The organism is Parabacteroides sp. AF17-3 (genome assembly GCF_003635445.1).
Classification (GTDB): domain Bacteria; phylum Bacteroidota; class Bacteroidia; order Bacteroidales; family Tannerellaceae; genus Parabacteroides; species Parabacteroides goldsteinii.
In genome coordinates, this window is sequence record NZ_QTMM01000022.1 from 809 (window position 1) to 58,479 (window position 57,671).

56 protein-coding genes and 2 pseudogenes (1 of these 58 cut by a window edge) are annotated in these 57,671 nt (G+C 42.7%); 33 read left to right on the forward strand and 25 right to left on the reverse strand.

Going from position 1 to position 57,671, the window contains the following annotated elements:
- Positions 1-199 precede the first annotated feature (199 nt).
- The 22 genes and pseudogenes from DWW91_RS23850 to panB form a co-directional block, all read right to left on the reverse strand.
- On the reverse strand, positions 200-1,306 hold the full coding sequence (locus DWW91_RS23850; RefSeq protein ID WP_122329126.1) for a Wzz/FepE/Etk N-terminal domain-containing protein: 1,107 nt from the start codon (positions 1,304-1,306) through the stop codon (positions 200-202).
- 35 nt (positions 1,307-1,341) lie between these two features.
- Positions 1,342-3,738, reverse strand: coding sequence for an SLBB domain-containing protein (locus DWW91_RS23855; protein WP_122329127.1), 2,397 nt, complete (start codon positions 3,736-3,738; stop codon positions 1,342-1,344).
- Positions 3,739-3,885: 147 nt separating this feature from the next.
- On the reverse strand, positions 3,886-4,287 hold the full coding sequence (locus DWW91_RS23860; RefSeq protein ID WP_010803317.1) for a lipocalin-like domain-containing protein: 402 nt from the start codon (positions 4,285-4,287) through the stop codon (positions 3,886-3,888).
- Entirely contained in the window at positions 4,284-5,744 is a 1,461-nt protein-coding gene (locus DWW91_RS23865) for a capsule assembly Wzi family protein (protein ID WP_122329128.1), read from the reverse strand. Before DWW91_RS23865 ends, DWW91_RS23860 begins: the two co-directional genes overlap by 4 nt.
- 70 nt (positions 5,745-5,814) lie before the next feature.
- Complete coding sequence (locus tag DWW91_RS23870) at positions 5,815-6,306, reverse strand: glycosyltransferase (protein WP_233584567.1); 492 nt, start codon at positions 6,304-6,306, stop codon at positions 5,815-5,817.
- Entirely contained in the window at positions 6,306-7,652 is a 1,347-nt protein-coding gene (locus DWW91_RS23875; RefSeq protein ID WP_010802846.1) for a phenylacetate--CoA ligase family protein, read from the reverse strand. Before DWW91_RS23875 ends, DWW91_RS23870 begins: the two co-directional genes overlap by 1 nt.
- An 11-nt stretch (positions 7,653-7,663) precedes the next feature.
- Entirely contained in the window at positions 7,664-8,551 is an 888-nt protein-coding gene (locus tag DWW91_RS23880) for an FkbM family methyltransferase (RefSeq protein ID WP_010802845.1), read from the reverse strand.
- A 1-nt stretch (position 8,552) separates the two neighbouring features.
- On the reverse strand, positions 8,553-9,587 hold the full coding sequence (locus DWW91_RS23885; protein ID WP_122329129.1) for a glycosyltransferase family 4 protein: 1,035 nt from the start codon (positions 9,585-9,587) through the stop codon (positions 8,553-8,555).
- Positions 9,588-9,627: 40 nt separating this feature from the next.
- On the reverse strand, positions 9,628-10,770 hold the full coding sequence (locus tag DWW91_RS23890) for an O-antigen ligase family protein (RefSeq protein WP_010802843.1): 1,143 nt from the start codon (positions 10,768-10,770) through the stop codon (positions 9,628-9,630).
- Complete coding sequence (locus DWW91_RS23895; RefSeq protein WP_122329130.1) at positions 10,767-11,840, reverse strand: glycosyltransferase family A protein; 1,074 nt, start codon at positions 11,838-11,840, stop codon at positions 10,767-10,769. The genes DWW91_RS23890 and DWW91_RS23895 overlap by 4 nt, the downstream gene beginning before the upstream one ends.
- 3 nt (positions 11,841-11,843) lie before the next feature.
- Positions 11,844-12,977, reverse strand: coding sequence for a glycosyltransferase family 4 protein (locus tag DWW91_RS23900; protein ID WP_122329131.1), 1,134 nt, complete (start codon positions 12,975-12,977; stop codon positions 11,844-11,846).
- Positions 12,955-14,253, reverse strand: coding sequence for a lipopolysaccharide biosynthesis protein (locus tag DWW91_RS23905; RefSeq protein WP_044214370.1), 1,299 nt, complete (start codon positions 14,251-14,253; stop codon positions 12,955-12,957). Before DWW91_RS23905 ends, DWW91_RS23900 begins: the two co-directional genes overlap by 23 nt.
- 280 nt (positions 14,254-14,533) lie before the next feature.
- A complete protein-coding gene (locus DWW91_RS23910; protein WP_122329132.1) occupies positions 14,534-15,523 on the reverse strand; it encodes a UDP-glucuronic acid decarboxylase family protein in 990 nt (329 codons plus the stop codon).
- Positions 15,520-16,836 carry a UDP-glucose/GDP-mannose dehydrogenase family protein gene (locus tag DWW91_RS23915; protein ID WP_122329133.1) on the reverse strand — a complete coding sequence of 439 codons (1,317 nt, stop codon included), beginning with the start codon at positions 16,834-16,836 and terminating at the stop codon, positions 15,520-15,522. Before DWW91_RS23915 ends, DWW91_RS23910 begins: the two co-directional genes overlap by 4 nt.
- 370 nt (positions 16,837-17,206) lie before the next feature.
- Positions 17,207-17,440 (reverse strand): hypothetical protein, encoded by a 234-nt coding sequence (locus DWW91_RS23920; RefSeq protein ID WP_122329134.1) that lies wholly within the window; start codon positions 17,438-17,440, stop codon positions 17,207-17,209.
- Between the two features lie 90 nt (positions 17,441-17,530).
- Positions 17,531-18,685 (reverse strand): annotated as a pseudogene (locus tag DWW91_RS23925) (AAA family ATPase); the annotation flags it as partial.
- 75 nt (positions 18,686-18,760) lie between these two features.
- Positions 18,761-19,858, reverse strand: coding sequence for an MraY family glycosyltransferase (locus DWW91_RS23930; RefSeq protein ID WP_046147307.1), 1,098 nt, complete (start codon positions 19,856-19,858; stop codon positions 18,761-18,763).
- 571 nt (positions 19,859-20,429) lie between these two features.
- Positions 20,430-21,002, reverse strand: a complete 573-nt coding sequence (locus tag DWW91_RS23935; protein ID WP_007656071.1) for a cob(I)yrinic acid a,c-diamide adenosyltransferase — start codon at positions 21,000-21,002, stop codon at positions 20,430-20,432.
- Position 21,003: 1 nt separating this feature from the next.
- Positions 21,004-22,632, reverse strand: coding sequence for a flotillin family protein (locus DWW91_RS23940; protein ID WP_007656068.1), 1,629 nt, complete (start codon positions 22,630-22,632; stop codon positions 21,004-21,006).
- A 26-nt stretch (positions 22,633-22,658) separates the two neighbouring features.
- Positions 22,659-23,153, reverse strand: coding sequence for a hypothetical protein (locus tag DWW91_RS23945; protein ID WP_007656066.1), 495 nt, complete (start codon positions 23,151-23,153; stop codon positions 22,659-22,661).
- A gap of 162 nt (positions 23,154-23,315) precedes the next feature.
- Positions 23,316-24,641: a cobyrinate a,c-diamide synthase gene (locus tag DWW91_RS23950; protein WP_122329135.1), complete on the reverse strand. Its 1,326-nt coding sequence runs from the start codon at positions 24,639-24,641 to the stop codon at positions 23,316-23,318.
- 205 nt (positions 24,642-24,846) lie between these two features.
- A complete protein-coding gene (gene panB, locus DWW91_RS23955) occupies positions 24,847-25,674 on the reverse strand; it encodes a 3-methyl-2-oxobutanoate hydroxymethyltransferase (RefSeq protein ID WP_007656055.1) in 828 nt (275 codons plus the stop codon).
- A 149-nt stretch (positions 25,675-25,823) separates the two neighbouring features.
- Between panB and DWW91_RS23960 the strand changes: the two genes are divergently transcribed.
- The 3 genes from DWW91_RS23960 (at position 25,824) to DWW91_RS23970 (ending at position 28,095) form a co-directional block, all read left to right on the forward strand.
- Positions 25,824-26,339, forward strand: a complete 516-nt coding sequence (locus tag DWW91_RS23960) for an outer membrane beta-barrel protein (RefSeq protein ID WP_122329185.1) — start codon at positions 25,824-25,826, stop codon at positions 26,337-26,339.
- A gap of 145 nt (positions 26,340-26,484) precedes the next feature.
- Positions 26,485-27,552: a GNAT family N-acetyltransferase gene (locus DWW91_RS23965; protein WP_122329136.1), complete on the forward strand. Its 1,068-nt coding sequence runs from the start codon at positions 26,485-26,487 to the stop codon at positions 27,550-27,552.
- Positions 27,553-27,627: 75 nt separating this feature from the next.
- Positions 27,628-28,095: a hypothetical protein gene (locus DWW91_RS23970; protein WP_007656048.1), complete on the forward strand. Its 468-nt coding sequence runs from the start codon at positions 27,628-27,630 to the stop codon at positions 28,093-28,095.
- 72 nt (positions 28,096-28,167) lie between these two features.
- On the opposite strand, the gene DWW91_RS23975 is transcribed toward DWW91_RS23970, so the two are convergent.
- Genes DWW91_RS23975 through DWW91_RS23985 form a run of 3 tightly spaced genes read right to left on the reverse strand, consistent with a single transcriptional unit; the run spans position 28,168 to position 31,012 of the window.
- Positions 28,168-29,124, reverse strand: a complete 957-nt coding sequence (locus DWW91_RS23975; protein ID WP_007656046.1) for an ABC transporter permease — start codon at positions 29,122-29,124, stop codon at positions 28,168-28,170.
- Positions 29,117-29,857: an ABC transporter ATP-binding protein gene (locus tag DWW91_RS23980; RefSeq protein ID WP_007656044.1), complete on the reverse strand. Its 741-nt coding sequence runs from the start codon at positions 29,855-29,857 to the stop codon at positions 29,117-29,119. Before DWW91_RS23980 ends, DWW91_RS23975 begins: the two co-directional genes overlap by 8 nt.
- Positions 29,858-29,860: 3 nt before the next feature.
- Positions 29,861-31,012 (reverse strand): NEW3 domain-containing protein, encoded by a 1,152-nt coding sequence (locus DWW91_RS23985; protein WP_044246210.1) that lies wholly within the window; start codon positions 31,010-31,012, stop codon positions 29,861-29,863.
- A 323-nt stretch (positions 31,013-31,335) separates the two neighbouring features.
- Here DWW91_RS23985 and pgk point away from each other — a divergent pair, with 323 nt between their 5' ends.
- From pgk to DWW91_RS24135, 30 genes and pseudogenes are all read left to right on the forward strand, one after another.
- The gene (pgk, locus tag DWW91_RS23990; RefSeq protein ID WP_007656041.1) at positions 31,336-32,607 is read left to right on the forward strand and encodes a phosphoglycerate kinase; all 1,272 of its coding nucleotides are present in this window, start codon (positions 31,336-31,338) and stop codon (positions 32,605-32,607) included.
- Between the two features lie 305 nt (positions 32,608-32,912).
- Positions 32,913-34,394 carry a proline--tRNA ligase gene (proS, locus tag DWW91_RS23995; protein ID WP_122329137.1) on the forward strand — a complete coding sequence of 494 codons (1,482 nt, stop codon included), beginning with the start codon at positions 32,913-32,915 and terminating at the stop codon, positions 34,392-34,394.
- Positions 34,395-34,578: 184 nt separating this feature from the next.
- Positions 34,579-35,703 carry a helix-turn-helix domain-containing protein gene (locus DWW91_RS24000; protein WP_122329138.1) on the forward strand — a complete coding sequence of 375 codons (1,125 nt, stop codon included), beginning with the start codon at positions 34,579-34,581 and terminating at the stop codon, positions 35,701-35,703.
- A 183-nt stretch (positions 35,704-35,886) separates the two neighbouring features.
- The gene (locus tag DWW91_RS24005; RefSeq protein WP_044246207.1) at positions 35,887-36,372 is read left to right on the forward strand and encodes an outer membrane protein; all 486 of its coding nucleotides are present in this window, start codon (positions 35,887-35,889) and stop codon (positions 36,370-36,372) included.
- 559 nt (positions 36,373-36,931) lie between these two features.
- On the forward strand, positions 36,932-37,381 hold the full coding sequence (locus DWW91_RS24010) for an AraC family transcriptional regulator (RefSeq protein WP_046147315.1): 450 nt from the start codon (positions 36,932-36,934) through the stop codon (positions 37,379-37,381).
- A 35-nt stretch (positions 37,382-37,416) separates the two neighbouring features.
- Complete coding sequence (locus DWW91_RS24015; RefSeq protein ID WP_122329139.1) at positions 37,417-38,754, forward strand: OmpA family protein; 1,338 nt, start codon at positions 37,417-37,419, stop codon at positions 38,752-38,754.
- Positions 38,755-38,986: 232 nt separating this feature from the next.
- Positions 38,987-39,202 (forward strand): annotated as a pseudogene (locus DWW91_RS24020) (hypothetical protein); the annotation flags it as partial.
- Between the two features lie 256 nt (positions 39,203-39,458).
- Positions 39,459-39,713: an MscL family protein gene (locus DWW91_RS24025; protein WP_147426564.1), complete on the forward strand. Its 255-nt coding sequence runs from the start codon at positions 39,459-39,461 to the stop codon at positions 39,711-39,713.
- Positions 39,703-40,035, forward strand: a complete 333-nt coding sequence (locus DWW91_RS24030; RefSeq protein ID WP_122329141.1) for a type II toxin-antitoxin system RelE/ParE family toxin — start codon at positions 39,703-39,705, stop codon at positions 40,033-40,035. Before DWW91_RS24025 ends, DWW91_RS24030 begins: the two co-directional genes overlap by 11 nt.
- 139 nt (positions 40,036-40,174) lie before the next feature.
- Entirely contained in the window at positions 40,175-41,767 is a 1,593-nt protein-coding gene (locus tag DWW91_RS24035) for a hypothetical protein (RefSeq protein ID WP_147426565.1), read from the forward strand.
- A complete protein-coding gene (locus DWW91_RS24040) occupies positions 41,749-42,471 on the forward strand; it encodes a hypothetical protein (RefSeq protein WP_224265410.1) in 723 nt (240 codons plus the stop codon). The genes DWW91_RS24035 and DWW91_RS24040 overlap by 19 nt, the downstream gene beginning before the upstream one ends.
- 249 nt (positions 42,472-42,720) lie before the next feature.
- Positions 42,721-43,209 (forward strand): hypothetical protein, encoded by a 489-nt coding sequence (locus tag DWW91_RS24045; RefSeq protein WP_122329143.1) that lies wholly within the window; start codon positions 42,721-42,723, stop codon positions 43,207-43,209.
- A gap of 176 nt (positions 43,210-43,385) precedes the next feature.
- Positions 43,386-43,637: a hypothetical protein gene (locus DWW91_RS24050; RefSeq protein WP_122329144.1), complete on the forward strand. Its 252-nt coding sequence runs from the start codon at positions 43,386-43,388 to the stop codon at positions 43,635-43,637.
- Between the two features lie 6 nt (positions 43,638-43,643).
- The gene (locus DWW91_RS24055; RefSeq protein WP_122329145.1) at positions 43,644-44,144 is read left to right on the forward strand and encodes a hypothetical protein; all 501 of its coding nucleotides are present in this window, start codon (positions 43,644-43,646) and stop codon (positions 44,142-44,144) included.
- Positions 44,145-44,294: 150 nt separating this feature from the next.
- Positions 44,295-45,281, forward strand: coding sequence for a hypothetical protein (locus DWW91_RS24060; RefSeq protein ID WP_122329146.1), 987 nt, complete (start codon positions 44,295-44,297; stop codon positions 45,279-45,281).
- A gap of 34 nt (positions 45,282-45,315) precedes the next feature.
- Entirely contained in the window at positions 45,316-45,987 is a 672-nt protein-coding gene (locus DWW91_RS24065) for a hypothetical protein (protein ID WP_122329147.1), read from the forward strand.
- A 21-nt stretch (positions 45,988-46,008) separates the two neighbouring features.
- Positions 46,009-46,383, forward strand: a complete 375-nt coding sequence (locus DWW91_RS24070) for a hypothetical protein (RefSeq protein ID WP_122329148.1) — start codon at positions 46,009-46,011, stop codon at positions 46,381-46,383.
- 19 nt (positions 46,384-46,402) lie between these two features.
- The gene (locus DWW91_RS27735; RefSeq protein WP_158599477.1) at positions 46,403-46,903 is read left to right on the forward strand and encodes a zinc ribbon domain-containing protein; all 501 of its coding nucleotides are present in this window, start codon (positions 46,403-46,405) and stop codon (positions 46,901-46,903) included.
- Positions 46,904-46,939: 36 nt separating this feature from the next.
- Complete coding sequence (locus tag DWW91_RS24080) at positions 46,940-47,440, forward strand: zinc-ribbon domain-containing protein (protein WP_122329187.1); 501 nt, start codon at positions 46,940-46,942, stop codon at positions 47,438-47,440.
- Positions 47,441-47,485: 45 nt separating this feature from the next.
- A complete protein-coding gene (locus DWW91_RS24085) occupies positions 47,486-48,070 on the forward strand; it encodes a zinc ribbon domain-containing protein (RefSeq protein WP_122329149.1) in 585 nt (194 codons plus the stop codon).
- Between the two features lie 25 nt (positions 48,071-48,095).
- Positions 48,096-49,049 carry a T9SS type A sorting domain-containing protein gene (locus DWW91_RS24090; protein WP_122329150.1) on the forward strand — a complete coding sequence of 318 codons (954 nt, stop codon included), beginning with the start codon at positions 48,096-48,098 and terminating at the stop codon, positions 49,047-49,049.
- Between the two features lie 18 nt (positions 49,050-49,067).
- Positions 49,068-50,159, forward strand: coding sequence for a zinc-ribbon domain-containing protein (locus tag DWW91_RS24095; protein ID WP_122329151.1), 1,092 nt, complete (start codon positions 49,068-49,070; stop codon positions 50,157-50,159).
- A gap of 245 nt (positions 50,160-50,404) precedes the next feature.
- Positions 50,405-53,119 carry an alpha-L-rhamnosidase gene (locus DWW91_RS24100; protein WP_122329188.1) on the forward strand — a complete coding sequence of 905 codons (2,715 nt, stop codon included), beginning with the start codon at positions 50,405-50,407 and terminating at the stop codon, positions 53,117-53,119.
- A 107-nt stretch (positions 53,120-53,226) separates the two neighbouring features.
- On the forward strand, positions 53,227-53,814 hold the full coding sequence (locus tag DWW91_RS24105) for a hypothetical protein (protein WP_122329152.1): 588 nt from the start codon (positions 53,227-53,229) through the stop codon (positions 53,812-53,814).
- A gap of 168 nt (positions 53,815-53,982) precedes the next feature.
- Entirely contained in the window at positions 53,983-54,339 is a 357-nt protein-coding gene (locus DWW91_RS24110) for an AraC family transcriptional regulator (protein WP_122329153.1), read from the forward strand.
- A gap of 225 nt (positions 54,340-54,564) precedes the next feature.
- Entirely contained in the window at positions 54,565-56,421 is a 1,857-nt protein-coding gene (locus DWW91_RS24115) for an Ig-like domain-containing protein (RefSeq protein WP_122329154.1), read from the forward strand.
- 167 nt (positions 56,422-56,588) lie between these two features.
- Positions 56,589-56,837 carry a hypothetical protein gene (locus DWW91_RS24120; RefSeq protein WP_122329155.1) on the forward strand — a complete coding sequence of 83 codons (249 nt, stop codon included), beginning with the start codon at positions 56,589-56,591 and terminating at the stop codon, positions 56,835-56,837.
- The gene (locus tag DWW91_RS24125; protein ID WP_122329156.1) at positions 56,827-57,174 is read left to right on the forward strand and encodes a type II toxin-antitoxin system RelE/ParE family toxin; all 348 of its coding nucleotides are present in this window, start codon (positions 56,827-56,829) and stop codon (positions 57,172-57,174) included. Before DWW91_RS24120 ends, DWW91_RS24125 begins: the two co-directional genes overlap by 11 nt.
- A gap of 96 nt (positions 57,175-57,270) precedes the next feature.
- Positions 57,271-57,525 (forward strand): hypothetical protein, encoded by a 255-nt coding sequence (locus DWW91_RS24130; RefSeq protein WP_122329157.1) that lies wholly within the window; start codon positions 57,271-57,273, stop codon positions 57,523-57,525.
- Between the two features lie 35 nt (positions 57,526-57,560).
- Positions 57,561-57,671, forward strand: partial view of a hypothetical protein gene (locus tag DWW91_RS24135; RefSeq protein WP_233584568.1) — the 5' portion only. Its footprint extends 441 nt past the window's final position; only the first 111 of its 552 coding nucleotides appear in the window; its start codon is at positions 57,561-57,563; its stop codon lies off the right edge, out of view.

Consider the following 57,671-nt stretch of genomic DNA (forward strand, 5'->3'; position numbering starts at 1 on the left):
TGACATTCAGAAAATATGTCAATACTAGGAATAATTGAGCTATCCCGTTCCCGTGCTTGACACGGGATCGCAAAGGCACAGACCGTATCCTATATGTATCTTTTGATACTGCTGGTTCTTCTGCGGCCCCGTGTCAAGCACGGGGACAAGATAGTTCATATCTGATAAAAACTGAACTCTATACAAATACCCCAACTAATTATTCAATATCTAAAACCTCAGTTTCCTCTTTGGGGTTGAAAAGGTCTTTGATAAACAGATAACCGATTCCGCCAAATATGGCAAGGAATACAAATCCGATCAGGATCAGTGGTTTCTTGGGAGAAGATGCTTTTAAAGGGACAGTGGCAGGTTGTATTATTGTATACACCGGTGTCTGTTCCTGTACACGGAGTTTATCCTGTTCCAACTTCTGGGCCAGCGTATTGTAAACATTGAAGGTTAATGTCATTTCATTTTTCAAACGCTCCTGTTCCGTACGATAGCTGGCTGAAATGATATTCTTGTTGGCATCTTCAAAGGCCGCATAGGCACGTTGTGCCTTATAGTAGGACTCACGGGCTTCGCGGAATACTTTCTCTGTGAATTCAAGGTCTTGCTTTACCTTCTGGGTACGGTAATTTGTGATGTATCCCTGAAGTTTTTCCAATACAATTTGAGTGATATTCGCAGAGATCAACGGGTCCTGCATCTGAACAGAGACAGTGATCACCAATGTCTTTTTATCTACAGAGGCAGAAATGCGCTCCTGCAAATCCTCTATCACATCAGACTGCTCTTTTGTTAGATGAAAAGAGGATAACTCCATACTGTTCTTTTCCTCTTCCTTTGAGAATAAATCTTTCACAACACCCAACAGTTTGAATGGAGCCTGTACTACATAACTCCACCACGCACTTTTCTGATCCTCATTCATATATGCATACAATGTCGATGAGTAATCCCCTTTTTCACTCTCAACCTGTACCGGAAACAACTCCAACAGAAAAGGAATACTCTGCACCACATCCGGATACAAATCCGGAGAAATAGCATCCGCTCCCGAAGAGCTGTTCAGATTAATCCCTGCCATAGCAGCCAATCCTCCCAAATTCCCCATCTTTTTGGATGGATCAGACGTTTCGGGTGCCAGTTTTACGGTTGTACTATATTCTTTTGGTATGCTGAAAGCGACCACCAATCCTACAACTATCGCCACTCCACAACATTTGAACAAAAACTTGCGTTCACTCCATAAACGTTTAGCCAATTCTACCAAGTCTATCTCCTGCATATTGTCTGCCTCAGGGGTATTCATTTGATTCATATCCACTTTGTTAATTGAAAATTGAAGATTGAAAATTATTTCATTGTATTAATGATAGAAGTGACCATGGCTGCCATCGAAGTGGTTGAACTGGCTATACTCAGTACCTCCGCTAAACTGGTCTTACGATCGCGCTGTGTCTTGGTCGGAACCACGATTTCGCATCCGGGTTCTACCTTCGGATAACGTTTGAAGAAGATAAAGCATTTCTTCGTTGTTGCAACTTTACCGTTCATATAGATTACGATCGGATATTTACGGGCAATATCGTTATAGCCTCCAGCTTGTGACAAACAATCTCCCACGGACATCCCATTTGTATAGGTCACGCTGTTTGGATAAGTTACGGCGCCGTTTATCTTAACTGTACTTTGCAACTGAGGAATGTAAAGCGCATCCCCGTCACGCAATACCACATCGTGCGCACTTCCCGGATTTGCTAGAGCCTTTTCCAGGTCGATACCCACCGAGTAGTCTTTGATGTTTTCCAGTGATAAGGCAACCGAATCACGGCTCTGTTTATTGGAACTCAGTTGCAGCAGAGTTTCCAGGCGGCGCATTTCATCTTCTGTCAACTGGCGTTTCAGACTTGCTCCTTTTACATAGGCATCAGGAGTTATTCCTCCGGCTTTAGTGATGATATCACTCAGACGGGAGTTCTTTTCTGCCAGTACGTAATCACCGGAGAAAGTGATTTCACCATTTACCTTTACCACCTGTTGTTCCTGATAACCCGGTGAGAAACGCACATACACTTCATCAAACGGTTCCAATGTAAAGACCGTATCGCTTTTCTTTCCATCCGTAGATATCAAACCTAAATTATCGTTCAATGCGAAATTGAATACTTCGGCTGTACGGTTAGTGTTTTCGTAAGTCTTTGTATCCTTAATCCTTCGGGCTACTTCCACATTGACCGTTGCCGCCGATTCTTTTAATCCGCCCGCCATCATAATGGCATCTTCAACGGTTAAGTTGTTCCGGTAAGGAAGAACCGTATCAATGTAATTCACCGCCCCGCTTATTTTGATCGTATAAGGTTCACGAAGGTCAAACAGGGATGGAATGTTCAGTTGGTCTTCCGGTTTAAGTTCTATATCCGGAGATGTGCCACTGAGAATGCCACGAATGTCTACGGCTATAACTGTTGTTGTGAAATCCGGATTCAAACGGGTGATCTGGGCACGACCGGTAAACTCATCTCCTTTCAAACCCGCTGCCTGATCAACCAGTTGACGGACCGTATGAACAGTACCATTCAACTCATATTCTCCCGGACGCCAGACTGCACCTGTCACTGTCAGACGGTTTTCGTAGAAAGGAATCACTGAATCCACCAACAAAGAATCACCGTCCATCATCGCAAAAGTAGGATATTTATCTTCCGTAACAGTAGCTATCTGATAACGGCTTCCGGCTTTTCGCTTGACACGGACATCTTTCCTGTAAGCATCCCCGGTAAAACCTCCGGCCATATTTAAAAGTTGTTTCAGCGTTTCCCCCTTTTTCAACTCAAAAATACGGTTACGTTTTACTTTCCCACGAACCACAGCCAGTTGGTCGTAAGGAGAAACGATCACCATATCATTCTCTTCCAGACGGATATTCGTATTGTATTTGCCATTCAGGAGATAATCATATACATCCAGTTTAGCGACTTCCTTACTGTTACGATAGACTTTTATTCCACGAAGCGAACCGATCTCATTTACACCGCCTGCTGCATACAACGCATTAAACAAAGTAGCAAACGATGGAAGCGTATAGGTTCCCGGAGCAACGACTTCACCTACTATGTTCACTTTGATACTACGTATCTGGCTCAGACTAACTGATACGAACGTATTAGCCCCATCCGTATCTCCTGACAAAGTAGACATGATCCGTCCTAATTCCTGTCGGATACGGTTTTCAGCTGTTTCGATAGTCAGTCCGCTGACAGAGACCGGACCTAGATTAGGGATAAGAATTGTTCCTTCGGGAGAAACCTTCAGTTTCAGATTCAGTTCAGAATCTCCCCATACATTAATCAGCAATTCGTCTCCAGCAGATAAAACATATCCTTTAGGAGTCGGAACATTCAGATTAGGTTCAAAGGACAGATTCTTGTTCGAGAATATTTCACGACCGAACACCGTACCACTTAAATCTCCCGCCGGACGATTGGCTTCCCGCTGAGCATCCAAAGGAGGTATCACCTTTCCATCCGGAATAGCAACCGTACGATCTGTAACCTCCGCATCCGAGGCTGTACGTGTAGCCTGTTCCGTACCGGATTGCCCCATCCGTTTATTCATCTCCCGACGGATCTGTTCATCCGTCATACCGGCAGCTTTTGCCTTGTCGATCAAATCCTGGGATACCTGCGCCGACAATGGAACCGCCAACCACAGTAATCCCCCCAATAATACATTTCTGATTACGATATTCATATTGTTATTTGTTTTGTTGTTATTTCGGTTTTAGAAAATAATTGAGTTATCTGTTTATAGTGACGGTTGTACCCAGCTCCCCTCTTGAGAGGGGAGCTGGGTACAACCGGTCAATAATCGGATAGTTCAATTCTGATAATTTCTGAATCAAAACTTCCTGAACTCCAATCGGGCATAATCCGATTGTAATACTAGATACTTTGATGTTAATTCTTTGACGCCGAAGCGTTGCTCCGTCCCGTTCATGCCAAATGGTAACAAATCTTCAACTTTGCTGACCGGCATAACCACAAAAAGTGAATCTCCGGTATATTCCATATTGCCGGTCTGACTGGTTACATCAACCTTCATCAAGTTGATTGTATGCAAAGCCACGCTGTAATAAGCCCGTTCCGGAGCCTCTTCCACGCCGGACGCATATTCTATTTTCATGATCTGCCAGCGACCATCCAGGTCTCCATTGATCGGCATTTTCCCACAGGCACTGACTATCAGGGCCAGCAACACCGCCACTATATATCTTTTCTTCGTATTTATTAAAGTCATCATATCCATCCCGTTTTTCTGATTGTTAACATGCCACCAACACTTTTACCCAACATCCCGCCTCTGTCAACACCCAGCGATGCTGTAAAGTCCCAGCCTTTTAACTGATGGGGGGTATAGGTTAATTCTACTAACGCATTGCCATTCTTTTTGATCTCATAGAATGGTATGCCATAAGTACCCCAATTACGGGTTACTGATAAAAGGACACGATATTGCAAATCGGCACAAGGGGTTCCCATGATCCCGAAATGATGTCCTTGCATACGTGAACTTTTAAAACTAATATCACCATCTGTATTATAAATCGGAGACATGACGAGTGGGTTTCCGATCCCCAGTCCCCAATGCTGCCAACCGGTATAAATACCATGATTATAATAATTATCCGCACCACTTACCTGTTCCGGTATTTCCGGTGTATGATCCCAATAGACAGGACCCGTTTGGTCTTTCGTTGATATATATTCGTAAACGAAACCACTGATCACGGGATTCTTCGGAAACGTTATTTCCACTCCAGCCAGGCAATCCTTCCAACCATATTCTCCGAACATCTGCGAATGGTCTTCGAAATAATGTTCGTAATAGGGACGGATTGTCCAATCTTTAAAAGCATACCACGTCAGTGAAAAATTCCAACTTCCTAAATGATTACCATAAATATTAGTTTGTTCCCCCATCGGCGTATCACTACTCCCTCCGCTTGGAATAAACACTTTAAAGAAATCTTTTATCCCATTCGGCATATCGATCTTTTCACTTCCTCTAAACGCATTTCCTCCGAACTGTGCAGCCATTTCAAGCCCTCCTTCAAAAATCAACGGAAATTTTTCCCGGTTACCGATCTTCACATATAAATCCTTGGAATGATAAAGCACATGTTCCGTATGTTTACCTTCCGGAGCCACAAAGTCTTTTTGCCAGCCGTCATCCGTAAACATACCATAAGCGATATGTCCTTTGAAAGCCAGCCAGCCTTTTGTACCCGGAACAAGCGTATATTCAGGAATACCGATACGAACCTGTGGAACCGGACGCGCATTTCCGGAGAATGTCAGTCCACCGCTACTCAGTAACGGATTATTGAACTCGCTATGCCGCTCCTTACTTCCGATGCTCAAACCCAGGCAACGGTATTTCAGATCCGCATACAATTGCTGCACCACGAAAGTCGAAGTAAAATTATAGGCTACAGCTAGATCCGCCCCGAAAGCATACGAGAAAGGCGTATCGTTTTCCAACTCCCGAAAAACACCGGCACGCAGATAACCGTTATTCTTTTCGATAGAGGACAGTCCCTGTTTATTTGCTATCAACCAGAAAGGAGTATGTTCCCCTCCGCTGAAGCTGACACCGGTTTCTGCCTGATAACTCAGTCCTTTGGTAAACTGAGCATAAGAGTTTAGGGGAAGCACTAAAATACCTCCCCAAAGAAGTAAGTTTGATATTAATTTCATTTGTTCCGATTTTAGAAAAGAATGAGCCAATGTGGCAATATGCCAATTTAGGAATAATTGAGCTATCAGTTTATAGTGATGGGAGTAACCAATTCCCCTCTTGAGAGGGGAGACAGGTACAACCGGTCAATGCCCTTTGCAGATCAGATTTCAAGTATAACCACAACGATAATTTCTTTATCCATGCAGACTTCTCAAAACACTGCGGATACAGCATGCCCCGCAAAGTAATCACATAGGGTTTATTTTCTTTTCTTGCCCACGAAGCCGTACAGACAGACGGATATTGCCATATCCCTTGAATATGATACAAATCAGCCGATTCATCTTCCAATGCCTTACGAAAAGAGGATGAATAGGCAAACCGCCTCTCTTTAGGACGTGCAACCAAGTAGATAAACGAAGAAGAATCTATCAAACGGTCCTTTCTTTTATCTACATCGTATGTCAAAACAACAGAAGAAAGCCCAACTGACCTTTCTCCTTGCACAGACAACAATGTGCTTAAAGCCGGACCACCGAATAATACGCCCATGGATGGGATTGAGTGTAGGATCTTCATTATTTATTCAAATTCAAGGCTACTTTACTAATTATATATCTGTTTTTACCTCGATCATCTTCTATTTTATCAACGCACTTTATAATAATTGGTATTTCATTTTTAGATTTCGACAATAATATATTCTTAATTGTTTGGATTACATTCTCAATTTCAGATTGTTGTTCCTTATCAATAACAATATCAATTATTACAGAGTAATCTGATTTTTGCAAAATTCTGAAATTTTGCACATAGTCAGTATAATCATCAAAAATCGAGGTAAGATAAATGCTTTCAAGAATAATACCTGAGGGAGTCCATACAGAATCAGAAGTCCTGCCTGTTATTAATTCCAATAAAGGATAAGGTAATCCACAAGAACATTTTTCCAACATATATTTACTCTTATCCCCTAATCTATATTTTATTAACGGAAAAGCTCTACTTTCTAGATTTGTAACTAAAATTTCACCATATTTGCCTGCTTCCAAAAGTCTATCCTCTTGGTCCACTATGTCAACATGGATAAAGTCGGAATTAATATGAAGACCATTACATAATGGACATTGAATCGCTATGTTTGCTACTTCATTACACCCATATTGATCCATTACTTTACACTGAAAGGCCTTCTCTATTTTTTTACGGACAAAATCTAATAAAGGAGCAGATGTAGACCAAACCATACGAACAGAATTTATTTGAATGTTATTTGCAAGAATATAATCGGCCACTTTTTCTATACCTCCAACATATCCCACAATCCATTTAGTATGCTGTGATATTAGAGTATCCACAAATACTCTAATATCTTCTTCCATCATGGAAGAAGCATTTAAATATGCCCTGCGAGTAGGCCACCACATACAGCGATTTATCAATTTGCTTAAAAAAGTGGATGGCACGGAACGATGTATAATTCCAACATGATCAGCTGGAGAAACTCCCCACCAACGAAAAGCACGCCAACCCAATATTTCAAAATGAAAACGTTTGTCTATATAGACTTTCAAAGGCATTCCTGTAGATCCTCCTGTGGTTGCAATTCCAACTTGTTTTTGGGAAATACTACTATCTTTTATCTCTTCACGAAATGTCCTAACATCTTTCTTTTCCAATATTGGAACTATATCCCAATCAGCCTCTTTTTGTAACATGGATGGATTAAAGTGATGATCATCATAAAAGTGTTTATAGAAAAGGGAATGGTTATAAGCATGCATTACAATAGCCTTTCTCTTCATCCAATTGATATTGTTCAATTCTTCATCAGATAATATATCCGACAATATAGCTCTCTTATATTGTCGCATTGCAGCTTTTCTAAACAGATTGTTCTTTAACCAAAATAATGCATCTTCCATAAGTATGATATTTATATTTCCAAACCTAAAACCTTAAATGCATCAGATACCCTTATTCTATTCTTTACAAAATCCACATCCCGAATATAAATCGTATTACTTTCGTCCGAATATGCATTTAGTTCTGTCAATTGGCGAGTGAACGGCTCATACGCATAAGGACGAAAACCTGCTGTTATAAACATAGCATGTATGTCTGCATCTTTGTAGCCATATCGTGCACCCGATCCGTTCAATTCTATAATGACTGCTTTCAAATCCGGATTATTCAACGTATTCTTACCACCAAGCAAAACCTCTGTTTCAAATCCTTCCACATCTATTTTAATCAATAAAGGACAAGTACAACTTTTCAGGATTCCATCTAACGTCTGTACAGAAACCTCGGTTGTATCTTTTTCTCCATCAACTGCTACATGATTTACTGTATCCTGAGTATTAGTAAATAATAACGTTGAATGTTTACTTCCCAGACCTATATTAAGAGCTTCTACGCGATCTTCCATCCGATTGACAGCTATATTATTCTTCAAATGTTCGTAGGTAGATGGAATCGGTTCTATCGCAATACTACGACACCTGATCGCTCCTGAAGCAAGAATCGTATAACTACCGATATTAGAGCCGATATCCATAAACATATCTTCATCACGCAACAAATGCAAAAGGAATGACATATCTTCAAAATCATGCAGACCGGCATACAAATTTCCGGTAGCCCCAGTCATTCCTCGTTTTACGATCAACTTCACCCCATTTACCCAAGGTAAAATTATTGGATAGGGATTTATACGGACATTTAGCTGCCATTGCAAAAAGCGTTTTAGGGCTTTTTGCTTATTACCTCTGTTCAGAGGTTGTCGAATAATCCAACGGATTACAGTAAGGAGTCTATTCATATTATATTACGCTTAATAATGTTTGTGCTACAATCTCTGGATTAATGCGTCTGGATAATTCACGACTTTTGTATGACATGCGTATCAAATCTTCGTCGGAGGTAGTAATCAATAATTGAATCGCCTCACGAATGGATGAGATATTTCCCGGAGTAAACAAACGCCCGTTATAATTATCCAATACAAAATAAGGAACTGCCCCACAACAATTGGAAGCAAGAATAGGTAATCCGCCCGCAGCAGCTTCATGCAGGACCAAAGCCCATGGCTCGAAGATAGAAGGAAGGATAAAAGCTCCGGAGTTTTGCATTTCGGTCGCTAATTGTTCTTGTGACATAAAATCTTTGATCTCCACATCCGGAAAACCATTCAAGGTATCACGTAATGGGCCGTTCCCTACTAAAGTAAGCGTCCAACCTTTTCTATCCGGAATAGATTTCCACGCATCAAGAAGAAAAGATAAACCTTTAACGTCAACAAAACGTCCGATAAATAAAAGTTTATGAGGATAATGATATTGCTTTAAGTTAATATCAACAGACATAAATGTTGATACATCAGCCGATAAATTATGCATAAGAATATGATTAGTATCAAATCCTAATTTACGAGCATATTCATACTGCCAAATACCGGACACAAAAATATGGCTAAACCAACGCCTATGTCTAAAAGGAGAAAAGAAAACATTCAACCATTGCTTTCCCCCCCGCCACTGGGTATCGCTCCCTACGACAACCGGTATATCATGTTCCTTTCGATATAAACCGACTACTCTGCAATATAATTTATCAATCCAACCCGAAACCCAAATCAAATCAGGCTTTATTTCTCGCACTTTGTGAAGTAAAGAATGTACATTTGCAAATGTATTACGATCATAATAATTCACATTCGGTAATTCGGAAGGAACATAGGGGGTATTACATTTCGTCCATCTGACTATATGGACAGTACAACCCATCTGTATTAGTTCCTTTACTACAATAAGATTGTAAGGCATGAATGCGGAATAGAGTATTAAGGTTGTTTTCATTCAATTGTCATTCAATTTAAACTACATGATTTTTAATTATTTATTTCACATATTTTGAAATCCCAATACATAACCAAAGATAAACAAAGCAAAAGGCCCCAGAAGATAAAACATAGCCTTCAGTCCCCATATGCAATGCACAATAAGACAATATTCCTAATACAAACAAATTTAACGCTCCATTGGAAGAAGTATGAAGTACATACCATATAGGTTTAAAGATCATAATTGAAAACAGTACAAGTCCCACAATACCCATCGTTGATAATACAAAAAGCCATGAAGATCCGGGTTCTACCACTCCATCATCTGAAAATTTACTATAAAACATATTGCTCATAGAAGCAAATCCAACACCATAAAAAGGGCTCTCTTGGAAGTCTGCCAATCTATCCAACCACATAATATCTCTACCACTTAATGCACTACCTCCCTCTGAACGAGCTATATGTTTTTCCAATATATTCTGAGAAAATTTAATCCACAAAGGAGTAGATATAAATATAATTATAATAAAAACATACAAATCCTTAAATATAGACATAACTTTATTCTTGTAATGAACATAAATCATAAGAAACAAAGAAATTATAATAGAAACAAATGCAGTTCTTGATGCACTAATCAGACAAACTAAAAGACTAATTAATATTAGGAATAGATATTTAATTTTATCTATCTTTTGTTTTGAAAACAAGTAATTAACAAAACAGATTATTGTAGACACACCAGACATATAGCCCAGTAATAAAGAATGATTAACCAATCCATTAAATCCACTTCTACCAGTAAAACTAGAAATAGACAATAAATATCCAATAAACGATATGACTACCACATATACAATTACTAAATTCATAAGATTGATTAAACGAAATTTATAACTATATAAAAAAGAGGAATTTAAGAAGGGAGAAATCGAAGATACCACAACAACAAAACTTAACAAACGTTCTTCTGCTTTAAACATAGGAGAAACGTTATTTAGCACTAATGAAACTATTGCCCAAAAGATAAAATATAGCATTGTTCTATCTATTTTTATACCACCTTTCAATATAGATATAATAAATACAAATAAAAAGTATGAATAATATAAATAAACAGGAAATTCAATCTCAATAAATATATTCCTTGAAAAAACAATTATAGTTATAATAGATACTATTAATCGTATCATCATAATATCATATATTTTATTAAATTAGAGCGTATTTTGTAATACAATAATCTAAAAGAATATCTCAATCTAAACAAATTCATAAACACAATATCAAACATATATGGTGAAAAATTTCTTACAGAATACAAATAAATAGACTCAATAAAACTCTTCGATTTAATCGTATTTGAAATAGAAAATTCACCTCCATATATTTCTTTATTGATAATAAGCAATCTATTTTGTTTATCATTCAAATAAGGAGAATTTTGTTTATAAATATTTAGTGTTATTGCAAGCCCTCTTAAGCTTCTTAACCTTAAAATGTATTCGTCATATAATCGACCTTTAAGATTAAAATAATCAAAAAACATATTCCAGGAATTTATCATCCTATCATATACACATCCAAGTCTAGAATAATAAGAAGATAAAAGAGTAAAACTGTCACGGCGCATATAATGATAAAACAAGCCACTAGACACATATATTGATTTTGCACATTTGAAAGCTTTAAGATTAAAAAACAAATCTTCCATAGGTACTAAATTTTCAACGCACAATGAATTATTGGACAGCAAAGACGATTTATATATTTTATTCCACATATAATTAGAAATATTCTTTTTGGACAATTTCCAAAACAATTCTCCTATATTATCATTTTCAACATATAATCTATCAATTGATTTATATTCAGCAATACGATTTTCATTTACAAATTCTGTACAAACACCACAAACTACTATATCGGCATTGTACAAACAAGCTTTCTCATACATGCTTTCCAACATTGTGGACTCAATCCAATCGTCAGAATCAATAAATGACAAATACTCTCCTTTTGCTAATTTTATTCCTGCATTTCTAGTATCACTCAATCCTCCATTGGGTTTGTGAACAACTAATATTCTATCATCTTTTAATGCATATCTATCAGCTATCACACTTGATTTATCTGTAGATCCATCATCTATCAAAATTATTTCAATATCATGAATTGTTTGAGTAATAATACTTATAATACATCTTTCCAAATATAATTCAACATTATAAATAGGAACAATAACAGAAATCAAAGGTTTTTTCATAATTTAACAATTCTTAAATAGATGTTCAATAAACGTTGAGTATCTTCTACCATATGCTTCCCAAGAAATATTATCTAATTGATCTCTATTAAACACTTTATTTAATGAACAAAATATTAAAGCTTTTGATACTTCTTCTTCTAAAGCTGCTAACGAAAAATCTTTCATCTCAAATATCCATTCCTTTAAATCTGTTACTTCTCCAATATCCTTCCCTCCTGTAAATTTAGAACACACAACAGGTAATCCACATGCAATAGCCTGAGGTTGAACTAAAGCTAAACCTTCTTCTCGAGAAGGTAGAACGAATATTTTTGCTTTAGCATAGTACTTTATTAAAGTATTTTGATCTACAGCTTCAATATGCTTCATATTTGCACTTTCAGGAAATTGCATATCCATAATTTTTCCTATATGCAAAAATGAATAGTTTTGTTTTAAGCATAATTGTTGTATAAGATCACATCCTTTTCTATAGCACCAGCTACCCGTCATTATTATATCAAATTCTTTTTTTGAAAATTTCAAAGGATAGAATTTTGATAAATCAACACCATAAGGATTATAGAACAATTTATTGAAAGGATAATTATTTTCTAGATATGTTTGTTTAACAATCTTTGAAGGAACTAATATATAATCACATTCTTTATATTGATTCAATTCATCTTCTAAATCTGATTTTTTAATACAATATCTTTTATCATTTGGCATTTTCTTCGAGATTAGATAATTCTCTAATAGTTTTTTTTGATTTAATATATGAGTATAACCTGATTCTAATAATCTAAATTTAGATTTCTTTTTCGCAACACGAAAACATCTCTTCTTATGAATATTAACATCTGAAATATAAATATCACTATTACGCATATATAAAGATACAAAGTAATCAAAAACAGAATTCATTACTTTCATTCCAAATACAGGAAACATTTTACTTAACAAAATAAAAGGGGTCATTATCCAAAATATTGACTTACTAGATTCTTTTTTTAATCCAAACTTCTTCATTCGCTTATATGGGACTGCAGTATAAAAAGCAACTTCATATCCTTGCTTTTCTAACTCTCTAGCAACATCCAATAACCATCTTCTCCCAAAAGATACAACATTAATTTTTATATTCTTTTCCATAAATCACTTTCTTTATTTTCCCTATTACATAATATAATATTATTATCTCCATCAATAATTGACTATAAGGTAATATATCAATATACTTATATTTAGTCAAAACTATATATGCAAGTAATTGTGTTACTATAGATAAACTAACAAATAATAATCCTAATACAACATGATTATTTGTAGATTCCAAAACAACACTTCCTGACTCCCACAAAGAATGAACAATTATGATTAATACAAATGAAAGCATTAACGATGCATCAAATACAACGCTATTATGTAACCACATAGAATATATCCAATCACCGTAAAAAAACAAAACAATACTAACTAATATGGCAAAAAATGTTGATATGACAGCTGATGTTTTATATAATTTATTCATTTCCTTACTATCCCCTCGACCAAAAGCGATCGTAAATTCAGGCCATATAGCATGTTTAATTGTCTTCAAAAGAGTTGCTATAAAATTAGACAAAGTCCGTGTTGTTGTATAAAGTATTACAGCATTAGGTCCAAAAAAATAATTTACAATTAAATTAGAACCTTGTATTAAAACTGAATAACTAACCGGAATAGACATAAACGAAACAGAAGGAATTATTAATTGTTTAAACAAAGACCAATCATAATATTTCTTATTAATAGAGAATTGAATAAAACTCTTTGCCAATTTATATTTATACAACAAAAGAAATAACCCTGGCAATAAATACAATGAAACCATAAAATAGATTGACACATTACAGCTAACGCAAAAAATAATTATCAAAACTTCAATCAATCTGGAAGTAATTGATATAAATGTAGCTATATGATATTTTGATTTAGCACGAAATAAAGAATCTAAAATAGCTCCATACATTGATATATAGACATATATCAAAAATGAAACAAATATAAAATTAGCCAAAGATCTATTCATTTCCGACAAATGCAACAGTATTGGTAAATCAATAATTGATAACACAATAACACTTATAATCAATGAAAATATAAATACAAGAGAAACTAACAAAACATTATTAACTATAAGTGAATTACACTTCTTTATATTATTATTTAGGTATTCAATTGAATATACATTTTGTGTAACAGTACTCAATCCAATATTTGTTATCGAAAAGAAAGCTGTTAACGATGTTATCACAATCCAATCACTGTATAAAGATTTCCCCCAATAATTAATATATAATGGTACCAATAATATTTGAAATACGAGATTAACAACTACACCATAAACATTAGCAAATAAATTCTTTATTATCAGAACGTTCATCATCTAATTCATTTATTTCATCTAATCCACAACAATACAGAATTCAAACCTCAAAATCTGAAACTACTTTAGTTATGGCATTTACGCACATATCAACATACACAATATCCAAATAGGTATTCATTCAGTGGATAGAATATATAAATTAAACCTGCAATGTATTAACCAGATTTAAAGCAAAATTAATTTTTATAGAAGTTCCTATATTTACAAAACTTGTTTGCTTAGCAATGATTTTGAAAGCCGGGATATTAGCTCTGACTTCATATCCGAACTCAAATTTTTAAGAATATTCCAATAGGTATCCATATTTAGGAATATTCATTTTTCCTTTTAACGTAAACTTTTTTCCCACAAAATACCCAATCGTCCTCCTTAGCCCTTCCTCCAATCGTATTGTAGGCTGCCAATCCAATTTCTCTTTAGCCAATGCTATATCCGGCTTCCGTTGTTTCGGATCATCACCAGGTAGAGGGCAATAAACAATCTTTGATTTTGAATTTGTTAATTCAATCACTTTTTCTGCCAGTTCCAACATTGTAAACTCTCCAGGATTTCCCAGATTTACCGGGCCTATAAAATCATTTCCGGTAGCCATCATGCGAATCATCCCTTCTATCAAATCATCCACATACTGAAAACTACGGGTTTGAAGGCCATCTCCATAGATTGTTATGTCCACTCCATGCAATGCTTGCATGATGAAATTAGAGACAACCCGTCCATCATTCGGATTCATATTTGGGCCATATGTATTAAATATCCGAATGATTTTAATCCGTACACCATTCTGTCGATGATAATCCATAAATAGTGTCTCGGCTGCGCGTTTACCCTCATCGTAACAACTGCGGATACCGATCGGGTTCACATTTCCCCAATAAGATTCAACCTGTGGATGAATAGCCGGATCGCCATACACTTCACTGGTCGATGCCTGGAGAATCTTTGCTTTCGTTCGTTTAGCCAATCCCAACATATTCATTGCTCCGTAAACGGAGGTTTTCATTGTCTTAATTGCATTATACTGATAATGGGGAGGTGATGCTGGACATGCCAAGTTATAGATCTCATCGACCTCGGCATAATAGGGGGATGTTACATCGTGACGAACCAACTCAAAATTATCATACTGCAACAGGTGGCGAATGTTATCCTTACTGCCGGTAAAATAATTATCCAGGCAAATCACATCGTTACCTTTTTCCACCAAACGTTCACATAGATGGGAACCGATAAAACCGGCTCCGCCCGTTACTAATATTCGTTTCATTTCCGTCCGATTCTCGAATAGACAAAATATTCCTCTTCTATTTCTTTCATATCATAAATATTTCGCCCATCAATCATAATATTTCCTCGCATCAATCTCTTTATACATTTCCAACTTGGTAAACGAAACTGTTTCCATTCAGTAATAAGCAATAATGCATCTGCATCAACTACTACATCATACATATCTTTGGCATATTCCACCTGATTTCCTATTCGACATTTACATTCATCCATGGCAATTGGATCGTATACCTTTACTATCGCTCCGGCTTTTATCAGTTCATCAATAACCACTAATGCCGGAGCTTCACGCATATCATCCGTATCCGGTTTAAATGCCAATCCCCAAATAGCAACGATCTTGCCTTTCAGGTCATTATTGAAGAGTTTATTTACTTTTTCAAAAACAATGCTTTTCTGAGTTTCATTCACTTCTTCTACAGCTTCTATAACACGCATCGTATAACCATTCTCTTTTCCGGTATGTAGCAATGCTTTCACATCTTTCGGAAAACAACTGCCACCATAACCACAGCCGGCATACAAAAAATGTTTTCCGATCCGGGTATCACTTCCAATGCCTTTACGGACACATTCCACATCAGCACCAACCCTTTCACACAGGTTAGCGATATCATTCATAAAGCTGATACGGGTAGCCAGCATAGCATTCGCTGCATATTTCGTCATCTCCGCTGAAGGAATATCCATGAATAAAATAGGATAACCATTCAATACAAAAGGTCTGTATAAACGTTCCATCAGTTTACGGGCATGGTCGCTTTCAATACCAACAACTACCCGGTCAGGTGCCATAAAATCCTTGATGGCTGCTCCTTCTTTCAGAAACTCAGGATTGGATGCCACGTCAAAGGGAATAGTAACTCCACGCTTATCCAGTTCTTCCTGAATGACAGCTTTTACTTTCTGAGCCGTTCCGACCGGAACAGTGCTCTTTGTTACAAGTAGCGTATATTTATTAATAGAACGCCCTACAGTACGCGCTACATCCAGGACATATCTCAGATCGGCACTTCCATCTTCATCCGGAGGAGTTCCGACAGCACTGAAAACAATAGATACATTATCCAGGCAAGCGGTCAGATCAGTCGTAAAATGTAAACGACCGGCTTCCACATTCTTCAGGACCAGGCTTTCCAAACCGGGTTCATAGATAGGCATTACACCTCCCTGCAAAGCTTTTATCTTTGCTTCATTTATGTCCACACAGGTGACATCTACTCCCATTTCTGAGAAGCAGGTTCCCGTGACCAGGCCTACATAGCCTGTTCCTACAATTGCTATATTCATTATTGTTTGATTACAAAGGGAATATCAGGCATTGATATTCCTTGGAAAACTTATTTATATAATCGTAAATAGTCTGCTATCACTTTACGTATACGGTCAGAGGACTGGTTGGAGTTTGCTATCGACAAAAGGTATATTGTCTCCTTATAGATCAAATAATAAATTATATTTTGCTTACAAATCAGATAACGAACCTCTAAAGTTTCAGTAGAAAATATATCATCATGAATACCCAAGTTAGGAAACTTAGTTAAGGTTTCAATATATCCCATTATATCAGTATATACACGTTAGGATACACGGCTTCCAAAATCAGTCTCTACATATTCTAATATAGAGAAAAGTCCTTCGGTAGCAAAAGATGACCAAACTATTTCCATCCCATTCGAGCCTTCACTAATTCATCTATCTGGTTATGGGATATGACCAATCTTTTATCGAAATCAGAAACAGCTTTGGATATGGCACTTCTAAACATATCTTCAGAAACAATATCCAGATAAGTGCCCCGCAAGTCAGCAGAAACATAAGCAGCAGAAGGTTCCTCCAACTTCGAAGAGTGAATATTTTCTTTTGATTTATATGGATGCGATTGTTTTGCCATTTCGTTATTGATTTTTTACAAAGCTATATAAATAAACCATTAAAATCAAAATATCACCTCTTTATTCACAACACCCCACTCTCCGACATTCCGTTCTTCTTTATTAAACGAAACACCGACCTTTGTGATAAAGTTCAGGAATCCATAACGCACCTCTTCATTGGGAAATTCAAGTTTATAGAGTTTGAAACGGGCATCGTATTCTTTGATGGTCAGATATCCGCTTTGATAGATTAACGGGATCGGATTATTCTGCTCGGCACGGTATTCGGTAAAAGCCGATGCCTGTGTCTCTACACCATCGATCAGAAGGCGAAGATCGTATTCGCTTTTTTTCAATAATTCTACTAAAAAGGTGGGAGTTCCTGTCTGGAACCAATAATCGCCAAATTCTCTTTTTTCTAATGCATTTAAAGTACTAAAAGGATTGAATACTCCTTCACGGTTCGGATGGAAATGGTATCCATCGTATTGTTTAACCATTGTTTCAAATGTTTCATCTAATGAAAGAGACTGCATTTGACCTAGTTGTTCCAATTCCGGATGAAAGTTTTCGGCCAACTCCTTATGCGTTATACCACAAAGAGTAGCATAATTGTAATCAAGGCTTATGTCATTGAGCTGGTTCAAATCGCTGAAAACACTGACTTGTGCAAATTTAGTGACACCTGTCAGGAAAACAAAACGCAGATAACGATCCGTACTTTTCAGTACACCGTAAAACGCTTTCATTGTACGCCGATAGGCATCCAGCAGAGGTTCATTATTAATAGCCTGCAAAAGGGGTTTATCGTATTCGTCGATCAATACAACCACCTGACGACCGGTTTGCTCCCAAGCACGACGGATAACATAAAAGAAACGTTCTTCCGGAGCACGTAATTTCATTTCATCCCCGTAAACAGCTTCCCACATCTCTAAATATTGATTTAAAATAGCTTCCAGATCCGCTTCCGTTTCATATTTACGGGCATTCAAATCAAGATGCAACACCGGATAAGTAAACCAATCGTGTTCCAATTTTTCAATGGCTAACCCTTGAAAAAGTTCTTTTCGTCCTTGAAAATAAGCGTCCAAAGTAGAAATCAACAAACTTTTTCCGAAACGACGAGGACGACTGAGGAAATAAGGGATCTCACTTACTGCCAAACGATAAACCAGTTCGGTCTTATCGACATACAAATAGTTTCCATTCCGAATCTTCTCGAAACTTTGTATTCCTATTGGTAATTTACGATTCGTCATCATACGCTATTTTAATCTTTATCAAGTGTTGAACAAAGATAAACATTTATCCGAATAAAGCGGAAACCTGAAAAGTTAATAGTTAAAACGTTTTATTGATTTATTCAACCAGCCTATCAATACAGACCATAACAGAATATCCAGAAAAAGAATCAGATTGTTATTGATCGTATTAATCAGTGCCATATTCAAAACACATAAGACACAAGCCAGTCCTAAGATGCATACCACTGCTTTTTTACATGTCAGACCTGCATCCAGGCATTTATGATGAATATGATTCCGGTCGGCAATAAACAATGGTTTATGATTTCGGGCACGAATCAACATGACGCGGAAAACATCGAAAGCCGGTACTATCAACGGGGCAAAAGCGACAATGATCGCTCCTTCGAAATAAGGATGTATCTGCGGATTGACTGTTGCATAAGAGATCGTAAGAAATGCCAGCATATAACCTAATGTCAAACTACCGGTATCGCCCATAAAGATCTTCGTACAACGGTCCGCCTTCCCAAAGACGTTATAATAGAAAAATGGGAGTAATGTGCCCAATGCCGAAAAAGCAAACATGGCATATACCCACTGGCTATAATAAAGATATAAACTTCCTAAAACACTTAGGGCAATAATACTTAACCCGGAGGCCAGGCCATCGATACCGTCAATCAGGTTGATGGCGTTGATGATAAAGACTGTCATTAATATCGTAAGAGGAATTCCTATATACGGACTCAATTCGTGAATACCTGCCAACCCGTATAAGTTATTGATCCATAATCCCGCCAGAGGGAACATGGAGGCGGCTAGGATTTGTATAAAGAATTTTGTCCGATAACGTAGTCCGACCAGATCGTCTTTTATACCGGATAAATACAATAACGTGAGACCACAGATCAAGAAGAAAAATTCGGGAATGATAAAATGGAGCCTGTTTTCGGCTATTTCGAAGCCGATCAGGTAACGTAATCCGGTCACAAAAGAGAGTGAAAACAGGATTGTAGGAACAAATGAAATACCACCTAAACGGGGAATTATTCCGTCGTGAACTTTTCGTTCATTAGGTATATCAAATAGTTTTTTTCGATAAGCGACAACCAGGATACGCGGAATTATCAGGGCTGAGAGCAATATAGATAAGACTAAAGACAGGGTTGTCAATAAATAAGCCATTAATTAATACTAGTTTTTTGATATGACAAGGTTCGTCAGTCACATAAAGTGTACTCACGAACAGGATGACTAGCTAAAACGATCGTTTTTTCTAGTCATCATATTGTCCGATTTTACTATGATTAAAAAAATGTTGAAGTATTGAATTTCAAATAATAATTGAATTTCTTTGTTTGTTATATATTTTTTTTGCTTACTTTTGCGCTGACTAAAAAAAACGATCGTTTTTTCTAGTCAGTACCTATTACATATAAAAATCTAGTATACTGCATATTAACACACACTTCAAGCCATATTCTTTATATGAATAAAGTCATTTTTCAGTCAAAACCTAAAACATTAATTCCATACAATAAGTAAGGCAATAATACACTGTTTTTTATAAGTAATTAAAAAGATGAGATTTCCAGAAATAGGTTTATTTTCATAAGGAGAGTGGACGTTCCGATGATGGCAAACTTCAAAAAGAGAGGTTATATACTTCTGAAAAATAAAAAAATCTTGCAAATTCACTTTTCAATCGTGAATTTGCAAGATTTTAGAGTTTAATTTAACTATTGCCGGATATGGATTACTCTTTCTTTTTTCTTTTATAGAGGAAAGAGTTCCAACGTTCTTCAGCATGGTCCTGTTGAAACATTTCGTAACGAGCCATAGTGAAAAGTAGGTCTGAGAGGCGATTCACGAACTGCATGATTTCCTCTGGAAGCGGATCTTTCCGGTATAATGTCCATAAACGACGTTCGGCTCGACGGGCAATGGTACGTGCCAACTGCAAATGGGCGGAGATCAGGGTACCGCCGGGCAGGATAAAGAAACCATTATCCTGCATCTGTCCGGTGAGTAGATCTATTTGTTGCTCACAGAAGGACACAAGGTCCTCCGATAAACTGTTAGGGTTCTTATCACGGATAGCCGAAGGGGTTGCCACGTGCGACATGACAACCATCAACTCCCGTTGTATTTTACCTAAGACATCCTGCCATTCATGTTCGGGAGGTAATAAAGCCCGCACGATACCGATTTGTGCATTCACTTCGTCAAGCGTACCGTTGGCTTCGATACGGATATCGTCTTTATCAACCCGTTCGCCGCCGTGGATACCGGTACGGCCTTTATCTCCTCCCCTGGTGTAAATTCTCATATTACTTCTTCGTTGTATCTTTCTTTTCGTCTTTTTCTTCCGGACGAATGATTCCTTTTACGGTTTCGCCGATAGGCAATTTATCCAATACGCCGAGACTCGGGGCAACGGTTTTAACCAATTGATTCAGGAAATTACCGGTTGTGCCCTGGCCACCGTCAAAGACGGTGATATCGCCAAGCTGCATGTGTTCAAATGCCTTCACCTGTTCGCCGGCAATTTCTTTCCACTGGTCTACCATCTTATACTGGATAGCGATAGCCGGGTTCGATTCGGCTGCCTCAACCATTGCCTTGAAACCATCGGCTTCAGCCAGCAATGATTTCTTTTTACCTTCGGCCTCGGCTTCCAGTTTCATCTGGATGGCACGGGCTTCGGCTTCGGCCTGGGCCAAAGTTGCCTTTGCTTTCGCTTCGGCTTCGCGGATCATCTTTTCGGCCACTGCTTCAGCTTGCAGGATGGCTTCCTGACGGGCGATTTCTGCCGGAACGATCTTTTGTGCTTTCAGGGCTGATTCAACCTTTTTGGCTTTTGCTTCTTCCACTTCGCGCTGGGCGATTTCGCGGGCAGCTTGCACAGAGGCTTCCGAACGGGCTGCTGCTTCACCGGCTTGTTTGCTTGCTTCGGCCTGGGTTACTGCCAGTTCGGCATCAGACTTGGCTACTTCTTTATTCGCTTCGTTTCGTCCGACAGCGGCTTTCTTTCCGGCATCGGCCTTCTTGATTTCCATATCGGAATTTAGTTCTGCGATACGGCTTTCTTTTTCAGTATTTGCTTTTTCTATATTGATATTCTTATCTGCTTCGGCTTTGGCTACCTGCGACTCTTTCGAGGCATTGGCAACGGCAACCTGGGCAATACGTTCTTTATCGGCATTGGCAACTGATATTTCCTGTTGTTTCTTTGTCTCTGCAATAGCAATATCCTGGTCTTTGCGTGTTTCGGCAACAGTCGTTTCACGTTCGCGAATCTGATTGGCAATCTTGATGGCACCGAGTTTTTCCTGTTCTTCGATATTGGCCTGTGCTTCGTTCAGGGCTTTGCTTTCAGCTTCTTTACCGAGATTGACGATATAATTGGCGGCATCACGGATATCGCTGATATTGATGTTCATCAGGTAAAGACCGAACTTACGTAGTTCCGTATCGATATTGTCGCGTACCTTGGAAAGGAATTTATCACGGTCGGAGTTCAACTCTTCGATCGTCATATCGGCAATAACCAGACGCATCTGGCCATACACAACATCGGTAATCAGGTTCTGCTTGTCTTCCGGCTGCAAACCTAACAGACGTTCGGCTGCATTCTGCATCACTTCAGGGTCGGTACTGATCGCTACCGTAATGGTGGTCGGAACATCTACACGGATATTCTGCGCGGACAAGGCACCGGTCAGTTTACAATCAATCTGAAGAGGTTTCATGGAAAGGAACTCGTATCCCTGAATAATAGGCCATACGAAAGCGGCTCCACCGTGATAGAGTTTAGCTGATTTCTCTCCGGATGTCTTACCGTACACTACCAACACCTCGTCGCTCTTACACTTACGGTAACGGGACAATATCCCGATAAAAGAAAGAATGATAACCCCTACCAGGATGGCTACCATGATTAACATTTCCTGTGTCATAATTTAATCGTTGAGTTTATTATTTATTACTGTATATAAATTGTTCCTGATTCAACCTTGCAGATCAACGTACGGTCGCCGGTCTGATACTTTTTTCCTTCCAGGGAACGGACTTCCACCTCACGCAAGGCTCCGTTCTGGGCGACCTGAACGATATAGCGAACTCCGTCGTGTGCATAGATCGTACATTCCCGGCCCACCAGGGCTTCTGTCTTTTCCGGTTTGTTTTCTTTTTGAAGCTGATAGGCTTTCTTATAGAGAAACCATAGGATAAAAACGAAGAGCAACCCGATCAGGATGCCGATCAGGAAAGTAGAGATGGCCGTACTTTTGGCAATATACATATACCATCCGAAACCGATGCAGAAGTGGGTTAATCCTTTAAAAGATACTGCGCTGCTGAGATCGACATCAATATCCGTGTCCGTATCCAGGTCTCCAAAGAAGATAGACATGATGAACTGTATCAGAAATATAGCGGAAGCAACAACTGCGATTCCAAGAAAAATAGTATTGACCATGGCATTGAATTATTAGTTTACACGAAAATAAGGATTATTTTATTAAAACGAGCATATATAAGAAAAATATGTATGTTTGTAGTAAATATATCATATCCTCTTATGCTTCGTTAAGATATGCGATCGAAAAGATGCCGAAAGAGATGAAAGTGTTGGCAATGGCTAGATAAGTCCGTTCAGATAGTCGATAAACCATTGGTTTCTTGACGGATCGCCCCAATAAAGGTGGGTGTATCCGGCTAAGACGTTCTTATATCTGTATAAAGGGGTAGCGACAGGGCTTCCTTTGGCTGTGCAGGCGGTAGCGATGGAAGGCAGTTCCTCTTTCTGAGGCTCAATACGGGAATAATGGAACTCGTGTCCGGTCATTACATAATCATTATAATATAATGTACGGTATCCCAGACGAAGTTTCATTTGCTCCATAGTAGCCGACTGGTTCAGTAAACCGACCATCGGAAAACTACTCCCTTCCGACGATTTTATTTCATTGCATAGATACATCATTCCTCCGCATTCGGCAAGTAGCTTCCCTCCTGCTTCTGCATAATCGCGGACAGATTGAAGCATGGAACGGTTTGATGATAAACCGGGAAGGTATAATTCGGGATAGCCTCCGGGCAAGTATACAAAATCGGATTCCGGTAATACGGAATCGTGAAGCGGACTGAAAAAGGTAACTTCTCCCAGCCTGTGCAGCAATTGAATGTTCTCCTCATACGCAAAATTAAAGGCGGTATCACGAGCGATCGAGATTTTCAAAGGAGAAGGCAGCGTTTGTTCAAGCTGAACCATATGAGAGTTAGAAACAGGTTGGCAGGCGGTCAATGCCAATAGCCTGTCGATATCGACATGTTTCTCTACCAGGGCGGCTACACGGTCGGCAAATGTATCAAAACAAAATGTCTCATCCAGGGTTAAGCCCAAATGGCGGCTCGGTATCTCTACGTCGGCCTGTTTGGGAAGGTATCCTAATGCTTCGACACCGGCATCTTCACAGGCTTGTTTCAAAAAGGAATAATGAGTTTCGGAAGCTACAAAATTGAAAACGGCTCCGACAATGTTTATCTCTTTATAGAAGTTTTTGAAACCGTACAGCAAAGGGGCAACGGAATAGGCTGTACTTTTTGCGTTTACGATCAGGACGACAGGTATATTTAATGTACGCGCGATTTCAGCACTACTTCCCTGCATAGCATCGTATCCGTCAAAAAGGCCCATCACGCCTTCGGTTACCGCATAATCGGCTATCGAAGTATAGCGTCGATACAAATCACATATATGTTGTTCGGACATCATGAAACTATCCAAATTGACGGAAGGACAACCGGCGGCCATTTTATGATGGCGCGTGTCGATATAGTCCGGACCACATTTGAACGGCTGGACTTTTCCATACCGATTCTTCAACGCCCGAAGCAAACCGAGTGTAAATGTTGTCTTACCGCTTCCTGACGATGCGGCTCCGATCAGTAGATGAGATTTCATGACTTATCAGATTTAAATACCACTTTTCTCTTGATAGAAAAGTAACCAAAAGATCAAGGCTCAACCGGCTTCACCGCTTAGGCCTTTCCAAGGAAGCTGTACTTCCTCTTAGGATGGCCGACACCGATACTTATAGTAGCAAAGCAGGTGCAGCCTTGATCTTTTGACTACTTTTCCATCAAGGGAAAAGTCGGGTCAATTATTTCTAATATTGTTCCTTCTCATTCGGGAAGTCCTGTGTCTTCACATCTTCGATGTATGCCTGGACAGCACGAGTAATTTCTTCTCCGATATTGGCATATCTGCGAAGGAAACGCGGAGAGAATCCCATATTGATTCCCAACATATCGTGCATAACCAAAACCTGACCGTCTACACCTCCACCGGCACCGATACCGATAATAGGTATGCTCAGTTCGGAAGCAACACGTGCAGCCAGTTCTGCCGGAATCTTTTCCAGCACGATGGCGAAACATCCGATTTCTTCCAACAAATGAGCGTCGTCAATCAACTTCTGTGCTTCTGCTTCTTCACGGGCACGGACGGTATAAGTACCAAACTTATTAATAGACTGCGGAGTCAAACCCAAGTGTCCCATCACAGGAATACCTGCACAAAGGATACGCTCGATAGATTCTCTTATTTCACTACCTCCCTCCAGTTTAATACAGTCGGCATGCGTCTCTTTCATGACACGGATAGCGGAAGCCAAAGCCTCTTTGGAGTTCCCCTGGTATGTACCGAAAGGCAGGTCGACTACAACCAACGAACGCTGTACTGCTTTCATAACCGATTTACCATGGTAAATCATCTGATCCAATGTGATAGGAAGCGTTGTTACATTACCGGCCATTACATTCGATGCTGAATCGCCGACAAGAATAACATCCATACCAGCCTGATCGATCAGTTTAGCCATAGAATAATCGTAAGCCGTCAACATAGAAATTTTTTCTCCACGTTGTTTCATTTCCATCAGGCGATGTGTCGTCACCTTTCTTGTATCATCTAAATCCCTCTTTGCAACTGACATAATGCTTTTTGTTAATTGTTACGGCGGCAAAGTTAAGGATATTCTGTAATTAGCAAGACAAACAATAAAATATTTATGCCGTACAACATATGTTTATTTTTGTATATCTTTGCGCCCGTTTACATATAACGTTTAATATACAAGCAAAGATGAAAAAGTTAGTTTTTACTTTGGTGGTTGCATTTATGGCAATCATCAGTGCTGATGCACAGGTTTATGTAGGTGGTTCATTCAATCTTACTCACGACAAGAACGCCGATGTTACCAATTTTACTATTGCACCAGAAGTCGGTTATAACCTGAACGAAAACTGGGCTATTGCAGCAGAGATCGGTTATACACATTTCAAATCGGACGAGAACAAAGCTAATGCGTTTAATTTTGCTCCTTATGCCCGCTTTTCATTCTTCGAAAAAGGTATTGTCCGTTTATTCCTGGACGGTGGTGTTGGTATCTCTACCTATAAAAGAGAAAGCTACGATAGCGTCAACGGTTTCGAAATCGGTATCAAACCGGGTATTGCACTTGAAATATGCAAGAACCTGACATTTGTCACTAAATACGGATTCGCCGGTTATCGCGATGATTATAAATATGCCAACAGTACATCCGGTATCAGCCTGAGTTCTGAAGACCTGACTTTCGGTTTCCACTACGAATTCTAATTATCTATCAAACAGGAAGAGCCTGTCTTTATCCTACTCCGGATAGGCAGGCTCTTTTTCTTTCTGAACGCCACTTCTTCAAAAAATATCCTGTTGCCCGAAATATATCATTATATTTGCATCCACTGAAATATAATGATATAATATGGACAATTCAGATTTACTATTCCGGAAAGCAGAAGAAGCAGATATAGCACGTATCTGGGAAATCATCGGACAAGCCAAAGCGCAAATGCGACGGTTGAACAGCCATCAATGGGATGAGAATTATCCGGCACTTGAAAACATTGCCAAAGATATTCAATCGGGAAACGGATATGTCTTTTGCAATAAAGAAAATATAGCTGTTACTTATGGCGTTATTTCTTTCGACGGAGAGCCAGCCTACAAAGAAATCGACGGTAAATGGATAAACGATCTTCCTTACATGGTAGTTCACCGACTGGCCGTAGCCGATGAGATGAAACATCAAGGATTGGCGAAACGTTTTATGTTGCAGGCGGAAGAAGTAAGCCGGAACAAGGGCATCTATGCATTTCGCATCGACACCAATTTCGACAATCAGTATATGCTCCGCTTAATAGATTCTTTGGGATTCAGTTACTCTGGAGAAGTTTCTTACAGGGGAGATAAACGCAAAGCGTTTGAAAAAAGCATCCGCCCCCACTCCTCTTCTTTCGGGATTCCGGGTTATACGATCCGGGAAGCTATTTATGAAGATGCAGAAATCATATATGAAGCGATAGATAAACATCGTGAGGATTTACGGATTTGGTTACCGTTTGTCGATGGTTTAAACAGTGTTGCGGATGAACAGTCATTCCTGGAATCTACATTAAAAGTGCCTTATAAAGAACGGGATGTCGTATATATCATTGAAAAAGGCTTTGCGATCTGTGGTCTGATCGGTTTTCATTTCTCAGACCGAACAAACCATCGTACGGAAATAGGATACTGGCTGCTTCCTGAGTTTCGGGGAAAAGGTGTTATTACACGGGCCGTCCATTATCTCTGCCAATGGGCGTTCTTTGAAAAAGATTTCAACCGCATCCAGGTACGATGTGCCATGGGCAATCAACCCAGCAACGCCATTCCTCAACGTTTAGGCTTCACACTGGAAGGAACGGAACGTGACGGAGAATTACTTTCTTCCGGTGAATACACGGATATAAATGTATATAGTTTACTGAGGAAGGAGTTGGAGTTGAAATAATAATAAATCAACCTGTGTAAAAATCACACAAGTTCAAACAAGTTGCAGTAAACCTCATCAATCAAAATAATTAAGATGGAACAAGAAATTCAATTAAACGAACATAATAAGGCTGAATATCCACCGATGCATACAGCCGAACATATTTTAAATCAGACGATGGTTCGCATGTTTGGTTGTCCGCGTTCGAAGAATGCCCATATAGAAAGGAAAAAGAGCAAGTGCGATTATGAATTATCGGAAGCGCCTACCGCTGAAATGATGGCTGAAGTAGAACGCCGGATAAATGAAGTAATAGAACAGCACCTGCCTGTAACGATCGAATTTATTCCGAAAGCGGAAGCCGGAGCCATTGTCGATCTCAGTAAATTACCGGAAGATGCGAGTGAGACATTACGTATTGTTCGTGTCGGAGATTATGATGCCTGTGCATGTATTGGTGCACATGTCAGCAACACTTCTGAAATAGGGCGGTTTAAACTCTTGAATTACGATTATACTGACGGACGGTTACGCCTGCGGTTCAAACTGGAAACTGCATAAACAAAGATATAATTATTAAAGAAAGGCTCTTATCCCCAACACAGGTAAGAGCCTTTTCTGATATTAATCGGATTAACGGGAACGAACTTCCCTTCTCATAAAAGAAACGTAAGACAAGGCAAAACAAACAACTGTCGCTGCAATCAACCCTGTCAGCTGCGGCCAGACAACGATCAGGCTCTGGCCCAGAGGCAACGGACTGGGGATAGCCCCATGCACCTGTTCCATCGTCAACGGTCCCAGACTTCTGACAGAAGGCATCAGCAAGGTTGTCGTTGCATCACTGAACAACTGGCTCGGCGCGAAGCGCAACAGGTTAAGCATAAAGCGCTGGTAGCTGATTATCTGGTAATCGCTGGCAAATCCGGAAGGACTGAGTGCTTTCCCTATCAGATTGATGATCATATTATAGAACACACTGAAAAATAACCAGATGGCCACACAAGCCAGTGCGGATGTCGCAGCCTGACGGAACTGAATGGAAAAGAATATCGACAGGTTCAGCCAAAAAGCAACATAGAAGATGCTGACAATGATAAAGAACACCATTCGCAAAAACTCTTCCGCCGTCGGAGGAATACCGATCGCTATCAATCCGAATCCCATCACCAGAAACCCCAGGGAGAACAACATAATGCCAATAACAATCAATGCCCCGACGAATTTGGCATTAATCAGATAATCACGATGGATAGGTTGAGACAGGATACGACTCAATGTACCTCTGTTTTGTTCAGAATTGATCGCATCGAATCCTAACGCAATCCCCAGCAAAGGCCCCAGGAAACTGATAAAGACAACAAAAGAAGGCAAAGTTCCATCCGAAACGGTAAACAGTTTCAGGAAAAGGAACGCATTGTCTGGGTCATTAGGCTTGATAGAGTCTCCGATATTAGTCAGAGCAGTATATAACGACCCCATACAAGTCAATGCAATAAGGACGATCATGATAATAAAACGCCAGCTTCTCACATGATCGGAGACTTCTTTATTCACAATTACCCAAAAGGGATGATATATTCTATTCATGACCTTTACCTCCTTCGAAATAATGATTATAAATATCATCGAGTCCGTGCTCTTTCTTCTGTTGCTCCGTCAGTTCAATGTCGGCCAACAGTTTACCACTGCTGAACAGACCGACACGGTTACAGACCTGCTGAACCTGGTCCAGATGATGGGAAGAGAACAGCACCGTCAGCCCTTCTTCATGACTCAACTGATGGATCAGGTCCATAAACTCACGGACACCGGCAGGGTCTATTCCAGATGTCGGTTCGTCCAAAATAATCACTTCCGGATCTTTAATCAGGACATCTGCCAAGCCTAAACGCTGACGCATACCCCGCGAATATTTACCGGCTTTCTTATTCCCTTCATTCATCAGACCGACTCTTTCAAGCAATTGAACAGCTTTTTCCTTTGCATCCTTCTTCGGAATACCGTTCAGCTGAGCTGTATATACCAGATTTTCTATCCCGGTCATGTCGTCATAAAACCCGACATCTTCCGGCAGATAGCCAACTATCCGTTTTACTTCTATCGGGTGCGTGGTAGAATCTACGCCACATACTTTCACAGAACCCGAAGTCGGCTCAGTCAGTCCCAGCATCATCAGGATCGTTGTAGACTTTCCGGCTCCGTTAGGTCCCAGTAATCCGAATATGTCCTTTTTATTAATGGTCAGGTTCAAATCATTTACCGCAGTAAAACCACCATACTTTTTTGTCAGTCCGGTAAGTTCAATAACTGGTTGACCCATGGCTTACCTCCTTCCATATTTGCGGAACAGATAATAGACGCCTCCCAATACCAAAACAATGATCAGAACACCAACCCAGCCCCATATCATCGGAGTTTTTACGGAAATACGAAAATCGGTTGTAGCATTTACCTCCGGAGTCTTGACTGTCATCTTTGTTACATAATCTCCGGGAAGTGCTTTTTTAGAAGCCTTTACCGTAGCAACAACGTTTGTAGTCTGTCCGGCTCCCAGCTTCATCAGTTTTGCCGGTTCGAAAGTAACCTCCCAGTCTACCGGTTTGCTGGCAGAAAGCTCTATATCTTTTAGTTCGGCAGAACCGGTATTTTTCACAACCAAATCGATCCGTTTCGTCTCACCGGCTGTAATATCAGAACTGAGCAAACCTCTCGGAGTAGTTAATTCCATTTCATAAGAACCGGTTACTACCACTTCCAGGTCCAGATCGGCAGAAGTGGAACCCGTAGAGGCATGAACAGGAATCTTATAACTTCCTGCTGCAACATTAGCCGGCGGGTTGACGTCGATAGTTATATTCTGGGTTGCATTAGGTTCTACTTGTGCAGATGTTGCCTGCTTATAATTCGGCTTGAATACCACATTCCATCCCCGCTGTACATCGGCTGTCAAAGCATAGAGTTGCTGCTCCGCTGTACGGTTCTTGATCGTTGCGTTGAATGTAAATGTTGATTTGGAATTTCCCTCCATGTTCGGCTGTGTAGTCGTGAAATCAGTCTGGTAAGTTCCCTGCTTGGAGACAGTAATCGTAAGCGGGAGTTTCGCCATTCCGTCGGCAGAGACCGTAAAATTATAAGTACCTTTATTCACCTTCACCGGCACTTCGACCTTTAAAGAGAAATTTTTCTTTTCATCCGGCAGAACTGACAACTGACTGATTGTAAAACCTCCGGACTTCACCTCATAACTCCATCCCCGGGGCATTCCTTCCACGGAAATCGTCGCATTCTTCACTTCGTCACTTTTGTTGATGACGTCAACACTGTAATCAATCGACTCTCCCGGTGGAACAGAAATCTTTGTGTAGGGAGTGTACAACATCACGCTCTCTTTTGTGTCCGTAGCGTGGATCTTACAAGGGATAACACCCAATAACAGTACCAATAGTAGGTTTAAACAGTTAATTTGCATTTTCATAATGATTTTTATAGAGTATACAAAAATGATTACTTAATTAGCTGGTGACAAATATATAAACTGTGATTATTAGCAATTATTAAAAGTGTTAAAAAAAATCTATTACACAAGATCTCCCATCTTTTTACCCTAAGGCCCTCTCCTGTTTACGACAACAGATTATTCAGCATCTATACATTATATATAGACAAAACCAAAAGATGTCATTCGGATGCTAAATAGACCGAATTATTATGTAAATGTAACACTGAAATAAAATATTTTTATGTAAGTTTGCGAGCGCTAAGAAAGACATTTTATACAGAAATTTAAATACAAGAGTTATGCAATCAATTGACAATTTCAATTTTGCCGGCAAAAAGGCATTTGTAAGAGTTGACTTCAACGTTCCATTGGACGAAAACTTCAACATCACAGACGACACTCGTATCCGTGCCGCTCTTCCTACTCTTAAGAAGATCTTGGCAGACGGTGGCAGTGTAATTATCGGTTCACACCTGGGCCGTCCGAAAGGCGTTACAGATAAATATTCTTTGAAACATATCCTGAAACACGTTTCTGAACTGCTGGGCGTAGAAGTTCAGTTTGCTAACGACTGTATCGGCGAAGAAGCCGGCGCTAAGGCTGCTGCATTGCAACCGGGCGAAGCATTGTTGCTGGAAAACCTTCGTTTCTATGCTGAAGAAGAAGGCAAACCAAGAGGTTTGGCTGAAGACGCAACAGACGATGAAAAGAAAGCTGCCAAGAAAGCCGTTAAAGAAAGCCAGAAAGAATTCACAAAGAGACTGGCTTCTTATGCAGACTGCTATGTAAACGATGCATTCGGAACAGCTCACCGTGCTCACGCTTCTACAGCGCTGATCGCTGACTACTTCGATACTGACCACAAGATGTTCGGTTACCTGATGGAAAAAGAAGTAAAAGCTGTCGATAAAGTAATGAGCGACATCACTCGTCCGTTCACTGCTATCATGGGTGGTTCTAAAGTTTCTTCTAAAATCGAAATCATCGAAAACCTGTTGGGTAAGGTAGATAACCTGATCGTAACAGGTGGTATGACTTATACTTTCACAAAGGCTATGGGTGGTAAGATCGGTAACTCTATCGTTGAAGACGATAAGTTGGATCTGGCTCTTGACCTGATGAAGAAAGCAAAAGAAAAAGGTGTAAACCTGGTATTGGCTGTAGACGCTAAGATTGCTGACGCTTTCAGTAACGACGCAAACACTAAATATGCTGACGTAAACGAAATTCCTGACGGATGGGAAGGTCTTGACATCGGTCCTAAGACTATCGAAATCTACGCTGACGTTATCAAAAACTCAAAGACTATCCTTTGGAACGGTCCTACAGGCGTATTCGAATTCGATAACTTCACTGACGGTTCACGTGCAGTAGGTAACGCTATCGTTGAAGCTACAAAGAACGGTGCATTCTCTCTTGTTGGTGGTGGCGACTCTGTTGCCTGCGTTAACAAGTTCGGTATCGCAGATCAGGTTTCTTATGTATCTACAGGTGGTGGTGCTTTGCTGGAAGCTATCGAAGGTAAAGTTCTTCCGGGTATCGCTGCTGTAAAGGGCGAACCGTATAAATAAGAATAAGAAAATACTCTTATCTAAATAAGCGCCAAGGCTGTCCCTGAAAAGGTGACAGCCTTTGTTTGTTTCATCCTATAGAAACAGTTGTTTCATTATGAAGAAACTGTTGTTTCTATAGGTAGAAACACTTTTTACCATAGAAGGAAGAATCATTCGGAAAATGTCATTCTTCTATGGAAATTTATACCCGTATCAGAATATATTCTAATATCAGTCTTGCATATTGGAACTCAATCTAAATATTTTGTACCTTTGCCCGACATTATTCGAAAATCATTGAAAACAACATAGAATTAAAGAAAATGGCAAAAGAGCTGAAAGAACTGACTAAGAGAAGTGTAAACTACTCTCAGTGGTACCAGGATTTGGTTATTAAAGCGGATCTGGCAGAAAATTCTGCTGTACGTGGCTGTATGGTTATCAAGCCTTACGGATACGCTATTTGGGAGAAGATGCAACGTATCCTCGACGATATGTTCAAGGAAACAGGACACGTAAACGCTTACTTCCCTCTGTTGATCCCGAAATCATTCTTAAGCAAAGAAGCCGAACACGTGGAAGGTTTCGCCAAAGAATGCGCTGTTGTTACACATTATCGTCTGAAAACAAACCATGACGGTACAGGTGTAGTTGTCGACCCGGCAGCTAAACTGGAAGAAGAACTGATCATTCGTCCGACTTCTGAAACAATCATCTGGAACACATACCGTAACTGGATTCAGTCATACCGCGACCTGCCTATCCTATGTAACCAATGGGCAAACGTGATGCGCTGGGAAATGCGTACACGCCTGTTCCTCCGTACCGCAGAATTCCTGTGGCAGGAAGGTCACACGGCTCACGCTACCCGTGAAGAAGCAGAAATCGAAGCAAAAAAGATGCAGGAAGTATATGCAAACTTTGCTGAAAACTATATGGCAATGCCGGTTATCAAAGGTGTAAAATCTGCCAGCGAACGTTTCGCAGGCGCTTTGGATACCTACACTATTGAAGCGATGATGCAGGACGGAAAGGCTTTGCAGGCAGGTACTTCCCACTTCCTGGGACAGAACTTCGGTAAGGCTTTCGATGTTACTTTCATCGACAAAGAAGGCAAGAGTGATTATGCCTGGGCTACTTCATGGGGAGTTTCAACCCGTCTGATCGGTGCCCTGATCATGTCTCACTCGGATGATAATGGTCTGGTATTGCCTCCGCACCTGGCTCCTATCCAGGTAGTGATCGTTCCGATCTATCGCAGCGAAGAACAGTTGGCACAAATCAGCGAAAAGGTAAACGGTATCGTAGCCAAACTGAAAAAGATGGGTATCTCCGTTAAATACGACGATGCAGATAACAAGAAACCGGGATGGAAGTTTGCTGAATACGAACTGAAAGGCGTTCCTGTACGTCTGGCAATAGGTGGACGCGATCTGGAAAACAACACGATCGAAGTAATGCGCCGCGATACGCTGGAAAAAGAAACCATCACTTGCGACGGTATCGAAGAATACGTACAGAATCTGTTGGAAGAAATCCAGCAGAACATTTTCCAGAAAGCTCTTGATCATCGTACAGCTTGCACGGTAACTGTCGATACTTACGAAGAGTTCAAAGAAAAGATCGAAGAAGGCCTGTTCATCATGGCTCACTGGGACGGTACTCCCGAAACAGAAGAACTGATCAAGAACGAAACCAAAGCAACTATCCGTTGTATCCCATTGGAAGGCGACAAAACACCGGGTAAGTGTATGGTTACCGGCAAACCTTCCGCACAGCGCGTATTGTTTGCACGGGCTTATTAAGCAACATAAACAATAAAATATATGAATGAGGATATGCCTTCACAGGTGTATCCTCATTTTTTATCTATTGTAAATCAAGCTTAATATATCTTTTACATAAAAAAATAATTATTTTTGTACGTAAAGACTAATATGATTACAGAGCAAACAATGGCTTAAATCAACCCCAAAAACAGAATAGATAATGGGATACACAGAATTCATATTGACAATAAATTCCTCTTGCATTACCATACTGATCATATTGGCAATAATTTTGTTGGTTGCCACCCGCTTCCGGGGAGAGAACGGATACGCGGCAGCCATTATCGTACTTCCGAACGTTCCGGTCTACATTTATAATATGAGCCGTATGCTGGGTTGGCACGAGATCACCCTGTTCATGTTTCCCATCAGTTACTCTGTCAATACAATGTTGATGCCTCTACTGTGGCTTTTCACTCTCAGAAATTTCGATACGGACTTTCGCTTCAGACCGATACAACTGCTACACTTCATTCCTGCAGCCGTTTCCGTTATCATCGTACTTTCGCTGTCTACACAAGAACGGATGGATAATATTATCTATGAAATGAGCGGCGACGATATGTGGGTCGGCAATCTCAATGCACTTATCATATTATTCCAGATGTTCCTTTATTTTGCAGCCATTTTCCGTTATCTTCATAAAAAGAGACACTATATCAAAGAAAACTGGTCTGATGCGGAATACCTGCAAAAAGAGTGGATACCGAAACTGATGTACCTGTTTGCCGCCCTGTTTGTTATCGTCATGACCTGCTACGTGATATGGCCACGGACGGACGCCTGGCTGATACAAATACTGAATGTTATAGCTATGAGCTATTTGACATACAACTCTATAGCACATCCGGCCGTACTTTCCACAACCGAAGAAGTGTCGGCCACAGAAAACAATAGTGAGAATACCCCCTCTCCCGTATTGGATGAAATACAAATGCAGGAAATCTGCAAATGGGTAACCGAGTACCTGGAAACCACTCAGGCATTTCTCCGGAACGACCTCTCACTGCCAATGCTTTCCAAAGAAACCGGTATCCCGCAAAAGATGCTTTCACGTGCCGTCAACAGCTATATGAAATGCAACTTCTTTGAGCTTATAAACGCGATGCGCGTGGAAAAAGCCAGGCAGCTATTACTTTCACCCGAAACTTCCGGTTATACGATAGACAGCATTTACGAAGAATGCGGCTTCCGTTCCCGTTCGACATTCTTTCTTGCCTTTAAGAAAACAGAAGGGAAATCTCCCGCCCAATGGCTCAAATCGCAGAAAAACGAAACTTTTTAGTCCGAATGCAGTGCATTCAAATTAACCCGGGATCCGATTATTAGGAGCTCTCGTTCTTTTATGTTCTCTTTGTGCTCATAATTATCGAGTTAAAAACAGCGGAACCGAAAAGCTTACGAGTAGGATAAACTTCTAATTTCTTCCATTATGAAAAGGACTATTTCAAAAAAAGTTTTGTTTTTGATGCTAACTCTTTTTACAGCATTTGCCATTCAGGCACAGGAAAAAGGAGATATGGCAGCAGGTCTTAACTTGTCTTACGGCACAAAAAGCGGTTACAGCAACTTTGGGGTCGGAGCCAAGTTTCAGTACAGTTTTACCGATGCTCTCCGTATCGAGCCGTCAGCCACCTATTTCTTCAAAAAAGATTATGTAAGCATGTGGGATATCAATGTAAACCTGCATTATTTATTTCATGTAGCCGATAAATTCTCGTTCTATCCACTGGCAGGCGTTTCCTTGCTGGGAGCTAAAGCCGATCTGGGCGACGGATGGGAAGAGTTCGGCGTGAAAGCCAGCGCCTCCGAAACCAAGTTTGGAGCCAACCTGGGGGCAGGTGCGCAGTATTGGTTAACGGAAAGTTTTGCACTTGCTCTGGAAATTAAATACCAGTTGGTCAGCAATTACGACCGTCCGGTGTTTACGCTCGGAGCAGCCTACAAATTCTAACCGAGCTACTGTTAATAAATAAAAAGAGCAACAGCCCGAAAAAGAGTACGCGAATACTTCCAAAGTCCGAAATTCTTGTTATATTTGTGACGTTGCCGTCAGGTAACAGACATTTTAGACACATGGAAAGTGTTTAGCTTTGTTCTCAGAGATAAAATCTGGTAAATTTTTCGCAGGAGAATGATAAGCTGTACTCTTCACGTCATTGTTATATACATACGAGTATATGTCAAAGGGCGTGGGCTGTTGCTTATTTTACTGCACGGGTTTACCAGAGCCTATCTCTTAAAATAAGTCAAGAGTCCCACGCTTTCCTTATAATATAAATAGCCGTACTCCGGGACTAAACGGCAAGAACCTGTCAATGCACATGAAAAAAACAGAAACTCTCTATCCATTCCCGGCATCATTTATTCGTCCTGAATGCATTCTTTTAGTCAGAAACTAGTCTGAATGCAAGGAATTCGGATTTATCCGAACGTTTATTTCTAGGTTACCCGGGGATTTTATCGTCCATTTGCAGCAAGCAAAGTTTATCGCACCATCAAATCGCAATGTTATGGTAACCAAAGACAGTCAGAAAGAAAATCATCCTTCCGGTGAGAACCTCCGGCTCCAACTGCCGTCCGATCAGATGGCTGAATATTGCCGACGGGTGGTCAGCCACCTGGAAGAAGAAAAACGATATCTCAATCCGAACTACTCGCTGTGGGATTTATCGCGCGAGACTGGTATTCCTGTCAAAATGATATCCAAATCTATCAATAAATATATGAAGCGGAACTTTTACGACTTGATTAACCGGATGCGGATAGAAGAAGCCAAAGCCATACTCAGAGAAATGGCTGTAACAAACAGTAAAGCGATGATCGAAGAGGTAGGGACACAATGCGGATTTCATTCCCGTTCCGTTTTCTTCTCTCGGTTCAACGAATATGAAAGAATGAGCCCGAAGAAGTACATGAATTTGTACGAGAAACCTTCTCACAAGCCTGGCAGCGGCAAATAAATAACATCAAACTATAATTTATAAATCAAAGAAAAATGAAAAAGCTAGTATTAATTCTATCCGCCTTATTGTTCCTGATCGGGACAACGGACGTACAAGCCCAATGGGGAAAGAAGCTCCTCAAAAAGGCAGGTGAAAGTGCCAAGCGGGCAACAGAACGTAATGTCGAAAAGAAAATAGACAAAGCAGTGGACAAAACTTTCGATAGCGCCGAAGATGCGGTGACGGGAAAAGGGAATGATGATAAAGGAGAAAAGAAAGCGAATACGAATTCGCAAGGGGATGTAGAAGTCATAGGCAATGATGGAAATATGCCCCAGGAGTCGCAACAATCGCAACAGCCTCAACAATCGCTCGAAATGACGTATGCCAAGAGTGACTTCGTACCAGGTGATGAGATTATCTTCGACGATGACGTGACCCGTGAACAGATAGGAGAATTTCCCAGCCAGTGGGATTTATTAAAAGGTACTGTTGAGATCGCTCAAATCAACGGCGATAAAGTGATACTTTGCGTAAGTCAGGACGATCCGATCATTGCGCCGCTATTCGATGATATGAAAAATTATCTGCCGGAAAAGTTCACGCTAGAATTTGACTTTTGGGTAGGGCCTTATAAAAAGGGAGATGGTGAGCCGCAAAATTGCTATATCGTACGTTTTTACAAACCCGGATCGAGCAGTCGTGTTCAACATATTACTCTTGACGACTGGTATAATAATAGTGCCTCAGAGCATCGGACAGCACTATCTTGGACGTTTACTCCTTCCTCCGGCGAGGATAGTCGTAACGGAAGCGATAAATCTTTCCGGACTATCCCGAACTCATGGAACCATTTCTCACTGTCCTTCAATCAACGGGCAATGAAAGTTTACATAAATGGCATCCGCTATGCCAATATTCCGAATACGGTAGCACCCGGACATTTTGATATATGTTTTTATAGAGGTGGTGGATATTTTACGAATAACACTTCCATCCGCAACATCCGTATCGCCAAAGGCGCCGTCCCATTGTACGACCGCATGATGTCTGACGGTAAATTCATCACCTACGGTATCACCTTCGATGTCGGCAAATCGACCATCAAACCGGAGAGTATGGGTGAAATCAACCGTATCGTCACCTTGATGAAAGAAAACCCCGATCTCAAATTCTCCGTCGAAGGCCATACCGACAGCACCGGCAACGAGGCTTCCAACCAGACACTGAGTGAAGCCCGCTCGAAAGCCATCGTCGACAAACTGATCGAACTGGGCATCGCCACCGACCGCCTCACCGCTTCCGGCAAAGGACAATCCTCTCCCATCGCCGATAACGGAACCGACGAAGGCCGTGCCAAAAACCGACGGGTTGAATTTGTCAAGCTGTGAGAGCAGAGCCAAACTTGTTTGAGCTATGCCGAGCAGCGCCGACAAATGGGCGGAGCCAATTTGTGAAGCAGTAAGTAAACGCAGAGCCAAACTTGTTTGGACTCTGCCATAACAACATACTAAAAAGCGCTCTTTGACGTATTGGTTTACACGCTTAAAATAATTTCTTCGGAAACAAAAGGTTTTGAGAAGTATTTGCATATCTTTGCAAAGAACCAATAAACCATAAATTATGACACAGCAAAATGCTATCAAAGTTTTTGAAGAGAAGAAAGTCCGCACATTATGGGATAGTGAAACCGAAGAATGGTACTTTTCTATTGTTGATGTGGTGGCTGTATTGACGGACAGTCCTAACCCCAGAAAATACTGGAGTGTATTAAAAAAACGATTAAAAAAGGAAGGAAATGAGTTGACTACAAATTGTAGTCAACTGAAAATGCTTTCCGAACTCTCCACCAAGGATATATCGGAGAAGCCCGCATGAAACTGGAAGAAGAAACCGGCCGTCCGGTCGTAACCCCCATCAATGCAAAGGACTTTCTACAATTAGGACAGGATAAAGATGATCCACAGATTGAAGTGTAAAACAGGCTATTGATTTATATACTTCAGCTGAATAAAACAAAGCAATCTGTTGTCGATTGTTTACTAATTCATTATCTTCGCATCATAAAAACCTTGATAAAAGAAAGGAGAAACTTATGAACAAAGCAATACAATTGCAACAATCAGTTCTGCAAGACGTAGCTTACCTGCTTGACGACAACGAGGCAATGAAGAAACTTCAAAAAGTCCTTCAACGTCTCAAAAAAGAAAAAGCAGCCAAAGAAGAAATGTCTGCCGCAGAAAAAGAAGAGATATTGAATGATATCCGGGATGGGTTGAGAGAACTCAAGCTCGTGCGAGAAGGTAAACTGAAAAGTCGTCCTATAGAAGAACTGCTCAATGAATTATAGTATTGAGACTTTGCCTAGTTTTGATAAGAAACTAAAGAAACTGGCAAAAAAGTATAAATCGCTGAAAAACGATTTACAAGAACTCGTTAATGAGTTAATGCAAAATCCTTCTAAAGGAGTAGATCTTGGTAATGGTGTCCATAAAGTTCGCATGGCAATCAGTGACAAGGGTAAGGGAAAAAGTCATGGTGCCCGGGTTATAACCTATACAGCTGTTATAAGCATGGAAGAAGGAATTATCACTCTTCTTGCTATTTATGACAAAGCAGAGCAAGATACGATAACCGAAAAAGAAATTGCCCGTCTGATAAAAGAGATATAACCCAAACTGGTTACAAATTGTAACCAGTTGAATATAAAAACACTTCCGTAACCAAAAGCGTGTAAACCAATCTCAAAGTTTACACGCTTTTTTTGTGTGCATATATGAAAATAATGTAACACCATAAAAACGGAACGACATGAAAAAGACCTTATTCCTACTAGCATTAGCCTGCAGCCTCCCCACCGCGGGACACAGCCAGGGCTTTATGAAAAAGCTGAAGCAGAAAGTGGAAAACGCTGTCGGTATCAGCGAAAGCACCGACATTGCGGAAGATCAGGCGCAAGCCGACGACAATCACGACGGGAACAGCAATGGCAACAAACCGATCCAACGCCCCACCCCGTCCGACAAACTGCAGAAACTCCGCACCGCCACCGCCACATGGGACGAAGCAGTCACCCCCAGCAAAGCCTCCTCCATCGAAGCCCTGCTGAAGGAACTTCCCCCGCTCCCATCAGTCGATGAGATGGCGAACCCCAATGCCGCCGCCCGCGAAACCTACTACCGGAAGATAGTAGCCGTTACGACGCGCGTCAGGGAACTCGACAAGCAATACACCTGCTCGGACGAAGAAATGATTGCCTTCCGCGAAAATATGTACGCCTCGACTGCCAAAAAACTCGGCATCACCGAAGCCGAACTGCGGGCCCTCGAAAACGACATGACCTCCGAAGCCGAAAAAGAACGCATCACCCAAAAGATCGTTAGCAACACCATCGGCGACATGAGCAGCCTCGAAGCCATGGCCGTCGACATTGAAAAACGCGAAGCAGCCGCAGGTGGCGAGCTGAGCGACCAGGACCGGCTGGCCATCCTTGCCGAACACGGCAACGCCATGGAAGACCTGGGCGCACTGATGGAAAAATCCTCCTCCCTTTCAAGCATACAATCCGGTAGCGGCGATGCCGAACTGGACCAACGCCTCGCCGAACTGATGCAAAAACAGATGGAGGGCCCTCCTAACCCGCTCATTAACTACAATAAAATACTCGGAAAAAATGCCGCCGTCCTCAAGAACCTCTACGCCCGGCTCTGCAACACCGACGACCCGGCAGAGATCGAGCAGATCTACACCGAAGCCGACGAGCTGGCCAAACGCGCCCGCCGCGAAGCCGCCGTCACCTGGCGCAAATACCTGGCAGAGCAGATCGAACTGAACAGGGGACTCTACCCGCAGAGCATGTCCCTGCAGGCCGACTTGGTGAAAGCCGGAATGATCCCCGCCTGTGCCGAAAAACGCGCCAGTCTCAACATCGTGACCATCTGCGCCAATTTCCTCGACCAGGCCTACAGCGAATTTCCCGAACCGGAATTCACTCCCGTCTGCAAGGAGAACATCATGAAATTCCCGAAAAACGAACGGATGATGCGTGCTGAGAGCGGTTATGCCACCTCCGTCGACGGCTTCTTGAGCGGCTGTGTCATCTGGACAATCGACGAAGAGAACGGCACCGAGTACATCTACGAGAACGGCAAGAAACGCGAAATGGACGCCAAAGGTCGGCAGGCCATCAAACAACAGCAGCAAAAACGCGAAGACTACGAGCCGCCTTATGGCACCTGGACTTCGCAGAGCGGCAAATGGACTGCCACCTACTCGCGCGACGGTGCCCTAACCCTGCACGACGGCTCCACCTTCTACCCCTCGGCCCTCAAAAAAGAAGGCAACCGACTGATATGGGTAGAGGTGTCAGGTGAAAACGTAGAGAAATGTATCTACAAATTATAAGGATACTCCTCGCCCCGGCCATCGCCTTCGCCTTTAGCATGGCGGCCGCCGCACAGGATTATCAAACGATCTTTGAAAAAGAATGGAAAGAAGCTGAGAAGTACATAACCGGGCAAAAGGAGATCTGGATGGTTATCTTTTCTGAATTCGGCCTCCGCGCCGAGCTGGCGGAAGCAGTCGTTTTTCCCGAACTAATCCGCTACTCCGCCTTGCAGGACTTTATAGAGACAACGGCCGTCAAGGTCCTCTACCTGCAAGGCGGAACCCGCGGGGCCGATTTCTCCATCGGACGTTTCCAGATGAAACCCTCCTTTGCCGAAGCGTTGGAACGCGACTGGATGCAGACCGCCTTACGCCACGAGTACGAACTCTATTTCGACCTGGCCGACAACGTCTACGCCCGCCGTACCCGTATCCGCCGCCTCGACGCCCCGGAGTGGCAGCGCATCTACCTCGCCCTGTTCCTGAAACTGCTCTACCACCGTTTCCCGGAACTCGCCGACAAAGAGACAATCGAGCAAGTCCGCTTCTGCGCCACCGCCTATAACGCCTCGTTCCGCGACAGCTACGAAACGATTCGCGCCATGAGCGACCGCCGCTTCTTCCATACCGATTTCATGCCGACCGCCGGAACCGTTTATTATTCGTATTCGGACATCGCAGTCAGCTATTATAAAAGTACACACGGGGATAGAATCTGGTAGACCCGTCGGTGACTTCGGAAGCCTCGGAAAGTAATTTCCCTGGTTTCCGGGGAAACCGATCCCCCGAAAGGTAAAAAGTCTCACCCGCGTGACATCGTCAACCTCACACGGGTGACATCAACAGACTCACACGGGTGACATCGAGAGCCTCACACGGGTGAAACAAAGAGCCTCACGCAGGCAAGACCGGAAACAGATGCATAAGAGAATATAAATAGCTTATTATTAATGATTTAAAAATAAAAAACAATGGCAAAGTACAAATTAATTAAAAGAACGAATCCGCTGAAAAAGGATGCCCCTCCCAAATGGTATGCAACCCCTAAAAGCGAATCCCCGCTGTCGGGCAAGGCGATGACACGTGCTGCCACCGCCAACACGACCACGGCTCCCATCGAGATGGAAGCCTCACTCGAACTCTTCGCTCAGTTTGCCCCCCAGCAACTCCGGCAGGGGCATACTGTGAAAATTCCCGGTTTGGGAAGCTTACGCCTCACCTTCAAGAGCGACGGTGTGGAAGATATCAACGATTTCCGGGCAAACAGCATGATTAAGAATGCCCGCATCGTATTTACCCCTGCAAAAGAACTGCGCGAACGCGTACTCAGCGGCCTCACCTTCGAGGATGGCGGCGTGCTGGAAAACGACATCAGCTACGCTTCCCTGACGGATTACCGTCTGGCGAAAAGCGGTGCAGCAGGTGGCGGCGGCGGCGATGATCGTCCGGAGATTGAATAAACTCAGTAACACTCTGAGTTTATTCAATCACTGGCAAATCGCTCTTTGATATGTTGGAATGATTTTTAGGGAATGTCGGGATTTTTGTTTCCCTTTCTTCCCTCCCCTTTAAATCATTCCGGCCTGTCAATACGATATATATATGTAGAATTTATGAACTGATAATTGACAAGCATATGAAGAAGTTAATTTTATTGATCGTATTCGTAGCCCTCAACGGGGTGGCGGCATGGGGGCAAAAGCCCTTTTACGGAGAATGGCGCATCAAATCCAGCGACAAGTTGGAATACAAAATCTGGGACAACGGCAAAGTGATGCGATTAGAAGTACCCAACCCCAAAGGGGAAATATTTGTAAATCTGATTTTCGGCAATGATTCGCTTTGCATCCTTATGCCCGAAAATAAAACCTACGCGATATTTACCTGAGAAGGGATGAGAGGAAAAACAAGAAAGATACTCGGAATTGAAAGTGAAGAGATTTCACGTTCAATCAAGAAGAAATTCATCAAGCAGGAAACAATTTCCGGCATCTTGTGCAAACATTACGAGATCACTCAAGAAGACCTGTCGCGCGATGTGAATGCCGGAACGATGCACGAGGGTTCCCAGTTCGATAAGACTTGGGAAGCACAAGGCTTCAGACACTATATACAGCACTATGGCGCAGATATTACCATGCGAATATTGAGAAACATTGTCGTAGGGCTACAACCGGCGCATCTGTTTGTAATTCCCAAAGGCTACAAACGTGGCGTATCAATGGATGCCATGATGGATGATATGCATAACATGATGAAAGGAAAAATAGATAAAGCGCAGCAAGGAACAAAAGATCTCCAGGACTTAAAAGAGGGCAAGAAGTCGTCCAATCAAGAAATGAACGACATGATGGATGCCATGAAAAAAGCCCAGGAGATGCTCAAGAAAAAATAACAAAATTGGAATAACGACATGAAAACGACATACTCCCGCCGGAATAGAACGGGTGATCGTAAACGGGAAAATCGCTTTCGACAGGCATAGGCCGACCGGTGTAATAAACGGTACAGATATCAAATATCAATCTAATAAAGAGCAAGAACGATGAAACAAAATAATTGGATACTACTGATTTGCACGGCGTTCCTCTTCGCCCTGCCTTCCTGCTCCGATATGAAACAAAAAATGCAGCAGAAGGTAAAGGCTAAGATCGTGCGCCTGGCAAAGATAGTAGACGAAAAAAGACAAGCGAAAGCCACAGCCGACAGCATAATGCAATCCGAGGAAACCACAGTAGGTATCGAAGCACCTGCCGGCTCCCTGCCGAAGCCTGTACCCGCTACTCCTGGCAGCATCATGGCAGACTACCCCGACCTACCCCCTGCCGCCGACCTGATTACCGGCAACACGACTGCGTTTGCCGCCCGCCTGACCGAACTCCGCAATCAGAACAGAAGTAATTATTATAAGAAGTCAAGAGCCGTGGGACGCGACCGCGAATTGATGGATGTATTCGGACATACACAAGCGGAAGTAGACAAGATGAATGAAGACCAGAAAAACAAGATAATAATGCAAGCTTATACAAAACAAAAGCAAAAAGATGCCCAACAACAAGCGCAATTAAATGAAATAAACAAAAAAATAGCGAAAGCACAGGAAGGCGGATTGATGGGGATGGCTCTTATGTTAGGCGAAATGAAGGAGAGCAATAAAATACTGGCTAAAGAAGCAGAAGAAAAGTTCTTCAAAGACAACAAAGAACTGATCGAAGGAATAGACCGTTACAAAGCACGTCGGAAAAAGGTGGACGAACTGGTCGCAAGCCGTAAATACGAAGTGGAAGAAAAGGTCAGCTCCTTACCCGCCGGCGAGAAACGTTGCGAGGCATGGCGAAGCTATGTCACAGAAATGCAACAATACTACCACGCCCTGCTGCCCGAAGCCCGTCGAGCCGACAGCCTGGGGATGAAACTGGACATACCCACCCCTAAGCTCTACACTCCCAGTGAATATAATTTCATGAACGAGTATTATCTGAACTGGGCGTATCTAGACTTTACGGAGACGATAATGAAACATAATTACTAAATAACATATTATTAATCACTAACATATCAAGCGTATGAAAACACATCTGAAAACATTACTGCTAATCGCCATCTCCCTGATGGCAACTGTGGGGCTGAACGCCCAGGAACCCTTCTTCTTCACCAAAAACGGGCTGAAGATCACCTTGGCCGAAAAAGACGGCAAAGGAAAGATCAACGGTTACACGCAAAGCACCGTCGTTAGCGTGGAAGGCGAACCCTCCAACTGCACCGTCGTCTACAAAATGATGGTGATGGACAACAAGAAAAAACCGTTGCTGAACGAAGAGATGGACATGAAGATCTACATCAAAGACGGTGTCGTGACGTTCGACCCGACTTCGCTGGCAGGCAAGCTGATGGAAGGCATGACAGTGAGTGGCGATAATCTGATACTACCCGCCGACGTTGCTGTGGGCGACGTATTGAAAGATTATACCATCACCGTCAGCATCGGTGCCATGAAAACGACGACCGCCAATTCTGATATCAAAGTAACGGGCGAAGAAACGCTCGATATCGGCGGAACCGCCATCGACTGCCTGATCGTTGAAAGCACCGTCCTCGCAAAAGTGATCGGCATCAAGCAGCAGATGAAGCAGAAAATATGGTACGGGCGCGGCATCGGTCCCGTGAAAACGGAAACTTACAACAAGAAAGGCAAGCTGATGTCCGTACAGGAAATAGTAGAAATAGAAGGCTTTTAAACCCTAAAAAACAAACGCATCATGAAAAAGACAATCGTAGCACTTATGTGCATCGTAAGCCTCGTGATAATGACGGCTTGCGGAGGTGGATCACCCGTTGACAAGTCCTTGAAGAAAATCGACACCGCCATTGAAAAGCTGGAAAAAGCAAATAAGAAGGGCGAGAAACTGAGCAAGGAAGAACTCGACCAAATAGGGAAAGACCTGGAAGAACCCCTGCAGGTATTGAATACTGCATTGGAAAAAGACGAAGTCGGCGGCGTAACAAAACTGAAAATCATCACCAAAGTGTCGAAACTGTCCATCCTCGCCATCGGCGCAGGACTACAAAACATCGACCTGGGCGATCTGACGAAGGATACTAAAAAAGCTGTCCCGGAAGAGAAAAAAGAATAATCAATCAAACAACAACAATATGTCAAACATCATAGACGGATTAATAAAAGGCGTATCCGGCTTCCTCCCTCAGGACGATCCGGATGTAAAAATACTGACCGCCCAGGCCGAGCTGAGAGAATTTTCCGAAAAGGAGGAGAAGATCTTCGCCCGCCTCGGCAGGGCGGTATACGATACCGACGGCGGCGAAAGCCATCCCGAGATAAAAACCGAGCTGGAGGTACTCTTCAACAACCGTTATGCAGCAGAAGAGCGTTTGCAGGCTGCACGCGACGAAAAGATACTGCGCGAAAAAGCGGAAGCCGAAGAACGCGCCCGCCGCGAAGCTGAAGAGGCAGCACACAGCTGTCCCAATTGCGGAAGCTACAATTCGCCGGGAACAAACTTCTGCCAGGGATGCGGCACACGCCTCGCTCCTCCGGCACAAGCTCCCGCCGCCAAACGCTTCTGTCCCAATTGCGGAGCAGAAGTGGCTGCCGGTTACCGCTTTTGCAGCAGCTGCGGCACGCAGATAGAATAATACGAATACAAACACACTAGTAAGGAGGAAATGATTATGGCTTTCTGTACATTTTGCGGGACACAAGTCCCCGACGATATAAAATTCTGCACCTCGTGCGGAAAACCGATGGGAATAACGGCAACAATTCCGACCCCTGCACAACAGGTACGACCGCAGGCTTCCCCTGTTTATGCGCAACCGCAGACCGCACCACCGCCTCAACAGGCTTACACAGCCCAACCCTATGCGGCGCAACCTTATACACCTGCTCCCGACCCGAACACCCTGCCTCCCGGCAGCAAATACGAACCGATCACAACAGGCGGCTATATCGGCATCATGTTGCTGATGATGCTGCCCATCGTCAACCTGATCCTGCTCCTTGTATGGGCATGCGGCGGTTGCCGGAAAGTGAATAAGACGAACTTCGCCCGTGCCATGCTCATTATCATGCTGATAAGCGCGGTTCTTTCGGGCATCATCTTCCTTATTTTCGGAAGCATGTTCGGTTCCGGCCTCAGTGACATTACAGATACACTCAAATCACTCGAATAAATAACAATAAGAAACAAAACAACTAAATTAAAGGAGGAAACATTTATGGCATTCTGTGGAAAATGTGGACAACAAGTAAACGACGGAGTTAAATTCTGTCCGGCCTGCGGCGCACCGATGGCAGCCGCCGCTCCTACTCCGGAAGCACCGCCCCAACCGGCGGCAGCTCCGCAGCAACAGTATCAACAGCCTCAACCGGTACAACAACCGCCCCAGGCTCAGCAGCCCCAACCGGCTGCCGGCGATACCTTCTCGAACCTGAACAACACGGCCGACAGCACGGCCCAGTTCGATCCCAGAGACATCGAACAGCACAAAGGCATGTCGATCCTCGCCTATTTCGGCCCGCTGGTTCTTATTCCGATATTGGCGGCCAAAGACTCGCCTTTTGCCCGATATCATTCCAACCAGGGTTTGCAGCTTTGCATCGCATCCATAATATATGGTATAGCGTACAGCATTCTAAGCGGCGTGATCCTCGCCATCTCATGGCGACTTTATTTTGTGGTGAGCATCATCGGACTTCTCGGTTTCGTATTTGCCATACTGGCCGTGATCGGAATTCTCAATGCCGTGAACGGTCGCGCCAAAGAGCTCCCGCTTATCGGAAAATATCGCTTATTAAAATAGTATTCATCTCTAATAATTTACTCTTATGAAACAGATTATACTTATGGCAGCTACTGCCCTGTTCGCCTCAGCCAATCTGATGGCACAGAACACATCGGTTACACTGCGTAGTGCATTCGATCTTCCTACGTTCCTTACCGCTTCGCCGGACAGCACCATCCATTATGATGAGAACGACAAAAAGAGTACAAAAGAAGAAAACGTATTCAATGACAAGAACTTCGTCACCCAGACCAACCATTATACCTGGGAGGAAGCGACAAGCAGCTGGAAAACGGCCGGTAAAACCGTCAACACGCTCGACAGCAAAGGACGTACAACAACGGCTATCGGTTATTCTGCCGACGGAACGGAAACCGATAAGACAGATATGACCTACGAAAATGATCATATTTATCCGAAAATGATTACCAGTTTTACCCGGGAAGGCGGTAGCTGGCAACAGGAAGGCGTTGTAAATATAACCAACGTAAAGGTCAACTCCGCAGGTATGCCTACTCTACTCGAACTCACAACTACGGCGGAAGGAATGACTCTCAACATCAAAACAGAAATGACTTACGATGGAGATGTCAGCATGACCAAACTATCAACCGATATGATGGGGGCCTGGGCGGTAATGTCTGAAACGAAAAGCGAAATAGTAGATAAAGGCAACCCGGTAATCACCAAAAACTGGGGGAAAACTTATATTCCAATAGCTACCGATTGGAAATACGATGGCAAAGATTACGCCTACTATTCCGATCATAAACCGGACAACCCCAACAGCAACGAAACCATCACTGTCGAAAAAACAGAATGGCGACTGAACGGAACCATCCTCGAAGTCCCGGCTGCCGAAAACGGCATCGAAATATATGCCATCGTCGGGCAGCTGGTAAAGGAAAGCCCTGCATCTACAATAGATGTTTCAACACTCTCACCGGGTGTTTATATCGTGAAAACGGATAAAGGTTCCTTCAAGATCAGGTTCTAACATTAATACCTATTGGTTATGACAGCAAAAGAAGTTTTTTCAAAGACACTGCAATTCGGCTGGATCAAGCTGGGGCTGGGATTGCTCAATATCCTGATAGCCGTCGTTCTGTTCGCCATCATGATGGGTATCGCCGTCCTGTTCGATAGTGGAGGAGTCGGCGCAATCATGTTCATTATCTGGCTGAGTCTGATCGGGATAGTGAATTTCTTCCTCAACCATTACATCGGCTATCTGGTGAAAGCCGGGCATGTAGCCGTAATAACGATAGCCTTTCAAACAGGGCAAGTCCCTGCCAACCCGTTTGAAACCGGAAAGACGATGGTGAAGGAACGCTTCGGTACCTCCAACGTATACTTCGCACTCGACAAACTGGTAGCCGGTTCCGTCAAACAACTGCAACGTACCCTGGGGCGTATCACCGACGGACTGCTCGGAGCACTGCCGGGAGCCGATGGCGTAAAAAGCCTCATGAATATGTTTCTGGATATCTCCCTCGGCTACGTCGATGAATGTTGCCTGGGATATACCTTCGCCCATCCGGAACAGAATGCCTATAAATCAGCCGCCGACGGTGTGGTTATCTATTTCAAGAACTGGAAGACACTGTTGAAAGACGCAGCGAAGACAACCGGTGTGGTTATCCTTTCATTCGTGGCAGTAACGTTGGTGGCATTCGTCCTCTTCGGCGGGCAGTTCCGTCTATTTGGATGGAGCGGATTTATGGCTTTCATTATCTCCTTGCTGTTCGCTTATACGGTAAAATATGCTTTTATCGACAGCTGGATACTGGTAAAAATGATGAGCAGCTATATGCAGGTAGCTCCGACCACCCAGATCACCTTCGACCTCTACGACAAGTTGTGCAACCTGTCAAAAAAGTTCAAAGAACTGTTCAACAAAGGCACAAGCGAACCGCAACCGGCTTATGCGGGACAAGCATCCGGCTATGGTGAAGAACAATCTCCGGCAGAAATACCACAGGCAGTCGCTCCCTCTTACGATCCGCCTGCCCCCGTTTCTGCCGCTCCCCGCTTCTGCCCTTCCTGTGGCAAAGCGTTGGAACCAGAAAAAGTCTTCTGTGGTAATTGCGGGACACGGTTCGGATAGTAATAAAAAAACTAACTGACTTATAGCTATTCACAGCAAAAACGACTGGAAGTCCTCTGTTGGCTCCAGTCGTTTTTGCTGTGACAACTTGGCATAAAACATAGAATTATCCATTAACAATATCATTTTACAAAGGAAAAAAGTCAAAATTAAAAACCCTTTCAATATCCAATATCCTAACTTTGTGAAACTAAGGAAGATGTATTATCCCTGTTCTATACAGACTTAACTTAATTCGAATGCAAATGAAAGCTACTTTATCCTCATTATTGACTACTTTGGTTATTATACTGGCAGGATGTACTTCCGGCCAAACGGTCAGTATCAAAGATCTTCGGGTTGAAATGAAAGAAAACCCGGTAGGCATTGGTGTATCACAACCCCGCTTTATGTGGAAAATCTCTTCCGGATCACCCGATCTCACGCAGACCTCCTATCAGATACAGGTTGCCGAATCTCCCGATAACCTGAAAAACGGGAAAGAACTGCTTTGGGACAGCGGTGAAGTGAAAAGCGATGAGTCCATACTCATCCCCTACGGAGGCAATCCGTTACAATCCAGAAAACAATATTATTGGCGTATTAAAGCCAATACGAATCAAGGCTCAACGGACTGGAGTCCGATAAACACCTGGTCGATGACCTTGCTCAATCCTTCCGACTGGAAAGCAACCTGGATCGGCGAAAACAATCTTTCCAACCCCGGAGAGACGAAAGAAGGGAAGACACGTCTTGCCGCTCGCTATCTCCGCAAAGAGTTTGTTGCGGATAAACCGATTCAAAGAGCTGTTCTATACATTTCCGGCCTCGGTTTTTCCGAATCCTATATCAATGGAAAACCTGTAAGCGAAGATATTTTCGCGCCCGGACCATCCTGGTATCCTAACCGTGTATATTATAATGTATATGACGTGACGGATCTGTTGTCAAAAGATAAAAATACGATAGGCGTTGCCTTGGGTAACGGTCGTTATTTCGCAATGAGAGACCGGCAGGAAACGCTGCCCTCCCTGCTTGCACAACTGGAAATCGAGTATGCCGACGGCTCGCAAACCGTCATAGTCAGCGATACCTCATGGAAAGTAACCTCCAAAGGCCCGATCATTGCCAACAACGAATTTGACGGCGAAGAATATGACGCCCGCCTAGAACTGAGCGGTTGGAACAAAAATGGTTTCGACGACTCTAAATGGCTCACGGCAGATGTCATGACAACTCCCGCCGGTAAATTAACCGTACAGTCAAATCCGAACCTCCGTATCCAGGAAGAAATCAAGCCGGTCAGCATCACCGAAAGACCGGACGGCAAATATATCATCGATATGGGACAGAATATGGTCGGCAGGTTAGCTGTCAGCCTGAAAGGAAAGAAAGATCAACCTGTCACTATGAAATTTGCTGAATTACTCAAGGAAGACGGTTCGCTTTACCTGGCAAACCTGCGTAGTGCCAATGTAACCGATATATATACCCCGGCTCGCGACGGCCAGTTCAGCTGGGAACCGATATTTGTCTATCACGGATTCCGTTTTGTAGAGATTTCGGGGCTTGATTATAAGCCGGAATTATCCGCCTTTACCGGAAAAGTAATCTATGACAAAATGAAAACGACCGGAAAGTTTGAAACTTCCAACCCTCTGGTGAACCAGATCTATAAAAATGCCTATTGGGGTATTCGTGGCAATTACCGGGGCATGCCGACTGACTGTCCGCAACGCGACGAACGTCACGGATGGCTGGGAGACCGTGTAACCGGAGCATATGGAGAAGCTTTCATCTTCAACAATGCCCTCCTGTATAATAAATGGTTGCAGGATATCGAAGACTCCCAAAGCCCGGAAGGAAGCATCTCCGACGTATCTCCCCGTTATTGGACGATATACAACGACGATGTCACCTGGCCTGCCGCCTATTTCTATGTAGCCAACCTCTTATACCGCCAGTTCGGGGATAAGAGTGCCATCATCAGACATTACCCGTCTATGAAGCGATGGATGCAACACATACAACAAACAGCCATGCAGGATTATATCATCGTAAAAGACACTTACGGTGACTGGTGTATGCCCCCGGAATCACAGGAGTTAATTCATTCGCAGGACCCGGCCCGTAAGACTGACGGTGCTATCCTGTCTACAACCATGTATTACAGCCTGCTGAATATGATGAGCGAATTTGCCCGGCTAAGCGGACAGGAAAACGATATTACAGCCTATCAGGAACTGGCAGCAAAGATGAAAGAAGCCTACAACGCAAAATATTTCCATCCGGAAACAGCCCAATACGGCAACAATACGGTTACAGCCAACATCCTGTCATTACGTTTAGGACTCGTTCCAAAAGGATATGAAGAAAAAGTGTTTGCCAACATTGTCAAGAAAACGGAGGGAGACTTCGGCGGCCATGTCAGTACCGGTGTCCTGGGCATCCAGCATCTGATGCGCGGCCTCACCGAATACGGCCGGGTAGATATAGCCTGGAAGATTGCAACGAACGACACCTACCCGAGTTGGGGATACATGGCAAAGAAAGGTGCCACCACCATCTGGGAACTCTGGAACGGAGATACCGCCGACCCTGCCATGAATTCCGCCAACCATGTCATGTTACTGGGCGACCTGATCATCTGGTACTATGAAGACCTGGCTGGAATCAAATGCGCTCCGGAATCCGTCGCTTATAAGAAGCTGATCATGGCTCCGGTATTTCCCGAAGGGCTGAATGCCGTTTCCGCCTCCTACGAATCAGTCTACGGAGAGATCAAAAGTGCCTGGAAAAAAGAAAACGGTACTTTCAGCTGGGATATTACAATCCCCGGCAACACCTCAGCCGTCGTACGGATACCGAAAGAGTTCCGGATCAAACAATCCAACCAATCGGGTATCAGGAGGGTGAATGACACCGCCGCCTATACGGAAATCGAGATCGGTTCGGGCAGTTATCACTTTTCAAATAACTAAGAGAACACACAGTTCCATTCATATAACCATTAAAAATTAAAACTGGCAGGCTTCGGGTGTGTTTCCGAAGCCTGCTGTTTTTTTGTAATATTTCGTATCTTTGCGACATGCCAGACATAAAAACACCATATGAACACCTTACTTTTCTGCAATCCTTCGTTGTATTGCTGCTTGGCTTGATCATGCTGGGATACCTGCTCGCCATGAAATATCATATCAAAAGCATCCGTATATCACAAACATTGCTGGCTTTATCGTATCTGATACTGGGAACGGCAGGGTTTATCGAACTCTACTCCGCTCCGCATGACACCGATCCGGCTTTGGTAACCACCATCACGCTTATTGCTGCTTCATTTCAGGCATGCCTGTTTACCTTCACGCTTCTTACGCTGATCGACCCAGCCTACATCGCCCACAGAATACTCCGTCAGGTGATACCGATGGTACTCCTCTCCGCCATGCTCCTTACCTGTTATTTGATGGGGCCGGTACAACTGCACCGGTTCATTACCCGGATATCCATTTTAGGATATATCATCCAACTAGCCTATTATACCTGGCTGTTTTTCAGTAAGTACAAGATCGCTCGTACAGCGGTAACAGGACCAAACAAGCTTTGCTGGGTAAGGCTGGCATTTCTTTCGGCACTGTTCATCGGTATATTCGCTCTGGCTGAGATTGTATCTCCCTAGAATATCAGTATACCTTTTATTATTGTCTGCATCCTCTTTTATACATTATTCTCATATGTTTTCAACGACTATGCAAGAACACTAATATACAACGACATTATTCTCCGCTATCGAGCGGAGAATAAATTATCACTGGGTGATAATTTGAACGAAAATAGTACTCCATTAATGGATGATGAAAAAAACTACGCTCCCCACAAGGAATATATCGACAACTGGATTGCCGGCAAAAGTTATCTCAATGAAACCAGCCGCCGTCACCTTATCAAAGAAATGGGACTCAACCGCAACTCGTTCGCCCGCTTCTTCCGCGGCACTTATTGTTGCGATTTCAAAGCGTGGCTCAATACCCTCCGTCTTGAAGAGGCCAAACAGATGCTGGTCGAATATCCCGACAAACCCATCTGCGAAATCAGCGACCATGTCTGCATGAGTCGCAGCACTTTCCATCGTCTTTTTTCCCAAAAGTACAACTGCACGCCCCTTGAATATCGGCAGCAAGTCACAAAAAGCACTCCCATTTAGTCATTTCCCGACTGATAAAAGTCCTATTCAGTCACACCGGACAACCCCGAAGCCTTCCCCATACAACTGGTAAAGAACTGAAAACAAAGACATTACTCACACACCCAAGTATCAAACCTTCCTTTTCTTCAAATAATGTCCGGATGGCAATCTGCTGTCATCTCCATCCTTTAATTTTGAATCATTCGTATTCGTAATTGTAATACCTTATAAAACTTATTATTTATGAAGAAGAAATACGCAACAAACTCAGAAAAGACGTACTATTACCTGCGGTGGTTCTGCATGACAGCCCTCTTACTGGCTGGATTGTCAGGTATAGGCAGTAAAGTCTGCGGACAGGAAATCACAGCCAAGATAATTGTGACTGCGGACGATCCGGCAATACAACACCAGGTCAAGTTCAACACCATTCAAAGCAGTACGACCGCCACGCTTACCTTTTCCAATCTTCCCGCCAATAAAGAAATAAATACGGTCAAAGTAAACGGGAATGAAGTCAAGGCAAACCCAAATGATAAGAATACCTATACTTTTGATATGCCTACCCCTGATTATATATATTACGTCACAGTCACGACCAAAGAAAAAGACGGTGCGACCTACTCCATTACAACCAATGTTACCGGGGTTGACAAGTCATTATTAGAAAACCTGGGAGAATCGGATACGACGGCTAAAGGAGCCTCCGTCACAATCGCTCCACAGCAGACAGAAAAAAGTAAAAAGACCGATACCATCGAAATCATCAACATCACCGCCCATGCCACCGACGGCTCCTGGACGGCAATACCGGCTAAAGACGATGCTTCTTCCCTTACCTTTGAAATGCCTGCTGCCAACGTAATCGTTACAATAAGAACTAAAAGTGCAACAATAGCGAAAGAAGAAGCTCCCGAAGAGGATGCTCCGGAAGTTACCGTCCCCGAAATAGCGATCCCCGCAGAAAGCCTGCCGGAGGAAGAAAGCGACCGGAGTAAACTCCAACTATCCGTCGCTCCCGCACCGGAGGAAGAAAATATATCAATACTTGATAAAGTAGAAGCACTGATACTAAGCGACCAGATACCGGCATCGCTCGCCGAAAACTTGGTGGTAAGCGACATCAAACTGATTAATGACAACAATAATGAAGTGCAACCCACCGGCCCGGTCACCATCACCCTTCCCTATCCGGAAGGAGCCGACAAAAACAAGGTTTTCCGCATCCTGCACCTGCATGATGCCGGAAGTAAGAATGGAAATTACTGCATCATCACTCCCCGCGCCGTCACAGCCGGCCTGCAATTCGAGGCAGATCACTTCAGTCTCTTCGGAATACTCTATGCTTCAACGGTTTCGGCCACTGGTGTAAGTATCTCCCCCGACTCCAAAACACTCAATAAGGGAGAGACAGTGCAACTTACCGCCACCGTCCTGCCCACCGATGCTACCGATAAAACCGTCATCTGGTCAAGCAGCAACAACGATATTGCCAGCGTCGACAACAAAGGCGAAGTAACCGCTGTCGGCCCGGGCACTGCCACCATCACCGCAACAGCCAATGATGGCAGCGGCAAGGCAGCCTCTTGCCGCATCACCGTTAACGAACCATATACGCCTCCGGCCATAGTCCATGTCACCGGCATCAGCCTCGACCGGAAGACGGCAACGATCAAGAAAGGTTCCATCCTCCAGTTGTCTGCCACCGTCACCCCATCGAACGCCGACGATAAGACCGTCCGTTGGGAAAGCAGCAACACGGACGTCGCCAGCGTCGACGACAACGGCGAAGTAACCGCCATCGCACCCGGTACCGCCACCATCACCGTGACGACCACCGACCAGCGCAAGACTGCAACCTGCTCCGTCACCGTGACCGACATCGCCACGGGCATCGACAAGATCGACTACGACCTGCGCATCTACACCTCTGCCGGCAGCATCTGCATCGACAGTCCGCGCCCCGTCGACATCTCGGTCTTCAGTGGCACAGGCTCCCTGCTCCACCGCTTCACGAAGCAAACCGTTTGCCGCATCCCGGCATCGCCCGGCTTCTATCTGGTAAGAGTAGACAACAAGACATATAAAATAATATTATAACCTGTCACCCTTATAAATAAGGGAAGCGGGTATAAAAAATAAAAGCGTTCTTTGACATGGTGAAGATATAGAGGAAAAGATATTTTAAGGAGGCATGCAATGCTTGCAGGTTTTTCATTATCTTTGCTACCATCATAACAAATCCGGAAAGAAAGGAGAAATGAATTATGTCAAGCATGGAACTTAATGCAGAATTATTCCGCCAGCTCAGCATCATAGCCGAAGATGAAACTTTGATGCGCAAAGCCGTCAAGGCAATTCGCAAGTTAGCCCAAAAGAAAGAAGAAGAGAACGGTACCGAGTATATCAGCAAGGAAGAAATCTTGGCAGGAATTGATGCCGGGCTGAAAGATGTGAAGGCTGGAAGAACAACCCTAGCTCGTGAATTCTCAAAAGAATTGAGAGATGAACTATAAAATAAAACTCTCAGATTCATTTAAGAAAGAAGCAAAACGCCTCAAGAAACATTACGCTTCTTTTGCTGATGACTACGATAATCTAATTGACGAACTCGAAGCCAATCCTCTCCTCGGAACCGACCTTGGTAGTGGAGTCCGCAAAATTCGTATGCGTATCACTTCGAAAGGCAAAGGTAAGAGTGGCGGTGCACGTGTCATTACCTTTACTGTTGTGGTAACAGTAGATGAAAGCGATATCAACCTGCTCTTCATTTACGACAAAGCCGATCGAGACTCTATCTCCGATAAAGAGATAAAAGAACTCCTCCGCAAAAACGGACTCTTACAAAAATAAACAATCCCGTACAGCATCCTTTTAAAGAAAATATCTTTCTCTCTCCTTCATCTTGTCATTACGTTGTAAAGAAATAATAAAAATAAACGTAATGATATGAAAACAAAAAAACTATCCATCTTCCTCGTCTCTCTCCTCGCCCTCCTCGCGCTGGCAGGATGCAGCCAGGATGAAACCCTGTCGCAAAGCGGCGGCATGTTGCTCCTTACCCGTTCAGGCGACGGCACCGATGGCAGCAGCAACTCCCTGTCCCCCTCGGCCGATTATCGCCTGCTGGTATTCGACAACAGCACCGGCAGCCGGATTAAAAACGAAGCCTTCCCCCCCCCGGCACCAGCCGGCTGGCATTAGAGGATGGAACCTACGACATCGTCACCCTCGGCAATATGGATGCCAATGCCCTGACGATTTCGGACCCTACGCTCGACGACGCTACGGTCTCCTGCAAAGAGAACGCAACAAACCCAATGCTCTATCACGGCAAAGGAACACTGACA

What these genes read in the sequence shown, in the direction of transcription:
- DWW91_RS24050 (WP_122329144.1), top strand. Translation starts at nt 43,386, where the DNA reads ATGAAGAAGTTAATTTTATTGATCGTATTCGTAGCCCTCAACGGGGTG.
- DWW91_RS24040 (WP_224265410.1), top strand. Translation starts at nt 41,749, where the DNA reads ATGTATCTACAAATTATAAGGATACTCCTCGCCCCGGCCATCGCCTTC.
- DWW91_RS24035 (WP_147426565.1), top strand. Translation starts at nt 40,175, where the DNA reads ATGAAAAAGACCTTATTCCTACTAGCATTAGCCTGCAGCCTCCCCACC.
- DWW91_RS24105 (WP_122329152.1), top strand. Translation starts at nt 53,227, where the DNA reads ATGCCAGACATAAAAACACCATATGAACACCTTACTTTTCTGCAATCC.
- DWW91_RS24005 (WP_044246207.1), top strand. Translation starts at nt 35,887, where the DNA reads ATGCTAACTCTTTTTACAGCATTTGCCATTCAGGCACAGGAAAAAGGA.
- DWW91_RS23885 (WP_122329129.1), bottom strand. Translation starts at nt 9,587, where the DNA reads ATGAAAACAACCTTAATACTCTATTCCGCATTCATGCCTTACAATCTT.
- panB (WP_007656055.1), bottom strand. Translation starts at nt 25,674, where the DNA reads ATGTCAGTTGCAAAGAGGGATTTAGATGATACAAGAAAGGTGACGACA.
- DWW91_RS24130 (WP_122329157.1), top strand. Translation starts at nt 57,271, where the DNA reads ATGAAAACAAAAAAACTATCCATCTTCCTCGTCTCTCTCCTCGCCCTC.
- DWW91_RS24085 (WP_122329149.1), top strand. Translation starts at nt 47,486, where the DNA reads ATGGCATTCTGTGGAAAATGTGGACAACAAGTAAACGACGGAGTTAAA.
- DWW91_RS24045 (WP_122329143.1), top strand. Translation starts at nt 42,721, where the DNA reads ATGGCAAAGTACAAATTAATTAAAAGAACGAATCCGCTGAAAAAGGAT.
- DWW91_RS23940 (WP_007656068.1), bottom strand. Translation starts at nt 22,632, where the DNA reads ATGACACAGGAAATGTTAATCATGGTAGCCATCCTGGTAGGGGTTATC.
- DWW91_RS27735 (WP_158599477.1), top strand. Translation starts at nt 46,403, where the DNA reads ATGTCAAACATCATAGACGGATTAATAAAAGGCGTATCCGGCTTCCTC.
- DWW91_RS23895 (WP_122329130.1), bottom strand. Translation starts at nt 11,840, where the DNA reads ATGAAAAAACCTTTGATTTCTGTTATTGTTCCTATTTATAATGTTGAA.
- DWW91_RS24110 (WP_122329153.1), top strand. Translation starts at nt 53,983, where the DNA reads ATGGATGATGAAAAAAACTACGCTCCCCACAAGGAATATATCGACAAC.
- DWW91_RS24030 (WP_122329141.1), top strand. Translation starts at nt 39,703, where the DNA reads ATGAATTATAGTATTGAGACTTTGCCTAGTTTTGATAAGAAACTAAAG.
- DWW91_RS24125 (WP_122329156.1), top strand. Translation starts at nt 56,827, where the DNA reads ATGAACTATAAAATAAAACTCTCAGATTCATTTAAGAAAGAAGCAAAA.
- DWW91_RS23975 (WP_007656046.1), bottom strand. Translation starts at nt 29,124, where the DNA reads ATGAATAGAATATATCATCCCTTTTGGGTAATTGTGAATAAAGAAGTC.
- DWW91_RS24090 (WP_122329150.1), top strand. Translation starts at nt 48,096, where the DNA reads ATGAAACAGATTATACTTATGGCAGCTACTGCCCTGTTCGCCTCAGCC.
- DWW91_RS24115 (WP_122329154.1), top strand. Translation starts at nt 54,565, where the DNA reads ATGAAGAAGAAATACGCAACAAACTCAGAAAAGACGTACTATTACCTG.
- DWW91_RS24015 (WP_122329139.1), top strand. Translation starts at nt 37,417, where the DNA reads ATGAAAAAGCTAGTATTAATTCTATCCGCCTTATTGTTCCTGATCGGG.
- DWW91_RS23900 (WP_122329131.1), bottom strand. Translation starts at nt 12,977, where the DNA reads ATGGAAAAGAATATAAAAATTAATGTTGTATCTTTTGGGAGAAGATGG.
- DWW91_RS24065 (WP_122329147.1), top strand. Translation starts at nt 45,316, where the DNA reads ATGAAAACACATCTGAAAACATTACTGCTAATCGCCATCTCCCTGATG.
- DWW91_RS23915 (WP_122329133.1), bottom strand. Translation starts at nt 16,836, where the DNA reads ATGAATATAGCAATTGTAGGAACAGGCTATGTAGGCCTGGTCACGGGA.
- DWW91_RS24000 (WP_122329138.1), top strand. Translation starts at nt 34,579, where the DNA reads ATGGGATACACAGAATTCATATTGACAATAAATTCCTCTTGCATTACC.
- DWW91_RS23945 (WP_007656066.1), bottom strand. Translation starts at nt 23,153, where the DNA reads ATGGTCAATACTATTTTTCTTGGAATCGCAGTTGTTGCTTCCGCTATA.
- DWW91_RS24010 (WP_046147315.1), top strand. Translation starts at nt 36,932, where the DNA reads ATGGTAACCAAAGACAGTCAGAAAGAAAATCATCCTTCCGGTGAGAAC.
- DWW91_RS23905 (WP_044214370.1), bottom strand. Translation starts at nt 14,253, where the DNA reads ATGATGAACGTTCTGATAATAAAGAATTTATTTGCTAATGTTTATGGT.
- DWW91_RS23930 (WP_046147307.1), bottom strand. Translation starts at nt 19,858, where the DNA reads ATGGCTTATTTATTGACAACCCTGTCTTTAGTCTTATCTATATTGCTC.
- DWW91_RS23935 (WP_007656071.1), bottom strand. Translation starts at nt 21,002, where the DNA reads ATGAGAATTTACACCAGGGGAGGAGATAAAGGCCGTACCGGTATCCAC.
- DWW91_RS23960 (WP_122329185.1), top strand. Translation starts at nt 25,824, where the DNA reads ATGAAAAAGTTAGTTTTTACTTTGGTGGTTGCATTTATGGCAATCATC.
- pgk (WP_007656041.1), top strand. Translation starts at nt 31,336, where the DNA reads ATGCAATCAATTGACAATTTCAATTTTGCCGGCAAAAAGGCATTTGTA.
- DWW91_RS23865 (WP_122329128.1), bottom strand. Translation starts at nt 5,744, where the DNA reads ATGAAATTAATATCAAACTTACTTCTTTGGGGAGGTATTTTAGTGCTT.
- proS (WP_122329137.1), top strand. Translation starts at nt 32,913, where the DNA reads ATGGCAAAAGAGCTGAAAGAACTGACTAAGAGAAGTGTAAACTACTCT.
- DWW91_RS24080 (WP_122329187.1), top strand. Translation starts at nt 46,940, where the DNA reads ATGGCTTTCTGTACATTTTGCGGGACACAAGTCCCCGACGATATAAAA.
- DWW91_RS23980 (WP_007656044.1), bottom strand. Translation starts at nt 29,857, where the DNA reads ATGGGTCAACCAGTTATTGAACTTACCGGACTGACAAAAAAGTATGGT.
- DWW91_RS23880 (WP_010802845.1), bottom strand. Translation starts at nt 8,551, where the DNA reads ATGAATAGACTCCTTACTGTAATCCGTTGGATTATTCGACAACCTCTG.
- DWW91_RS23970 (WP_007656048.1), top strand. Translation starts at nt 27,628, where the DNA reads ATGGAACAAGAAATTCAATTAAACGAACATAATAAGGCTGAATATCCA.
- DWW91_RS24055 (WP_122329145.1), top strand. Translation starts at nt 43,644, where the DNA reads ATGAGAGGAAAAACAAGAAAGATACTCGGAATTGAAAGTGAAGAGATT.
- DWW91_RS23910 (WP_122329132.1), bottom strand. Translation starts at nt 15,523, where the DNA reads ATGAAACGAATATTAGTAACGGGCGGAGCCGGTTTTATCGGTTCCCAT.
- DWW91_RS24025 (WP_147426564.1), top strand. Translation starts at nt 39,459, where the DNA reads ATGAACAAAGCAATACAATTGCAACAATCAGTTCTGCAAGACGTAGCT.
- DWW91_RS24100 (WP_122329188.1), top strand. Translation starts at nt 50,405, where the DNA reads ATGAAAGCTACTTTATCCTCATTATTGACTACTTTGGTTATTATACTG.
- DWW91_RS23875 (WP_010802846.1), bottom strand. Translation starts at nt 7,652, where the DNA reads ATGGAAGATGCATTATTTTGGTTAAAGAACAATCTGTTTAGAAAAGCT.
- DWW91_RS24070 (WP_122329148.1), top strand. Translation starts at nt 46,009, where the DNA reads ATGAAAAAGACAATCGTAGCACTTATGTGCATCGTAAGCCTCGTGATA.
- DWW91_RS24060 (WP_122329146.1), top strand. Translation starts at nt 44,295, where the DNA reads ATGAAACAAAATAATTGGATACTACTGATTTGCACGGCGTTCCTCTTC.
- DWW91_RS23950 (WP_122329135.1), bottom strand. Translation starts at nt 24,641, where the DNA reads ATGAAATCTCATCTACTGATCGGAGCCGCATCGTCAGGAAGCGGTAAG.
- DWW91_RS23920 (WP_122329134.1), bottom strand. Translation starts at nt 17,440, where the DNA reads ATGGCAAAACAATCGCATCCATATAAATCAAAAGAAAATATTCACTCT.
- DWW91_RS23860 (WP_010803317.1), bottom strand. Translation starts at nt 4,287, where the DNA reads ATGATGACTTTAATAAATACGAAGAAAAGATATATAGTGGCGGTGTTG.
- DWW91_RS24095 (WP_122329151.1), top strand. Translation starts at nt 49,068, where the DNA reads ATGACAGCAAAAGAAGTTTTTTCAAAGACACTGCAATTCGGCTGGATC.
- DWW91_RS23890 (WP_010802843.1), bottom strand. Translation starts at nt 10,770, where the DNA reads ATGATGATACGATTAATAGTATCTATTATAACTATAATTGTTTTTTCA.
- DWW91_RS23855 (WP_122329127.1), bottom strand. Translation starts at nt 3,738, where the DNA reads ATGAATATCGTAATCAGAAATGTATTATTGGGGGGATTACTGTGGTTG.
- DWW91_RS23985 (WP_044246210.1), bottom strand. Translation starts at nt 31,012, where the DNA reads ATGAAAATGCAAATTAACTGTTTAAACCTACTATTGGTACTGTTATTG.
- DWW91_RS24120 (WP_122329155.1), top strand. Translation starts at nt 56,589, where the DNA reads ATGTCAAGCATGGAACTTAATGCAGAATTATTCCGCCAGCTCAGCATC.
- DWW91_RS23965 (WP_122329136.1), top strand. Translation starts at nt 26,485, where the DNA reads ATGGACAATTCAGATTTACTATTCCGGAAAGCAGAAGAAGCAGATATA.
- DWW91_RS23850 (WP_122329126.1), bottom strand. Translation starts at nt 1,306, where the DNA reads ATGAATCAAATGAATACCCCTGAGGCAGACAATATGCAGGAGATAGAC.
- DWW91_RS23870 (WP_233584567.1), bottom strand. Translation starts at nt 6,306, where the DNA reads ATGAAGATCCTACACTCAATCCCATCCATGGGCGTATTATTCGGTGGT.